39 protein-coding genes and 3 pseudogenes are annotated in these 50399 nt (G+C 64.1%); 25 read left to right on the forward strand and 17 right to left on the reverse strand.

The window, feature by feature from the left end:
* Positions 1–156 precede the first annotated feature (156 nt).
* Complete coding sequence (locus K309_RS0125425; protein ID WP_029049018.1) at positions 157–759, forward strand: sensor histidine kinase; 603 nt, start codon at positions 157–159, stop codon at positions 757–759.
* Positions 760–905: 146 nt separating this feature from the next.
* On the opposite strand, the gene K309_RS0125430 is transcribed toward K309_RS0125425, so the two are convergent.
* A complete protein-coding gene (locus K309_RS0125430) occupies positions 906–1367 on the reverse strand; it encodes a methyltransferase family protein (protein ID WP_029049019.1) in 462 nt (153 codons plus the stop codon).
* Entirely contained in the window at positions 1354–1824 is a 471-nt protein-coding gene (locus tag K309_RS0125435) for an anthrone oxygenase family protein (RefSeq protein WP_035878379.1), read from the reverse strand. Before K309_RS0125435 ends, K309_RS0125430 begins: the two co-directional genes overlap by 14 nt.
* A 253-nt stretch (positions 1825–2077) precedes the next feature.
* Here K309_RS0125435 and K309_RS0125440 point away from each other — a divergent pair, with 253 nt between their 5' ends.
* From K309_RS0125440 to K309_RS37415, 4 genes and pseudogenes are all read left to right on the forward strand, one after another.
* Positions 2078–3265 carry an efflux RND transporter periplasmic adaptor subunit gene (locus K309_RS0125440; RefSeq protein ID WP_029049021.1) on the forward strand — a complete coding sequence of 396 codons (1188 nt, stop codon included), beginning with the start codon at positions 2078–2080 and terminating at the stop codon, positions 3263–3265.
* A 27-nt stretch (positions 3266–3292) separates the two neighbouring features.
* A complete protein-coding gene (locus K309_RS0125445) occupies positions 3293–6445 on the forward strand; it encodes an efflux RND transporter permease subunit (protein WP_029049022.1) in 3153 nt (1050 codons plus the stop codon).
* On the forward strand, positions 6442–7902 hold the full coding sequence (locus K309_RS0125450; RefSeq protein ID WP_029049023.1) for an AdeC/AdeK/OprM family multidrug efflux complex outer membrane factor: 1461 nt from the start codon (positions 6442–6444) through the stop codon (positions 7900–7902). The genes K309_RS0125445 and K309_RS0125450 overlap by 4 nt, the downstream gene beginning before the upstream one ends.
* 159 nt (positions 7903–8061) lie before the next feature.
* A pseudogene (locus tag K309_RS37415) lies at positions 8062–9206 on the forward strand (zinc-binding dehydrogenase).
* A 261-nt stretch (positions 9207–9467) separates the two neighbouring features.
* Here K309_RS37415 and K309_RS0125460 read toward each other — a convergent pair.
* Positions 9468–9944, reverse strand: a complete 477-nt coding sequence (locus tag K309_RS0125460) for a DUF3455 domain-containing protein (RefSeq protein WP_232232483.1) — start codon at positions 9942–9944, stop codon at positions 9468–9470.
* 337 nt (positions 9945–10281) lie between these two features.
* Positions 10282–11166, reverse strand: coding sequence for a LysR family transcriptional regulator (locus K309_RS0125465; protein ID WP_029049025.1), 885 nt, complete (start codon positions 11164–11166; stop codon positions 10282–10284).
* Between the two features lie 127 nt (positions 11167–11293).
* Between K309_RS0125465 and argC the strand changes: the two genes are divergently transcribed.
* From argC to K309_RS0125495, 6 genes are all read left to right on the forward strand, one after another.
* Positions 11294–12220 (forward strand): N-acetyl-gamma-glutamyl-phosphate reductase, encoded by a 927-nt coding sequence (argC, locus tag K309_RS0125470; protein WP_029049026.1) that lies wholly within the window; start codon positions 11294–11296, stop codon positions 12218–12220.
* Positions 12221–13197: 977 nt separating this feature from the next.
* A complete protein-coding gene (locus K309_RS0125475) occupies positions 13198–13956 on the forward strand; it encodes an SDR family NAD(P)-dependent oxidoreductase (protein WP_084402542.1) in 759 nt (252 codons plus the stop codon).
* Between the two features lie 68 nt (positions 13957–14024).
* Complete coding sequence (locus K309_RS0125480) at positions 14025–15149, forward strand: Rieske 2Fe-2S domain-containing protein (RefSeq protein WP_051320600.1); 1125 nt, start codon at positions 14025–14027, stop codon at positions 15147–15149.
* 48 nt (positions 15150–15197) lie between these two features.
* On the forward strand, positions 15198–16160 hold the full coding sequence (locus K309_RS0125485) for a PDR/VanB family oxidoreductase (RefSeq protein ID WP_029049029.1): 963 nt from the start codon (positions 15198–15200) through the stop codon (positions 16158–16160).
* A gap of 134 nt (positions 16161–16294) precedes the next feature.
* The gene (locus tag K309_RS0125490; RefSeq protein WP_198030856.1) at positions 16295–17023 is read left to right on the forward strand and encodes an alpha/beta fold hydrolase; all 729 of its coding nucleotides are present in this window, start codon (positions 16295–16297) and stop codon (positions 17021–17023) included.
* A 188-nt stretch (positions 17024–17211) separates the two neighbouring features.
* A complete protein-coding gene (locus K309_RS0125495) occupies positions 17212–17757 on the forward strand; it encodes a MarR family winged helix-turn-helix transcriptional regulator (RefSeq protein ID WP_029049031.1) in 546 nt (181 codons plus the stop codon).
* 140 nt (positions 17758–17897) lie between these two features.
* Here K309_RS0125495 and K309_RS0125500 read toward each other — a convergent pair whose 3' ends face one another.
* Positions 17898–18587 carry a DUF2848 domain-containing protein gene (locus K309_RS0125500; RefSeq protein WP_029049032.1) on the reverse strand — a complete coding sequence of 230 codons (690 nt, stop codon included), beginning with the start codon at positions 18585–18587 and terminating at the stop codon, positions 17898–17900.
* Between the two features lie 82 nt (positions 18588–18669).
* Complete coding sequence (locus tag K309_RS0125505) at positions 18670–19050, reverse strand: cupin domain-containing protein (RefSeq protein ID WP_029049033.1); 381 nt, start codon at positions 19048–19050, stop codon at positions 18670–18672.
* 465 nt (positions 19051–19515) lie between these two features.
* Between K309_RS0125505 and K309_RS0125510 the strand changes: the two genes are divergently transcribed.
* The 4 genes from K309_RS0125510 (at position 19516) to K309_RS37420 (ending at position 24753) form a co-directional block, all read left to right on the forward strand.
* On the forward strand, positions 19516–20052 hold the full coding sequence (locus K309_RS0125510; protein WP_029049034.1) for a flavin reductase family protein: 537 nt from the start codon (positions 19516–19518) through the stop codon (positions 20050–20052).
* Between the two features lie 37 nt (positions 20053–20089).
* Complete coding sequence (locus tag K309_RS0125515) at positions 20090–21574, forward strand: 4-hydroxyphenylacetate 3-hydroxylase family protein (RefSeq protein ID WP_029049035.1); 1485 nt, start codon at positions 20090–20092, stop codon at positions 21572–21574.
* Between the two features lie 25 nt (positions 21575–21599).
* Positions 21600–22943, forward strand: a complete 1344-nt coding sequence (locus tag K309_RS0125520; protein WP_029049036.1) for an amidase — start codon at positions 21600–21602, stop codon at positions 22941–22943.
* Positions 22944–23376: 433 nt separating this feature from the next.
* Complete coding sequence (locus K309_RS37420; RefSeq protein WP_084402543.1) at positions 23377–24753, forward strand: MFS transporter; 1377 nt, start codon at positions 23377–23379, stop codon at positions 24751–24753.
* A gap of 37 nt (positions 24754–24790) precedes the next feature.
* Here the strand turns inward: K309_RS37420 and K309_RS0125530 are convergent, their stop codons facing one another.
* From K309_RS0125530 to K309_RS37425, 3 genes and pseudogenes are all read right to left on the reverse strand, one after another.
* Positions 24791–25336 (reverse strand): MarR family winged helix-turn-helix transcriptional regulator, encoded by a 546-nt coding sequence (locus tag K309_RS0125530; protein WP_029049037.1) that lies wholly within the window; start codon positions 25334–25336, stop codon positions 24791–24793.
* Between the two features lie 335 nt (positions 25337–25671).
* The gene (locus K309_RS0125535; RefSeq protein WP_029049038.1) at positions 25672–27258 is read right to left on the reverse strand and encodes an isocitrate lyase; all 1587 of its coding nucleotides are present in this window, start codon (positions 27256–27258) and stop codon (positions 25672–25674) included.
* A gap of 292 nt (positions 27259–27550) precedes the next feature.
* Positions 27551–27844, reverse strand: a pseudogene (locus tag K309_RS37425) (LysR substrate-binding domain-containing protein); the annotation flags it as partial.
* A 6-nt stretch (positions 27845–27850) separates the two neighbouring features.
* Here K309_RS37425 and K309_RS37430 point away from each other — a divergent pair.
* The 3 genes and pseudogenes from K309_RS37430 to K309_RS0125560 form a co-directional block, all read left to right on the forward strand.
* Positions 27851–28359: pseudogene (locus tag K309_RS37430) on the forward strand (class II fructose-bisphosphate aldolase); the annotation flags it as partial.
* Between the two features lie 234 nt (positions 28360–28593).
* Positions 28594–29616 (forward strand): class I fructose-bisphosphate aldolase, encoded by a 1023-nt coding sequence (locus K309_RS0125555; RefSeq protein ID WP_029049041.1) that lies wholly within the window; start codon positions 28594–28596, stop codon positions 29614–29616.
* Positions 29617–29927: 311 nt separating this feature from the next.
* Positions 29928–31655, forward strand: coding sequence for a tannase/feruloyl esterase family alpha/beta hydrolase (locus K309_RS0125560; protein WP_035878388.1), 1728 nt, complete (start codon positions 29928–29930; stop codon positions 31653–31655).
* A 78-nt stretch (positions 31656–31733) separates the two neighbouring features.
* On the opposite strand, the gene K309_RS0125565 is transcribed toward K309_RS0125560, so the two are convergent.
* Positions 31734–32357 carry an FMN-binding negative transcriptional regulator gene (locus tag K309_RS0125565; RefSeq protein WP_029049043.1) on the reverse strand — a complete coding sequence of 208 codons (624 nt, stop codon included), beginning with the start codon at positions 32355–32357 and terminating at the stop codon, positions 31734–31736.
* 211 nt (positions 32358–32568) lie between these two features.
* Between K309_RS0125565 and K309_RS0125570 the strand changes: the two genes are divergently transcribed.
* Positions 32569–33285, forward strand: coding sequence for a DUF899 family protein (locus tag K309_RS0125570; RefSeq protein ID WP_029049044.1), 717 nt, complete (start codon positions 32569–32571; stop codon positions 33283–33285).
* Between the two features lie 220 nt (positions 33286–33505).
* On the opposite strand, the gene K309_RS0125575 is transcribed toward K309_RS0125570, so the two are convergent.
* Positions 33506–34198 carry a TVP38/TMEM64 family protein gene (locus K309_RS0125575; RefSeq protein ID WP_029049045.1) on the reverse strand — a complete coding sequence of 231 codons (693 nt, stop codon included), beginning with the start codon at positions 34196–34198 and terminating at the stop codon, positions 33506–33508.
* Positions 34199–34503: 305 nt separating this feature from the next.
* Here K309_RS0125575 and K309_RS0125580 point away from each other — a divergent pair, with 305 nt between their 5' ends.
* On the forward strand, positions 34504–34968 hold the full coding sequence (locus tag K309_RS0125580; protein WP_029049046.1) for a RidA family protein: 465 nt from the start codon (positions 34504–34506) through the stop codon (positions 34966–34968).
* A gap of 27 nt (positions 34969–34995) precedes the next feature.
* Here K309_RS0125580 and K309_RS0125585 read toward each other — a convergent pair whose 3' ends face one another.
* Entirely contained in the window at positions 34996–35907 is a 912-nt protein-coding gene (locus K309_RS0125585) for a LysR family transcriptional regulator (RefSeq protein ID WP_029049047.1), read from the reverse strand.
* A 286-nt stretch (positions 35908–36193) separates the two neighbouring features.
* Between K309_RS0125585 and K309_RS0125590 the strand changes: the two genes are divergently transcribed.
* A complete protein-coding gene (locus K309_RS0125590; protein WP_029049048.1) occupies positions 36194–36904 on the forward strand; it encodes an SDR family NAD(P)-dependent oxidoreductase in 711 nt (236 codons plus the stop codon).
* Positions 36905–36997: 93 nt separating this feature from the next.
* On the opposite strand, the gene K309_RS0125595 is transcribed toward K309_RS0125590, so the two are convergent.
* The 3 genes from K309_RS0125595 to K309_RS0125605 all read right to left on the reverse strand — a co-directional run bounded on the left by K309_RS0125595 (position 36998) and on the right by K309_RS0125605 (position 43214).
* The gene (locus K309_RS0125595) at positions 36998–38254 is read right to left on the reverse strand and encodes a polysaccharide pyruvyl transferase family protein (RefSeq protein ID WP_232232484.1); all 1257 of its coding nucleotides are present in this window, start codon (positions 38252–38254) and stop codon (positions 36998–37000) included.
* Complete coding sequence (locus K309_RS0125600) at positions 38241–41660, reverse strand: adenylate/guanylate cyclase domain-containing protein (protein WP_029049050.1); 3420 nt, start codon at positions 41658–41660, stop codon at positions 38241–38243. Before K309_RS0125600 ends, K309_RS0125595 begins: the two co-directional genes overlap by 14 nt.
* Before the next feature lie 153 nt (positions 41661–41813).
* A complete protein-coding gene (locus K309_RS0125605; protein WP_029049051.1) occupies positions 41814–43214 on the reverse strand; it encodes a hypothetical protein in 1401 nt (466 codons plus the stop codon).
* 503 nt (positions 43215–43717) lie between these two features.
* Between K309_RS0125605 and K309_RS0125610 the strand changes: the two genes are divergently transcribed.
* Entirely contained in the window at positions 43718–44200 is a 483-nt protein-coding gene (locus tag K309_RS0125610; RefSeq protein WP_029049052.1) for a VOC family protein, read from the forward strand.
* An 18-nt stretch (positions 44201–44218) separates the two neighbouring features.
* On the opposite strand, the gene K309_RS0125615 is transcribed toward K309_RS0125610, so the two are convergent.
* Positions 44219–45235: an AraC family transcriptional regulator gene (locus tag K309_RS0125615; RefSeq protein WP_029049053.1), complete on the reverse strand. Its 1017-nt coding sequence runs from the start codon at positions 45233–45235 to the stop codon at positions 44219–44221.
* A 48-nt stretch (positions 45236–45283) separates the two neighbouring features.
* Positions 45284–46306, reverse strand: coding sequence for an AraC family transcriptional regulator (locus K309_RS37435; RefSeq protein WP_035878382.1), 1023 nt, complete (start codon positions 46304–46306; stop codon positions 45284–45286).
* 191 nt (positions 46307–46497) lie between these two features.
* On the opposite strand from K309_RS37435, the gene K309_RS0125625 reads away from it, so the two are divergent.
* From K309_RS0125625 to K309_RS0125635, 3 genes are read left to right on the forward strand one after another with little or no spacing between them, the layout of a single operon-like run.
* Entirely contained in the window at positions 46498–47478 is a 981-nt protein-coding gene (locus K309_RS0125625; protein ID WP_029049054.1) for a quinone oxidoreductase family protein, read from the forward strand.
* 12 nt (positions 47479–47490) lie between these two features.
* On the forward strand, positions 47491–48339 hold the full coding sequence (locus K309_RS0125630; protein WP_029049055.1) for a TauD/TfdA dioxygenase family protein: 849 nt from the start codon (positions 47491–47493) through the stop codon (positions 48337–48339).
* Between the two features lie 23 nt (positions 48340–48362).
* Positions 48363–50009: a fatty acid--CoA ligase gene (locus K309_RS0125635; RefSeq protein WP_029049056.1), complete on the forward strand. Its 1647-nt coding sequence runs from the start codon at positions 48363–48365 to the stop codon at positions 50007–50009.
* The last annotated feature ends 390 nt before the right edge of the window (positions 50010–50399 follow it).

Raw genomic sequence — 50399 nt, forward strand, 5'->3', positions numbered from 1 at the left:
CCTTTGACCACCTCATCCAGCAAGCCCTCAGGCAAAGCCGGCAGCGGCCCGCGGGCCGCTGCCTGAGACGCCACTGTACGTTTCTTCTTCATTGGCATATCCATGGTCATTACCTCCATGATATGCCTCGTACACAAAATTCCGGATAGGTCCCCCATGTCGCGTGTGAATCGCCCGGTTCGGCATGAACTGCGGCTGATCGATGAGCAGGTGCGACGCATCTACCTGCTGACCAACCGGCTGCTGCAGTTTGTCCGGCCAGAGGCATACGCCGGCAATACCGAGCGCCTGGATGTGGGCGAGGTCGCGGCCGGCTGCGTGGACCTGGTCCGGCATATGCTCAAGGACGCCGCCATCCGGGTCGAACTGGCCTGCCCGGCCACACGCCGCGTGCGCATCAGCCGCAGCGAACTGCAGCAGGTCATCGTCAACCTGCTGACCAATGCCATCCACGCCATGCCGGAGGGCGGCAACCTTACGCTGGCCACGCGCGACTGGGAAGGGCACGGCGTGACGCTGCATGTGCGCGACACGGGCCGCGGCATCCGCAAGGAAGACCTGCCTAATCTGTTCAATCCGTTTTTCACCACCAGGAAGCAGATGGGAACCGGCCTCGGCCTGTCCATCAGCTATGCGCTGGTGGAGCGCTATGGTGGCCGAATTACCGTGGAAAGCAAGGTGGGGCAGGGTGCGGAGTTTATCGTCTGGCTGCGCGAAGACGGGTCTGCGGCGAAGCCAGAGACTGATGGATTGTCATGACGTGCTGAGGACTCAGTCGGCGAGGCGACAGCTATCCTGACATGGAGGGAAGCGTTCCGCACGCAGCAGTAGTGCCAGACTGCCGACTCACGCCGCAGGACACAACTCCTCTGCCCATTGGACATTGCAAGCTCGATGGCCATGTGTCACAGCCACCGGCGGACTTTCCCTTTGTATGCGGCGTACTGTGCTTCGAAAAGCGATGAAAGCGTGCGCTCCTCGGGTGCGATCTGAAACCGGTTGATGTAGAGCACAAACGGAGGCAGGAATAGCAGGGGCAGCCAGTTTGACAAGTACACCGCCCACGCGAACAGGTACAGCAGCAGGCTCAGGTACATGGGATTGCGCGTGAAGCGAAACACCCCGTCAGTGACCAGCAACGACGCAGTACCGGGCTTGATCGGGTTCATTGTGGTCTTCGCCCGCCGGAATGAAACCATGGCCGAGACCCCGATAACCGCGCCAATGCAAGCAATGGCAACTGCGACACCTACGCGAAGTCCGAACGGAACTACAACCGGGGCAATCAACTTGGATGCCAGCCACATGAGCAAGCCGGTCAGCAACGCCACGACTGGTGGCGGGATCTTCAGTTCAAGTGACTCCATTTCCAGCTCCATCCAACTGCCACACATCGATGGCGGACGCGACAAGACTCAATGCTGTGCGCACTCCATGGAGCCTGGCCCATTTTTGCAAGAGTTCTCGGGTCTCCACCGACGACAGATCGCGATCCGGCTCGAGGATCTTGTGGTTGATGGGCATTACGACGAGCAAGGTATACAGCACGACAGATCCGATCAGTAGCGCGGCAGCAAGCCACCAGGTACTGGCACCCAATAGCCATGCCATCACTCCGCTCAGTAAGCTGACCAGCGCCAATGGAGCCTGCATCAATGGAGCCTGCATGAGCGTGGCGCGCTTATAGCTGGGCGCCCACTGCCGGGCCGCAGACCTTGTCTCAAGCACCATTCTTGCGGGATGCTCAACCACGTTGACATACAAGGCGGCCCCGGCGAAGAGTATCGCAGTGAATGCAGCAATTATTTGCAGTGCCTGGTTCATCACATCCTCCGTGAAGCCTGCCTCCAATCATGGTGAAGAATTCGAGTAGGACCCACAGGGCCGGGCGTGGGGGTTTCTTTTGGATCGCGTAGTTTCTGCCGAGTCGCGCTAGACTTTGTCGGCTGCGCCTGCAACTGGCGCTGCAGCTGGACCCATTGCGGACATGGCGTTTGCGTTACCTGGATCTTTTCGCCGGCTAACCGGTTCGCCAGCGACATTCTGACTCGGCTTCAATCCTACGCGGGACATCGCAATGCAACGATCACGCGGCTGCAGCGCCCGGGTTCCGGTCACGCTGGCCATCGCCATGTCAATGCTTGCCGGATGCGGCAACAAGAAGGAGGCCGCAGGCCCGCCGCCACCGCAAGTGAGCGTGGTCACGCTCAAGGCCGAGCAACTGACGCTGGATACCCAGCTGCCGGGGCGCACCACGGCGTTCCGCATTGCCGAAGTCAGGCCGCAAGTGGATGGCATCATCTTGCGCCGCCTGTTCAAGGAAGGCAGCGACGTCACGCAGGGCCAGCAGCTCTACCAGATCGACGCGTCTACCTACGAGGCCACCTACAAGAGCGCGAGGGCGACGCTGGAATCCACCCGGCTGCTGGCGGAGCGCTACGGGCGCCTGGTTGGTGACGAGGCGGTCAGCAAGCAGCAGTATGACGAAGCCAGGGCCGCCTGGCTGCAGGCGCAGGCCGCGGTGGACCGCGCCGAAATCAACCTGCGCTATACCAGGGTGCTGGCGCCGATCTCCGGCCGCATCGGACGCTCGAATGTGACGGAAGGTGCGCTGGTGACCAACGGCCAGGCTACCGCGCTGTCAGTGGTGCAGCAGCTCGACCCGATCTACGTCGACGTGACCCAGGCCTCTTCGTCGCTGCTGCGGCTACGGCGTGAACTGGCCAATGGTGCGCTGCAGAGTGCCGGCACCAACGCGGCCCAGGTTAGCCTGGTGCTCGAAGACGGTACCCGCTATCCCGAAACCGGCCGCCTGGAGTTCTCTGAAGTGGCCGTGGACCAGGGCACCGGCTCGGTGACGCTGCGCGCGGTCTTTCCCAACCCGCGCCATGAGCTGCTGCCGGGCATGTTTGTCCATGCCCGCCTGCGTGAAGGCGTCAAGACCGATGCGCTGCTCGTGCCGCAGCAGGGAGTGACGCGCGATCTCAAGGGCCAGGCAACGGCGCTGGTGGTCAATGCCAAGGACGAGGTGGAACTGCGCCAGATCCGCACCGAGCGCGCTGTTGGCGACAAGTGGCTGGTGTCTGAAGGCCTCAGTGCCGGCGACCGCGTCATCGTGGAGGGCCTGCAGTTCGTGCGGCCCGGGGCGAAAGTGCGCGTAGCCCAGGCCGGGAGCGGGGCGGGTGCGCCGGTGGCTGCTGCATCCGGCCCATCCGCACAATCCGCACAATCCGCCCCATCCGCCCCATCCGCGGCCAAGCCCTGAGCGCACCGCCCGGGCGAGGGAGTAGCCATGTCCAATTTCTTTATCGATCGGCCCATCTTTGCGTGGGTGATCGCCCTGGTCATCATGCTGGCCGGCGTGCTGTCGATTCGTGCGCTGCCCATCAGCCAGTATCCGGCCATCGCGCCGCCCACCATCGCCATCTCGGTCAACTACCCCGGCGCCTCCGCCGAGACGGTGCAGGACACCGTGGTGCAGGTGATCGAGCAACAGCTCAACGGCCTGGACCGTCTGCGCTATATCTCCTCCGAAAGCAACGCCGACGGCAGCATGACGATCACGGTGACCTTCGAGCAGGGCACCAATCCGGATATTGCCCAGGTGCAGGTGCAGAACAAGCTGGCGCTGGCGCAGCCTTTGCTGCCGCAGGAAGTGCAGCAGCAAGGCATCCGCGTGACCAAGTCGGTGCGCAACTTCCTGGTCATCGTGGGCCTGATTTCCACGGATCCCAGGGTGACGCGCGAAGACCTGTCGAACTACATTGTCTCGAGTCTCCAGGACCCGCTGTCGCGCACATACGGGGTGGGCGACTTCCAGGTGTTCGGCGCGCAGTATGCGATGCGGGTATGGATCGACCCGGCCCGGCTCAACAGCTACCAGCTCACGCCGCTGGACGTGAGCAATGCCATCCGGGCGCAGAACGTCCAGGTGGCCTCGGGCCAGCTGGGCGGCCTGCCGGCGGTGCGCGGCCAGCAGCTCAATGCCAGCGTAATCGGCAAGACCCGGCTGCAGACCAGCGAGCAGTTCGGCAACATCCTGCTCAAGGTCAATCCGGACGGCTCCCAGGTACGCCTGAAGGACGTGGCCGAGGTGGGGCTGGGCGGGCAGGACTACAACATCAACGCGCAGTACAACGGCCAGGCGGCCTCGGGCATTGCCGTGCGGCTGGCCGCGGGGGCCAACGCGCTGGAAACCGTGCGCGCCATCCGCAAGACGCTGGATGGGCTCGAGCCGTTCTTCCCGCCCGGGATGAAGGTGGTCTTTCCATATGACACCTCGCCGGTGATCGCAGGCTCCATCCACGAAGTGGTGAAGACGCTGATGGAAGCCATCGTGCTGGTGTTCCTGGTGATGTACCTGTTCCTGCAGAACGTGCGCGCCACGCTGATTCCCACCATCGCCGTGCCGGTGGTGCTGCTGGGCACCTTTGGCGTGCTGGCGGCGTTCGGCTACACCATCAACACGCTGACCATGTTCGGCATGGTGCTGGCCATCGGGCTGCTGGTGGATGACGCCATCGTCGTGGTCGAGAACGTCGAACGCGTGATGGCCGAGGAAGGCCTGCCGCCCAGGGAGGCGGCGCGGCGCTCGATGGGCCAGATCCAGGGCGCGCTGGTGGGCATTGCCTTGGTGCTCTCGGCGGTGTTCCTGCCGATGGCGTTCTTCGGCGGCTCGACTGGCGTGATCTACCGGCAGTTCTCCATCACCATTGTCTCGTCCATGGTGCTGTCGGTGCTGGTCGCACTGATCCTGACGCCGGCCCTGTGCGCCACCATGCTCCAGCCCATCGAAAAGGGCGATCATGGCGAGAACAAGGGCGGCTTCTTTGGCTGGTTCAACCGCAAGTTCAGCGCGACCACCCAGGGCTACGAACGCAGCGTGTCGGGCATCCTGAAGCGCCGCCTGCCGTTCCTGCTGATCTACGTGGCCATCCTGGTGGTGATGGGCTTCCTGTTCACGCGCATCCCCACTTCATTCCTGCCCGAAGAAGACCAGGGCGTGCTGTACGCCCAGGTGCAGACGCCTGCCGGCGCCACCGCCGAGCGCACGCAGAAGGTGCTCGACCAGATGCGCGAATACCTGCTGAAGGAAGAGGGCGGCGTGGTGGCATCGCTGTTCACCGTCAACGGCTTCAACTTTGCCGGCCGCGGCCAGAACTCGGGCCTGGCATTCATTCTGCTCAAGCCATGGGCACAGCGCAGCGGGGACAGCACCAGCGTATTCGACCTGGCCGCGCGCGCGCAGCGCAAGTTCATGAGTTTTCGCGATTCGATGTCGTTCGCGTTCGCCCCGCCCGCGGTGCAGGAGCTGGGCAATGCCACCGGCTTTGACCTCTACCTGCAGGACCAGGCGGGCATTGGCCACGTGGCGCTGATGAACGCGCGTGACAAGTTCCTGGCGCTGGCCTCGCAAAGCCCGGTGCTGCAGCGCGTGCGTCCCAACGGCCTGAATGACCAGCCGCAGTACCAGTTGGTGATCGACGATGAGAAGGCGCGCGCGCTCGGCGTTTCGCTGGCTGACATCAACAGCACGGTGTCGATCGCCTGGGGTTCCAGCTACGTCAACGACTTTATCGACCGCGGCCGGGTCAAGCGCGTCTACGTGCAGGGCCGCCCAGATTCCCGCATGAAGCCGGACGACATCGACAAATGGTTCGTGCGCAATGGCAAGGGCGAAATGGTGCCGTTCTCGGCCTTTGCCGACGGCAAGTGGGGCTATGGCTCGCCCAAGCTGCAGCGCTACAACGGCGTGGCCGCGGTGGAAGTGCTCGGCGAGCCCGCGCCCGGGCGCAGTTCCGGCGAGGCCATGAACGCAATCGAGGAGATCATGAAGCAGATGCCGCCAGGCGTGGGTTATGCCTGGACCGGCCTGTCCTACGAGGAACGGCTGTCGGGCTCGCAGGCGCCGGCGCTCTATGCGCTCTCGCTGCTGGTGGTGTTCCTGTGCCTGGCCGCGCTGTACGAAAGCTGGTCGATCCCGTTCTCGGTGATGCTGGTGGTGCCGCTCGGCGTGATCGGCGCGCTGCTTGCCACACTGGGGCGCGGCTTGTCGAATGACGTTTTCTTCCAGGTGGGCCTGCTGACCACCATCGGCCTGTCAGCCAAGAACGCCATCCTGATCGTGGAATTCGCCAGGAGCGAGTACGAACAGGGCAAGGGCCTGGTCGAGGCCGCCGTGGAGGCGTGCCGCTTGCGCCTGCGCCCCATCGTGATGACTTCGCTGGCCTTCATGCTCGGCGTGTTCCCACTCGCCGTGTCGACCGGGGCCGGTGCCGGCAGCCAGCACGCCATTGGAACTGGCGTGATCGGCGGCATGATCACGGCCACGGTGCTGGCGATCTTCTGGGTGCCGCTGTTCTTTGTCGCTGTCACCTCCATGTTCGGACGCAAGCGCAGGCTGCAGCCGCATGGCGCCTCCGCGGAAAAAGGCGCGCTCGAATGAAGAAGACCTTGTTTTGCGCTGCCGCCATGGCCATGCTGGCGGGCTGCAGCCTGATTCCCGGGTACGAGCGCCCGGCCTCGCCGGTGGCGGCAGCGTACCCGCAGGGCCCGGCCTACCTGCCCGCCGATGCCGCCGCCGAGGCCGGCCAGGTGCCTGCGGTCGAGTTGGGCTGGCGCGAATTCTTCGCCGATGCGCGCCTGCGCCGTCTCATCGAGCTGGCGCTGGAGAACAACCGCGATCTGCGCGTGGCCGTCCTTAACGTGGAGGCGTTCGGGGCACAGTACCGCATCCAGCGCGCCGACCTGTTTCCCGCCATCGGCGCGGCCGCACAGGGCACGCGCCAGCGCATTCCCGCCGACCTGTCCGCCACCGGACGGCGCCTGATCGGCAGCCAGTATGGCGTGTCGCTGGGCACCACGGCGTGGGAGATCGACCTGTTCGGCCGCCTGCGCAGCCTCAGCGAAGCCGCGCTCGAACAGTATTTCGCCAGCGACGAGGTACGCCGCAGTGCCCAGATCTCGCTGGTGGCGGGCGTTGCCAGCGCCTACCTGACCCAGCGCGCCGATGAAACCCTGCTGCGGCTCACCCGGGAAACCCTGGCCAACTATGAGCGCAGCTATGGCCTGACCCGGCGCAGTTACGAGGAAGGGATCGCTTCCCGGCTGGACCTGCGCCAGGCGCAGACCGCCGTGGAAACCGCCCGCGCGAGCCTTGCGCGTTACACCCGGCTGGTCGCCCAGGATGAGAATGCCCTGGTGCTGCTGCTCGGCATGTCCCTGCCAGCGGACCTGCCGGAAGGCCTGCCGCTGGAGCAGAAGCTGTTCGCCGATGTGCCGGCCGGGCTGCCCTCAGACCTGCTGCAGAACCGTCCGGACGTGCTCGCGGCCGAGCACCGGCTGCGCTCCGCCAACGCCGATATCGGCGCCGCGCGGGCGGCGTTCTTCCCCAGTATCAGCCTGACCGCATCGGCGGGCACCGCCAGCAGCCAGCTTTCCGGCCTGTTCGGGGCCGGCTCCGGCACGTGGTTGTTCCAGCCGCGCATCGATCTGCCGCTGTTTACCGCCGGCAGCCTGCGGGCCAGTCTGGACTACGCCACCATCCAGAAGGACGTCAACGTTGCCCAGTACGAGCGAACGGTGCAGACCGCCTTCCGCGAAGTGGCCGATGGGCTGGCGGCGCGGGGCACCTACACCAGCCAGCTCCAGGCCCAGGTCCGCTTCGTGGAAGCTGCCCAGGACGCCTATGGGCTGGCCGACCGGCGCTACCGCACGGGTGTCGACAGCTACCTTGCCGTGCTGGACGCGCAGCGCTCGCTTTACAACGCGCAACAATTGCTGATCGAAGCCCGGCTCGAGCAACTCTCCAGTGAAGTCAACCTGTACAAGGCCCTGGGCGGAGGCTGGCACGACCAGACCGGCAAGCGCACCGATACGAAAGTTGGCCGGGGGGATTCGTAAATATGTGGAGCTTGCATGATGGCCTGTCGGTTGGCGCATGACTGAATTTCCGGCCCAGTACGGGATTCGCAGGAACTTGCTACATTGCTGACTGCTGACGAACGCAGCCCCACGCTGCCGTCCCGCTCATCGCAAATCGACAGACCAAGGAGACATCGAATGCGCACTGCACTTCAACTTCGTTCGCAAATCAAGAGCAGCGGTGAACTCGAGCTGTCGCTAGCCAGCATCGACACGCCGAGCCCTGGCCCGGATGAAGTGCTCATCCGCATTGAAGCCTCCCCCCTCAACCCGTCCGATCTCGGCCTGCTGTTCGGTGCGGCCGACATGAGCACGGCCAAGGCCAGCGGCACGGCCGAGCGCCCCATCGTCACCGCGCGCGTTCCGGAAGGCGCGATGCGCAGCATGGCGGGCCGCCTGGATGCGTCCATGCCGGTTGGCAATGAGGGCGCGGGCGTGGTCGTCGATGCAGGCTCGTCCCCTGCGGCGCAAGCCTTGATGGGCAAGACCGTGGCTGCCATCGGCGGCGCGATGTACTCGCAGTACCGCTGCATTCCCGCGGACCAGTGCCTGGTCCTGCCCGAAGGCGCCACGCCTGCTGACGGCGCGTCGTCATTCGTCAACCCGCTCACCGCACTGGGCATGGTCGAGACCATGCGGCTCGAAGGACATAGTGCCCTGGTGCACACCGCCGCGGCCTCCAACCTGGGCCAGATGCTCAATCAGATCTGTCTCAAGGATGGCATCAAGCTGGTGAACATCGTGCGCAAGCAAGAGCAGGCGGACCTGCTCAAGGCACAAGGCGCGGTCTACGTCTGTAACGCCACGTCGCCTACGTTCATGCAGGACCTCACCGAGGCACTCGCGCTACTGGCGCGACAATCGCGTTCGACGCCACGGGCGGCGGCAAGCTCGGCGGCCAGATCCTCACCTGCATGGAAGCGGCCTTGAACACCTTGAACAAGACGGCCCGCGAATACAGCCGCTATGGCTCGACCACCCACAAGCAGGTCTACCTCTACGGCGGCCTGGACACAAGCCCGACCGAGTTCAACCGCAACTTCGGCATGGCGTGGGGCATGGGCGGCTGGCTGCTGTTCCCGTTCCTGCAGAAGATCGGGCGCGAGCGGGCCAACGCGCTGAAGCAACGCGTGGTGGCGGAGCTGAAGACCACCTTTGCCAGCCACTACGCGAAGGAGATCTCGCTGGCCGAGGTGCTGGACCTGGACGTGATCGCCGTCTACAACAAGCGTGCGACGGGGGAGAAGTACCTGATCAACCCGAACAAAGGCCTGGCCGGGTAAATCAGCCCGGGGCGCCTTGCGCGCCCACCGTGTCAAGAATCCGCCGCTGCGCCGCAGCCAGCGGCGCGCTGCCGACTGGCCGGCCGGCAATGGGGGAGCGCTTTCCAGTTCCGCCGCGGTGTGGAAGCTCACCCAGGCGCTGGCCTGGCAGTCATCGCGCACCAGCACGCGCTGGGCCAAGAAGAGCTCAAAGATGTGCCCTCCGTCGTCGCTGGTTTCAAGAGTCCTCGCATTGGGTAGCTCTGCTTCTGAATCGCATAGCTATTCCAGGAAGACGTAGTCCGCCCGATACGGCATGCGATTCTCCTGTCCCTCCTGTGTGCAAGCCTGAGGGAGGGCCAGTCCGCCTTGGGTATTCAGCCGTTGCACGTAACGCGCCCTCGAAAGCAGGCCAGTTCCGCCGGTGCTCGTTGCCTGCAACAGCAAGAGTGGAATGCTCTCCGGCTCCTGCGCATTGGGCGTCTGCCGCAATACCTTGCCGGTCACCTTGCTGCCATCAGGCGCTTCCCAGGTCGGACCAGAGTAATGCTTGACGGCGAGTTGTCCGGTGTCATCCTTCAGAGTGGCTTCCGGAGCAGAAAAGATCCATAACAACCGGCCGTCGTTCGCACGCTTGCACTGATAAATCTGTACACCGGATGCATGCAGCACCGCGATCGTTCCACGCGCGTCGGTGGGCTGGAGTTCGGGCGGAGCCGATATCCTCGGTGTGGTACACGAAACGAGCGCGCCTGCCATGCTGAGTACAGCGAAACTCGCTTTGCAAAAATGCCGAGAACATTGCGACATTTTGCCTCCTTACCTTAACCCATGAAGGAGGATAGTACTTCCCGAGCCACGTTGCCAGTTGCGTCCGCGCGGGTCCGATCGCCTCGGCGCATCTGGATGCGGGCGGAAGGCTTGCCGGCTTCAGTTGCCCGTCAGAAATGTGAGGATTCCCTGGTGAACGATCCTTCGCGAATCGATCGCGAAGGATCGTTCGGGGCCCGTATGGCATCTCGGCCCGCGGCTACCCGGTAAAACCGGCCATTCATTCGCCGTAGCGAGAACGAACCGAAGCTGCGACTGGCAACTACTACACCAATCGCAGATCCCACAGCACATCCAGTACGTGTTGGGTGGAGCGTTCAACGTACCCCGCACGATGCGCGATGCCGAGCCGACGCCATAACGCCGGGCGCAGCGGACGCATGACGATGCGCCTGTCCGGCAATGGCGTGGTGGCCTCGTGGGGCAACAGCGCCGCGCCGTAACCCGCCGCGACCAGACTCTTGATCGCGTCGTTGTGGTTGAGCTGAATGCGTGGTGCGGGATGGTGTCCCGCGGCCGCGAACCACTCCGCGGTCTGACGCGAGAGGCGCGTGGTCGCGTCATTGAGAATCAGAGGCTGGGCGGCGAGCCATTCCGGCGTGACGCGGGCCGGGCACTGCCAATGCGCCGGCACGAAGGCCATCACGGGGTCGCGGCGCCAGGGCTTTATCACCAGTCCGGCCACCGGCGGCTGAGGCAGTGCAACCAGCCCGATATCCAGCGTGCCGTCCGCCAGTCGGGACAGTGTTTCCTGCGAAGTGAGGACCGCAATCTGAATGTCGATGGCGGGATGCTGCTGGCGCAGCACCTCGAGCGCCTGTGGCAGCAGGTGCGCGATCGCGCCAGTCGACGCACCGAGCCGGGCGCGCCCTTCGAGCCCCTCTACCTGTCGTTGTATATCGTCCAGCGCCTGCTCCGCATCGGCCAGCAGCCGACGCCCGCGCTCCACCAGCACCTCTCCGATCGCCGACGGCCTTACCTGTCCGCGTTTTCGCGACAGGAGCGGTGCCCCGATGCGGTGTTCCAGGTCAGCGATGTGGAGGCTGACCGTGGGCGGCGCAAGGTGCAATGCACGCGCCGCCTCGGCGAATGAGCCATGGTCGGCAATGGCGACCAGCGTGCGCAGGCGGTCCAGGCTGATCTCTCGCATGTCGGCTCCAGATTCAGGAAAACTGAATGTCAAGGTTGTGAAATTCAACTTTCCCTATTCTAGTGGTCCATGGAATATTGGGCTCCTTCGACGTGTTACCCCCTTCAGTCACCGGAGTATTCCTCGCATGAGCTCTCCCCTGGTTTTTATCGACGGCGACCAAGGCACCACCGGGTTGCAAATCCACGAACGGCTGCGCGGCCGGACCGACCTCAGCCTGTTCACGCTTGCCGCGTCGGAACGCAAGGACCCACGGCGTCGTGCGGAAGCCATCAATGCCTGCGACATCGCCATCCTCTGTTTGCCCGATGCCGCCGCACGCGAGGCGGTGAACGCCATCGTCAATCCCGCCGTCAGGGTGATCGACGCGAGTTCCGCCCACCGCACGCATCCGGACTGGACCTATGGCTTTCCGGAAATGGCACCGGGACAGGCCGCGCGCATCGCGAACGCGCGACGGGTCACCAATCCCGGCTGCTATCCGACCGGTGCGATTGGCCTGCTGCGTCCCCTGGTGCAGGCCGGGCTTGTCCCAGCCAGCTACCCCGTCAGCATTCATGCGGTGTCCGGCTACTCCGGACGCGGGCGTGCCGGCGTGGAGGAGTATGAGGGGCCGGATGCCGTCAGCGCGGCATTCCAGGTGTATGGCCTGGAACTCGCGCACAAGCACCCCCCGGAGATCCAGCAGCACGCCGGGCTCGCGCAGCGTCCCATCTTCGTTCCCGCGTATGGTGCGTTCCGCCAGGGCATCGTGCTGACGGTGCCCCTCGCATTGCGGCTGCTGGCCCCCGACGTGGATGGCGCCACGCTCCACGCATGCCTCGCCCGCCACTATGCCGGCGCGGCCCATGTACATGTCCTGCCGTTGCACGAATCGCGTGCTCTAAAGCACCTGGATCCGCAAGTGCTGAACGGTACGAACGACATGCACTTAAGCGTATTTCCTAACATGGAGCACGGGCACGTCCTGCTGTCCGCGGTTTTCGACAATCTTGGCAAAGGCGCATCCGGTGCCGCGGTTCAGAACCTGAACTTGATGCTCACGCAGCAATAGGGTCGATGGCGTGAGCTAAAGGACGGCCGGTCGGCCGCACCCGTATGCCAACGATTGCTGCCAACTGGTCGTGGCTGTCGAACGTCTCATGCTGGCCCGGCTGCGGTCGCCTGAAGAGTTATAGAGCACCTGGAGCAGCATGGCCCGTCGCCACTTCTCCGGCGTAATGCTCGTTTCAATCTGGCGGGGGCGTAAACCCCGATAGCTGTTTGCCTGCGCAAAAAATATTATTTGTCTACAAATGTTAGACAATCCATGCGCGGGGCGTCAACTGATGCCAGGCAGGCGAGTGTGACCCAGGAGCGAGATGAGATGGCCAAAGTTTCTTCAATACGTGGCGATTCCTCCACCTGAAAGCCGGATTTCACTTGAGCACCTGCGCAAGCCAATGCTCGGCCTTTCGGCAGAACGAGCGCGTTGGGTGATCAATGGCGCCGGGCTTCCGGCCTAGCCGCTCCGACAACTGGCGCCGCGATTAGCGAATGACACGGTGGCAGCCCAAGGAGGGCGGTTTCGGGTCGTCGGGCCGAAATGCCGGCTTCGCGATCAATCCCGCCACACGACATCGGCGCCGAAGACTGCATCGGTCGGCCGGCGACATTCGTGAAAGGGCTGGCCGACAGGGAGCACCGGTCGAATGACTCGCTGTGCGTTCGGACAAAGCGCTCCAGGTACCTTGTACCGCTGGAGCTCGAACGATTCGAGACATCCTCCCGATGGAAACGAGCCTGCTGCTGTGCGCTCGCGCGAGCACGTCCGCACTGCAAGCCATCCCCCGTTAGGGTTTGCCCCATGGACACTCCTAACATCAATAGCTATATTTTTACGTAAGTTAGCAAGCTATCTTTGTTATGTAAGTGACGATGCGGTGAGGCAGCCTCGCTGCAATCGACGTAGCAAGGGTGGGGTAGCCGCAAGAAAACTAGCTGTCACCGCGTGGTGCGGCAGTCAACGAAACTCATCTGGAGGAGACAAACGTGAACACTGCAAATCTTTTGGGTGGCCGTACTGTGATCGTCACGGGCGCGGCGACTGGTATCGGCCGGGCGTTTGCGTTGGGCCTTGCTACCCAAGGTGCCAACGTTGTTGTAGCGGATATGGGCCCGGCCGATGAGACGATGCAGGCGCTCAAAGACGTCGGCGGCGAGGCGCTCTACGTCAAGACAGACGTCAGCGACGAGCAGTCGGTGCAAGGCATGGCCAAAGCGACGCTTGAGAAGTTCGGTTCGATCGATGGCCTGGTCAACAACGCAGCCTACTTCCGCGAGGTCAAGCTCACCAGCTTCGAAGAGATCGATCCGGTCCAGTGGGATCGCATCTTTGCTGTCAACGTGAAAGGCGTCTGGCAATGCTGCAAGGCCGTTCTCCCCGCCATGCGCGAGCAGCGACGCGGCGCGATCGTGAACATTGCTTCTGTGGTAGCCCTCGCGGGCCAGCCGGGCTACCTGCAGTATGTGTCGAGCAAGGGCGCCGTGCTGGCGATGACGAAGGGGCTGGCCAAGGAGGTCGGCCAGCATGGCGTGCGGGTGAACTGCATCGCACCGGGCTTCGTGCTGACAGATGCGACGAAGAACCGTCCCACGGAATGGCAGCAGTCATTCCTCAAGGCGCGTGCGCTGTCACGCGAGCAACGTCCGGATGACCTGGTCGGCACGGCCATCTATCTCGTCTCGGACCTTTCCGGATTCGTCTCGGGACAGACCATCGTCGTCGACGGCGGACACATCATGCACTGAAGGCGGGGCACGCCGGGTCATGGGGCCTGGCGTCCTGCATCGACTGACTGTTGACCTGGAGGTTTGAGATGAACGCAGTGATTACGCAAGTGAAGGGTCCCGCCGCGATGAAGCAAGGTGCCGACCGATTCCCCCGCAATGCATGGTATGTTGGCCTGTGGGCGCATGAGCTGCCGGCGGGCAAGCTCGTACCACAGACCATTCTGTGCGAGCCTGTTGTCTTCTTCCGCAAGGAGGACGGTTCGGCTGCCGCGATCGTGGACCGCTGCTCCCACCGTTTCGCGCCGCTGTCCATGGGCAAGCTGCTTCCCGGCGACCGGGTCCAGTGTCCTTATCATGGACTCGAATTCGGTGCGACCGGCGCCTGTGTCAAGAATCCGCACGGCAACTGCACCGTTCCGAACGCAGCCCATCTGCGGTCGTTCCCCGTCGTGGAGAAGCACGGCTTTGTCTGGATCTGGATGGGCGATCGCGTTGCCGACCCGGGATTGATTCCCGACTATAGCTGCCTTGACACGAGCCCTGCCGCGCACGTCACGACGCCGGGGTATCTGAAGATTGCTGCGCACTATGAGCTGATCGTCGATAACCTGCTTGACCTTTCCCATACCACCTACGTGCACGAAGGCATCCTGGGCACCGCCGGAACGGTCGTCGCCGACATCGGCGTCGAACAGCGAGGCGATGTGGTGGTCGTGAGCCGTCCGTCCAAGGATGCGGAAACGCCTGGCATGCTCAAGATGCTGAGCGGGCTTGAACGCGGCGACCAGTGGAGCACGATTTCCTGGTATGCGCCGTCGAACCTGATCCTGGAATATGGCGTCAGCAAGGTTGGTGAGCCAAAGGAGAAGGGGACCGGCTATTTCGCGCTGCATCTGCTCACGCCGGAGAACGAGCGGTCCACGCACTATCGCTACAGCGCGGTGCGCTGGAACGTGATGACCGAAGGCGAGGAAACGAACGAAGAGATTCGCGAGAAGATCGGCAAGCTCCGGACCTTCGCATTCGCGGAACAGGACGCACCCATTATCGAAGCCCAGCAACGCCGCATGGACGAATCGCCCACGCCGCTCACGCCGACCCTGCTCGCAATCGACGCAGGACCGATGCGCTATCGCCGTGTGCTCGACCGCCTGCTTCAGCAGGAACGTGTTGCCAATGAGGTGGATGGTGATACGAGAAAGGCTTCGTGAAGACAGCGGTTCGAATTCAGGTAAGGGCAGAGCAAGCGAGGAGATAAGATGACTACCAACAGCCTGGAGGTGTCCGTCATCGCAAGGGAGCGCGCCGCGAGCGATATTGTTCGCATTACGCTGGCGGCGCCGGACGGTGAGCAGTTGCCGGAGTTTGCCGCGGGCTCGCATATCGACGTCCACGTCGATGCGGGCCTTGTCCGGCAATACTCGCTCATCAACCACCCTGGTGAACGGGGGCACTATGTGATCGGGGTATTGCTGGATGGAAAGTCTCGCGGCGGCTCCAAGGCGATCCACTCGGACTTCCACGTGGGCCGTTCCGTCCGCATCGGCTCTCCCAGGTGCAACTTCCCGCTGCTGACATCGGCCAAGCATTCCATCCTCTTCGCCGGCGGGATCGGGATTACGCCCATTCTGTCGATGGCGCGTGAACTCTCCGCCCGAGGCCAGTCATATACGCTCCACTACTGTTGCAGAAGCCGGGACAAGGCGGCGTTCCTCGAAGAGATCGCGGCCCTGGACCCTGGCGAAGAATTCAGGCTGCATCTGGACGATGGCACCCCGGACCAGCGGTTCGTGCTTGCGGATTGCCTGCCGGAGATGGAGCCGGACACCCACATGTACATATGTGGGCCGGAAGGTTTCATCAACCATGTGGTGGGTGGGGCGGAGGCGGCAGGCTGGCCGGCCTCTCAGGTACACGTCGAGCGCTTTAGCGCCAATGTGGATGTGACCGGCGATTCCTTTGTCGTCGTTGCGGCGCGCAGCCAGGCGGAAGTGGTGGTCTCGAAGGAGGAAACCATTGTCCAGGCCCTGGCACGCGTTGGCATTGCGGTCCCGGTGTCGTGCGAGCAGGGGGTATGCGGCACCTGCCTGACACGGGTGATCGAAGGCAAGCCGGACCATCGTGACATGTTCCAGACCGACGAAGAAAAGGAAGCGGATAGTCAGTGCATCACGCCGTGCTGCTCGCGTTCGATGAGCGGCAGGCTGGTTCTGGATCTTTGAAACGCCGCTGACAGGCCATGACTTTAATGACCTCTGATATGACGAAGACTGCTGGGACATCGTGGAGCGTGTCGGAAGTGCTCCGGGGGCGCTCGAAGCGAAGGACTGTGGTTGCCGGCGGTTTGGAGTGGTCAGTGCTGGAGGCCGGGCGGGGGCGTGAAACGCTGGTTCTCCTGCCCGGTACATTGGGCACGGTCGAGGTCTTCTACAAGCAATTGCTGAAGTTCTCGCAGACATGCCGCGTTGTCGTACTCGGCTATCCGGGGGCCTCGAATCCGGAGGCGATGACTGCTAGCTTTCGTGAGCTGCTGAAGGAACTGGACATCGACAAGGCCCACTTCGTTGGCTCGTCGCTGGGGGGATACTGGCTGCAGGTCTTCCTCCGGGGCGACACCGCGCGGGTCAAAAGCCTTGTCCTAGGGAATACGTTCCTGGACCCTGCCCGCCTGCGTTTTATCAGAATGTTCAGCCCTGCCTTCCTTGCCGAGAACGAGCCGGCTGCAGTCAAGAGTGCCTGGCTTGGATTTGTGCAGGCGCTGCCGAATCCGGAGTTGAAAGACTTCATGCTCGAGGCGGCGGGCGCGCGGCAATCCGCGGCGGAGCTCGACGGCCGGTCCCGCACCATCGCTTTCGCAAATCGCATCGCGCCACTCGACCTGCCCCCGGACCGGATCACCCTCCTCTGGTGCGAGGACGACAAGGTCATCCACGCCGAGACGTGGAAGGAACTGGTGAGCGCCTATCCTGATGCACGCAAGGTCCAGCTTTCCACCGGCGGCCACTACCCCCATCTCTTGATGGCGGATGACTACAACGATGAGATCCAGTATCGCGTGAACTGCCGGCACGGCCAGGCGGTCTGAGCCGGTTCCCGAAGTTCGGTTGAGACTCCTGCCAGGCGGGCTTCGCCGAAGGCTGCCCTGGCAGCGACGAACCCGGGCGCATCGATGATCCTTTCTGCCGCGCTGGCACCCGCCCAGCGCGGCATTTTTTACGGCCCCTTTGCGTAGATGCTCAGCTTCCTTCCGGAAAAGAGAGACTCGGAGAGATGATGAATACGGAGCACACACCATTGACCTTGACCGTCACGCATCCCGAGTGCCTGGTGGATGGTTCGGACCGCGAGTTTCGCACCCTGGTGAACGGTCTGTTGCCGTTTGCCGCACGGCTGCTGTCGGTTCGGGATGGGTTCGGAAGCCTCATTGATCTGACCGGTGCACAGTATTCGATCATCCGCGCAATTGCGACGCTCCATGCGCTATCGGGCGAGGTTACTGTGAACCAGGTGGCGGAGTATCTTCACCTGAGTGGAGCGTTCATTACCATCGAAACCGGGAAGCTGAAAAAGCTCGGACTCATCGACAAGAAGTCTCATGCCGAGGACAGACGAAAGATGTGCCTGAGCGTGACGGCAGAGGGAGACCGGCTTCTGGATGAACTCCTGCCGGTTCAGCAGCGGATCAATGATGTGCTGTTCGAAGGTGTATCGCCAACCGAGTTCAGATTGCTGTGTTCGGTCATTGATCGGCTCGTTGTCAATGGTGACCGCGCGGCGCTCGACCTCGGTCACCTGCAGGTCCGCCGCTGCCACGGTTGAGATCGCTGCCGGGGGACGCGCAAGACTGAATTGGGAAACTGACCTCGATTGAACGAGCGACTCACGCCGCTTCAGTGCGAGGTCACTACAGATCGCGGGAACCCGGCAGCCTGAGCGCCGGACAGTGCGCGGGAAGTGTCCTAGCCTGCAATGGGCAGCGTCGAAACGGCGTAGGTGTGGCGCAGCGTGCGTTGAAGAACCGGATCTTCCAGTTCGATTTCGAATTGCTCGGCGGGGCGGATGCCGCCAATTGCCGGCAGCGTGCCACACAACATCGCGCTGCCATCGCCGAACTTCCCGCCATGGGTGGCGAAGCGTTCCAGCAAGTCGGCGGGGGAGCGCATGGCGGTGACAGGCCCTTCCTGGTACAGCACCCGTTCCCCACCGATGGTGGCGTACGAGCGCAGCACCAACTTGTCCCAATGTCCCTGGACCTCCTCGAGCCGCCAGAGCGTGGAGGCGCATGGCTTCTCGCACATCTGCTTGGAAAGCGTGATGCCATAGGTTTCCGCTTCGCGATCCGTATGGTCTGACGCAATCCCAACCAGGATATCGCTGCCATCGCCGACAAGGAGGAATTCCGCCTCGCCACTGCTGGCTTCGCCGCTTACCTGGATGTCGGAAGCGGGCCCGAGTCGTTCCGCCGCGACGCGATAGAACACCGGTGTGTAGGGCGGGCGCCTTACGCCGAGTTCTTCAAGTTCCTTGATATGGGCTTCCATGGCTGCCACGTCGCGGCCAGTCCAGCCTGCCACGATGAGCTGGCCGATGACCAGTGCGCGCTGCTGCTTGCCCTGGCTGCTCTCGATGTCAAAAGTGAGGGTCTTCATGATCAGTTCTTGTCGTGCGAGTGTGGATGACATTGGCCGTCTGGCAGGAGCGACTTCCAGGAGGCCCTTTCGGTCGGATCGATCAAGCCGGATCGTAGTAATGGATTTCCAGCAGCATGCAGCCCCCGTGGGACTTGAACGGGCCATGGAAGGCGCCCGGAGGTCGGCATGCGTAAGTGTTTGGCGAGAACGCCTCGCCACCTTCACCGTTCGCGTCGTTGCCGACGGTGAGATCGCCACTGAGCAGGAAGACCTCTTCCCAGTATTCATGCACGAAGGGGGACTTGGTGAACACGCCCGGGTCGAAGCGCAGGAGCCGCGTGCGGCTGCCCGCGCGAATCCCTTCGTCCAGCGATCCGGACAGGATCTTCTGATGAATCCCCGCGGGGTAGCCTTCCGGAACCTCCCAGCCGGAGGCCAGGTCCAGCGTGTGGAATTCGTCGTGCAGTTTGTTGATAGCCATGGTGTCTCCGCGATCAAGGCAAGGGAACGTCCAGAAAGGGAATCTGGCGCAAATTAACGCTTACAAAAAGCTTTGTAAGTTAGCTTTAATTGAACGTCAGACACCGATGGCATGCAAGCTGGTGGAAACCCTAGCGATTGGACCGACATGAGTGCGCTGGCGCAGGAGGCCATGCACGCCGGCGGGAGCGAGGTACCCAGTCGCTTGGTGGGAAGTAGAGATGGCGCTACACATGCCTGTTCGGCACTGCCGGCACGTTCGAAGGAACATGTGCCCCGGTCTGGCAGGCGCGACCGCCCGCCAATCCTTATGCATGAAAGGATTTCGGCTGGCGGCGTTGTTACTGCGCTGCTTCCGAGGGTTTCCACTACCTTGCATGGCCCCGCACTTTCGCGTTGAATAGTAACTAACAAACAAAGCTATTAAACGAAGTTAAGCTGCGGCGTAACCAATGCGGGAGGCAAGATGGCTGAATCAAGGAACAACAATGGTAACGCGCAAGTGGATGCGGATGCACAGCGCCAGTTCCGCAACACCCTCGGCATGTTCGCAACCGGCGTGGCAGTCATCACGGCCCGCCGGGACGAGGGCGCGCCGGTTGGCATCACGGTGGCATCGTTCAACGCGGTTTCGTTGGATCCGCCTTTGATCCTGTTTTCGGTCGATCGCAGATGTCTGAGTCTGGGCGACCTGAGCGTCGCGCCGCGATACGCGGTCAATGTTCTCGCCGAAGCCCAGCAAGAGGTCTCGAACCGGTTTGCCAAGGCGTGCTCCGGAAAGTGGGAGGGCATCGATTTCTCTGCCCGTCAGCACGGCGAGCACGTCCTGTTGCCGGATTCCCTCGCCACCTTCGAATGCGAACCCTATGCGCAACACGATGGCGGCGACCACGTGATCTTCATCGGTCGCGTCGTGAATCACCAGGCCCGGCACGATGGCCGGCCACTGATCTTCTTCGGCGGAAAGTACCGGGTTCTTGAAGATATCCGGTCCCACGCCTAAACGCAGAACGCACAGAAATACAGGACAGGAGAACAACATGATCAAGACAGGCAACCAGCACATTGCGATGCTGCGCGATGGCCGCGAGGTGTACATCGATGGCAAGCGAGTCAGCGATGTCACCACGCATCCTGCGTTCCGCAACTCCATTCGCAGCTATGCCAACCTCTACGATTTCCAGGCGCGTCCCGAGAGCGTGGACAAGATGACCTTCCGGCCGGAGGGTACTGACAAGCGCGTGAGTCGAATCTGGCAGTTGCCCACCAGCTACAACGAGCTGGTCGAGCGCCGTCACATGCTGGAAGCCTGGACCGAGCTCCACTACGGGTTCATGGGACGCTCGCCGGATCACGTCGCGTCGTGCATTTCCGGCATGTACATGGGAATCGACGTGTTCGAGCAGGCGGACCCTGCCCGCGCTGGTGCCCTGCGCGATTACTACAAATATGCCCGTGACAATGACCTGTTCCTGACCTACGTGATCGTCAACCCGCAGGCGAACCAGTCAAAGGTTGCCCACGAGCAGGAGGACAAGTATCTGGCGGTGGGAATTGTCGACCAGGACGCGGAAGGCATCACGGTGCGTGGTGCAAAGATGCTGGCCACCAGCGGCATCATGGCCAATGAGGTGTTCTGCAGTTGCATCCAGCCGCTGCGCGAGGGCGACGAGATGTATGCGCTTTCGTTTGCCATCCCGATGAACACCAAGGGGCTGAAGGTGCTGTCGCGCAAGTCGTATGAAGCCAATGCGACATCGGTCTTCGACAATCCGATGGCCAGCCGCTTTGACGAGAATGATGCAGTGCTCTACTTTGATGACGTCAAGGCCCCCTGGGAACGCATTTTCGTGGCTGGTGACGTGGCCATGTGCGCCAGGCAGTTCCACGCAACGCCTGCTCACGTGTACCAGAACTACCAGTGCCAGGTGCGGCTGATGGTGAAGCTGCGCTTTCTCGTTGGCCTGGCGCACAAGATTACCGAGATCAATGGCACAAGCGGTTTCCCTCAAGTGAAGGAAATGCTCGGCCAGCTTGCCGCGGAAGCGGGGATGGTAGAGGCGTGGGTGTACGGGATGGAAGCGAAGGGACAGATGACCAGGGGCGGCTACTTCGTACCGGACCGTGGCATGCTCTATGGCTCTCAGGTTGTGACCCAGCAACTTTACGCCAAGGTGCTCAACACACTGCGCGAACTCGCCGGAGGCGGGATGATCATGCTCCCTTCGAGCATCGAGGACTTCAACAACCCGGCCCTCGCTGAGATCATCGCCAAGACGCAGAAGTCCCCGGTTTGCAGCCCGGAAGATCGCGTCAAGTTCTTCAAGCTAGCCTGGGATGCAGTTGGCTCCGAATTCGCGTCGCGGCACAACCAGTACGAAATGTTCTATGCGGGCGCCACCTTCGTGACCAAGGGTCATGCGTACCGCACGTACGACTGGAAGAAGGCATCGGGTCTCGTGGACAACCTGCTGGGCAGCTATTCGCTGGAAGACGAACTGTCCACACAGGCCCGGGCTGCCTAGCCGCTCACGCTTCGGAGAATTGACCATGGCGACAACCATCTCCTCCGCGCAGCGCCAACTGGCTGACGGCAGCGCCAATGCCTTGTCATTGCTGACATCATGTGTGGAGCGCATCTCTGATCCAGGCGGCGAAGGCAGCAGGGTCTTCCCGCACGGCGTGAGTATGGCGGCGCATAAGCAGGCGCAGTCCAGTGACATGCTGCGTGAGCAGGGCGTTATCGGCCCCTTGTCCGGCATTCCGATCTCGGTCAAGGACCTGTTCGACGTCCAGGGCGACGTTACGCGGGCCGGCGCGCGCGTCATGCCGGAACAGCCTGCCGTTCAGGACGCGCCTGCCATTGCGCGGCTGAGGGCGGCGGGCGCAGTGCTTGTTGGCCGCACCAACATGACCGAATTCGCCTACTCTGGTGTCGGCATCAATCCGCACTATGGCACGCCTCGCAATCCATATGACCGGCAATCCGGGCGCATTCCCGGGGGCTCATCCTCCGGTGCAGCCGTCTCGGTAACGGATGGCATGGCACTCGCCGCGATCGGGTCTGACACAGGCGGCTCATGCCGGATTCCCGCTGCGCTTTGCGGGATTGTCGGCTTCAAGCCGACAGCGAGCCGCGTGCCTCTGGACGGCATCGTGCCACTGTCAAGCTCCTATGACTCCGTCGGATGTCTGGCCAACACCGTGGCTTGCTGTGCCGCCGTCGACGCCGTTCTGTCGGGGGAGGCTCCGCCACACGGTGCTGCGCAGCTTGCAGGGCTGCGTCTGGCGATACCCACGGGAATCGTCATGGACGGGATGTCCTCTGAAGTTGCAGAGGTCTTTAGCCGAACGCTACGCCGGCTGTCCGCATCGGGCGCTCAGCTGAGAGACGTGACCTTCGACAGTTGGAACAGTTTGACGGATCTCGGTGCAAACGGAGGCCTGGTTGCGGCGGAAGCCATGGCCTGGCATGCAGAGTTGATTGCCAGTCAGGCAGACCGCTACGACCCTCGTGTGCTGTCGCGTATCCGGTTAGCCGATGAGCAGGGCGCTCCCGACTACGTGCGCATGCTGCGCAGGCGGGCGGAGCTCTGCCATCGTGCGGACGCCGAGCTTGCGGAGGTCGATGCGGTCGTATTGCCCACGGTTCCCATCGTCGCGCCGGGCATCCATGAACTGGACAACGACGCAGCATTTTTCAGCACCAACAGGCTTCTGCTGCGCAATCCGGCCATCGCGAACATGCTTGACCTTTGCGCTCTGTCTGTCCCGTGCCATGTCCTTGGCGATGCGCCCGTCGGCCTCATGCTGTTTGGGCGGCACGGGTCGGACCGCCGGCTGCTTGCCATCGGCATGGCAGTGGAAGCCGCCTTACGTCACGAGCGACGCTAGTCAGCAGCGCTGCATCCCGCAGTCTGGAGCAAGCAAATTGGGGGCGATGCGCCCCCAATTTGCTTGGCGCTCTGGAACGTCTTCATGCTGGCACTCATGCCTCCTTGCCGCGCCGCGGCAACCCCCGCGTCTCTGGCTTCGCCGTGAAATCTTCACGTTTCTCAGGGTTTATCCCCGCTACATCCAAAGCAGCCACGCACTATCCTTTACGAAAAAAAAAGCTTTGAAAAATAGATAATAAACATATCACTGTAGGACTCGGAGGCAGCTCAGCGCCGCATAACAAGCGGGCCGTTTGTACAGAGTTCGTGGTTTCTTCGGAAGTCGCTTACTCATCGGGGACTTTACTCACGCAGTAACAACAGCACCTGCCTAAAGCAGTTCTTTGGCAGGCATTCTATTCAACGTGCGCAATGCATGGAGGAGACAAGACATGCGTCACATTGACGTTCACAAGCTGGCCGATGACGCCCGCTTCAACCGTTTTCACGCGCAAGTTCTGTTCTGGTGCGCGCTCATCATCATCTTCGATGGTTATGACCTGGCAGTGGCGGGCATAGCCTTGCCATCGATCATGAAAGACCTGGGCGTCGATGCGACGAAAGCCGGCTTCATGGTGAGCTCCGCATTGTTCGGAATGATGGTGGGCGCCATCTTCCTCGGCACCATTGCCGACAGAATCAGCCGTCCTCGGGCCATGGCGATCTGCATTGCCTTGTTCAGTGTTTTCACGGCCGCAGCCGGATGCACGAAGGATCCGGTCCTCTTCAGTATCGCCAGGTTCCTGGCGGGCCTGGGAATCGGTGGCGTCATGCCAAACGTGGTGGCCCAGATGACCGAGTACTCACCGAAACGCATCCGGAGCACAATGGTCACATTGATGTTCAGCGGCTATGCAGTAGGGGGGGTACTGGCTGCGATCCTTGGCAAGAGCTTCATCGAATCGTACGGCTGGCAGTCAGTCTTCATCGCGGCCGGGCTTCCGGTGCTTCTGATTCCGCTGGTTCTCAAATCGCTGCCCGAATCCATGCCGTTCCTGATCAAGCAGGGGCGATTCGACGAATTGCGTAAGACGGTTGCGAAGATCGAGCCAAGCTATCGTCCGCAGGCAGGTGATCATTTTGCGCTGCCGTCGCAGGACAAGGCCGATGGGACGCCGATCCGTCACCTGTTCCAGGATGGGCGCGGCTTCAGCACGGCCATGTTCTGGACAGCGTTCTTCATGTGCATGTTCATGGTGTATGCCCTCAGTTCCTGGCTCGCCAAACTGATGGCCAGTGCGGGTTATAGCCTGGGCTCCGCGTTGACTTTCGTGCTCGTCCTCAACTTCGGGGCAATTTTCGGGGCCATTGGTGGCGGCTGGCTGGCCGATAGATTCAACATCAAGTACGTACTGATGGTCTTCTTTGCGCTTGCAGGCGTGTCGATATCGCTTCTCGGGTACAAGGCTCCTATTGAAGTCGTGTACTTCCTCGTTGCCGTGGCAGGCGCTACCACTATCGGCACGCAGATTCTGGCGTATGCCTATGTCGGCCAGTACTATCCGATGGCGGTACGCTCGACCGGCATTGGCTGGGCGTCCGGAGTCGGGCGCAGTGGCGCAATTCTGGCGCCGATTGCGATTGGTGCGCTGGTGGCAATGCAACTGCCGTTGCAGTTGAATTTTCTTGCCATCGCAATTCCGGCAATCGTCGCGACGATCAGTATCGGGCTGGTCGACCAGCGCGGTATCAAGGGCGAGGGCGTGCAGGGGACCGCGCACGTGCAGTCAGACCATCGTCTTGAGCCTGTAGCGCCTGTCAATCGCTAGGGAAGAGATATCGCGCGAAGGGTTCTGAGAAAGCCCGTCAGCCTTTCTGCTTGCGGGCTTTCAAGTGCTCCAGATCGAGCGCAGCGCGGTCACCATTCGCAACGAGCCGGTCGACAACCGAGCACAGCATCTTGAACTCCGATTTGGTGATGCTATCGAATAACACGTCATTAATTTGCTGCTGAACGGGGAGCAGTTCACCAAGCAGCTTCATTCCTCGGGCAGTGATCGTAAGCCGCATCTTGCGCTTGTCGTCGGGATGCGGCTTTTTCTCGATCAGGCCCAACTCCTTGAGCTTGTTCGTCTCGATGGTAATGAATGGCCCACTCAGATGAAGATGGTCACCCAGTTGGTTGACCGAAACTTCGCCCTTCTGGGAAAGGTGAGAGATCGAGCGGAGCAGGGAATATTGGACGCCAGTCAGGCCGATCAGGCTGCCGAAGCCATCGCGAACCGAGAGCAGGCGCGCGGCGAATGGCAGCAAGCCGTTTACGAGATGTCGAAATTCGCTGTCGGAACCATTTACGAGGCACGCCGGATTCGTAATAGTCAGCATCTTGGCTGTAGCAGAAGTAGTGGCCATGAGTCGAATTCTCACTTAGCTTTCATTGCAAGCTTTTGCGCAAATTCTATCAAACTCACTGCATAAGGGGTTCCACGCTAGAAACCCAAAGACGAGGGTGATCCAAGAGGCATTTTTTTGCTGAGGCGCGCGAGATTCAGGGTCGAACGTGATCATCGAATCGCCGCCTGCGAATCGGCCGCTCTTCGTCGCTCTCTATCGAGCCACACGTACAGCTTCTGCACGTAACCGCACAAGAATACGTTCGATGAGAACCCCGCGAGCTATCTCACCGGATAAAAAAAACGCCAACCCGTTATGGGTCGGCGTCTTCTGCTTGCGGGGAATTACGGGTATCAGAACTGGTTCATGGTGTTGTCTTTGCCCGCCGCTTTCAGGGCCGCTTCGCCGCTGAAGTACTCCTTGTGGTCGTCGCCGATGTCCGAGCCGGACATGTTCTGGTGCTTGACGCAGGCGATGCCCTGACGGATTTCCTTGCGCTGCACGCCAGCCACATAGCCCAGCATGCCCTGGTCGCCGAAGTACTCCTTGGCCAGGTTGTCGGTCGACAGCGCGGCGGTGTGGTAGGTCGGCAGCGTGATCAGGTGGTGGAAGATACCGGCTTCGCGCGACGCGTCGGCCTGGAAGGTGCGGATCTTGTCGTCGGCGGCCTTTGCCAGTTCGCTGTCGTCGTATTCCACGCTCATCAGCTGGCTGCGCTCGTAGGCCGACACATCCTTGCCTGCGGCCTTCATTGCGTCATACGCCTGCTGGCGGAAGTTCAGGGTCCAGTTGAACGACGGGCTGTTGTTGTACACCAGCTTGGCGTTCGGGATGACCTTGCGAATCTCGCGGACCATGCCGGCGATCTGCTCGATATGCGGCTTTTCAGTTTCGATCCACAGCAGGTCAGCGCCGTTCTGCAGCGAGGTGATGCAATCCAGCACGCAGCGTGCTTCGCCCGTGCCAGCGCGGAACTGGAACAGGTTGCTCGGCAGGCGCTTCGGACGCAACAGCTTGCCGTTCCGCTTGATAACCACGTCACCATTGCCCAGTGCGTCGGCCGGGATTTCGTCGCAGTCGAGGAACGAGTTGTATTGGTCGCCCAGGTCGCCCGGCTTGTGGGTCACGGCGATCTGCTTGGTCAGGCCGGCGCCCAGCGAGTCGGTACGGGTCACGATGATGCCGTCGTCGACGCCCAGTTCCAGGAAGGCGTAGCGGACGGCGCGGACCTTGGCCAGGAAGTCCTCGTGCGGCACGGTGACCTTGCCATCCTGGTGGCCGCACTGCTTCTCGTCGGACACCTGGTTTTCGATCTGGATGCAGCAGGCGCCGGCTTCGATGAACTGCTTGGCCAGCAGGTAGGTGGCCTCAGCGTTGCCGAAACCCGCATCGATGTCGGCGATGATGGGCACGACGTGGGTGACGTGGTTGTCGATCTTTTCCTGGATGGCGGCCTTGGCAGCGGCGTCCTTGGCGGCGTCCAGTTCGCGGAACAGGCCGCCCAGTTCGCGGGCGTCGGCCTGGCGCAGGAAGGTGTACAGCTCGCGGATCAGCGCGCTGACCGAGGTCTTTTCGTGCATCGACTGGTCCGGCAGCGGACCGAACTCAGAGCGCAGCGCGGCCACCATCCAGCCCGACAGGTACAGATAGCGGCGGTCGGTGCTGTTGTTGAAGTGCTTCTTGATGGAGATCATCTTCTGCTGGCCGATGAAACCGTGCCAGCAGCCCAGTGACTGGGTGTACTTCGACGGATCCGCGTCATAGGCGGCCATGTCGGCACGCATGATCTTGGCGGTGTACTTGGCGATGTCCAGGCCCGTCTTGAACTTGTTCTGGGCGCGCATGCGTGCGGCGTACTCGGGATTGATGGCGTCCCACGCGCTGCCGTGTTTCGCTTTCAAACCGGCAATTGCCTTGATGTCGTCTTGATACTGGGCCATGGTGAATTTCCTAGGGGTAAGGCGCGTTTGAAGAAATGGTTGTGTGTCCCGCTACGGATGTCGAAGCAAGCAGCGTGGACTTATTGTAGGGTGTTTTTGATGCGTCGCGGCAAGGTCTTATATAAGACATAAGAGTTAATTTATCCTTATTTTTCAAGGAGATAGGTGTTGTATTTCGTGATGCGGAACGTGTTTTCAGAAAACGAAAAGGTGCGTCGCGAAAGTCCGGAGTGAATTTCGCAATGTGAAACGCGCTTTCAGTTGTCGGAGATGGGCAAGCAAACCTGGTGCATCACGCCACGCGCCGCCCAGGCAGCAGCCCCGCATATTCCTTCCCCAGGAACTCGGCAGTGTGCTCAAGCAGATAGGCCCGGCAGCTCTCGCTGGCCGGAGACAGGCGCTTGCCTTCCATATGCGCTACATGCCAAACGCGCTCGATCGGTGTACTCGTCACGTCCAGCAACGCGATTTCCCGCGTACGCAGTTCCAGCGATAGCGTATGCAGCGATAGCAGGCTGATCCCCATGCCCGCCATCACCGCCTGCTTGATGGTCTCGTTGCTGCCCAGTGTGATTACCTTGGCCGGCGGGCGCAGGCGCGCGACTTTGTCGCCCGCACCGGCGTGGACGCGCTGGCCATCGCCATCGGCACCACCACGGCGCCTACAAGTTCTCGCGCAAGCCAACCGGCGACATCCTCGCGATGGACCGCATCCGCGAGATCCACGAGCAGATCCCCGGCACCCACCTGGTGATGCACGGCTCCAGCCCGGTGCCGCAGGAATGGCTGGAGATCATCCGCTAGTACGGCGGCGATATCAAGGAGACCTACGGCGTGCCGGTCGAGGAGATCCTGCGTGGCATCCGGATGGGCGTGCGCAAGGTGAATATCGACACCGATATCCGGCTGGCCATGACCGGCGCGATCCGCAAGTCGCTGTCCGAGGACCGCAGCGAGTTTGATCCGCGCAAGGCGCTGCTGGCGGCCAAGAAGGGGGCGAAGGGCGTGGTGAAGCTGCGCTTCGAGGCCTTCGGCTGCGCCGGACGGGCGGCGCGGATCAAGCCGGTGGCGATGGAGAGGATGGCGGGGCTCTACCGCTGAACGGCGCCGCCGGGGACGTGATCGGGCTCACGCATACGCTCCCCTCCCGCGCGCTGGAACGCTTCGCGGCCCCGCGGAACTTGGTGGAGATGGCGACTTGCGGTTCCACCCGGATTGCCTCGGCTCCCCCGTCTCCAGTCCGCGACGCCCCGTACGCCCGGCGCTTGCGCATTCGCACCCAGGCGCCAATGCTTCTGCTATACCCACTCGCATACCCACTCGCGGAGCAACGTCATGGACACCAGAAGCGAACTGCAAGCCACCGTCGACGCTATGGTGCAGGGCGCCAAAGGCCTGCTGGCCGCAGACGAAAGCGGGCCGACCATCGCCAAGCGGTTCGACCGTATCGGTGTGGCATCCAACGAGGAGAGCCGCCGGGCGTGGCGCAACCTGCTCCTGTCCACGCCGGGCCTGGGCGAGTTTATCAGCGGCGTGATCCTGTACGAGGAGACGCTGGGCCAGCGGGCCGACGATGGCACGCCGCTGCCGGAGCTGGCCGTGCGCCAGGGCATCGTGCCCGGCATCAAGGTGGACAAGGGCAAGCTCGCGCTTGCGCATGCTCCCGGGGACGAAATCACCGAGGGCCTTGACGGGCTGGCAAAACGGCTTGCCGGCTATCGCCAGCAGGGCGCGCGCTTTGCCAAATGGCGCGCGGTCTACAACGTCTCCGACAAGCTGCCGGGCCGGCTTGCCATTCACGCCAATGCCGAGGCGCTGGCGCGCTATGCCGCGATCTGCCAGGAGGCAGGCATCGTGCCCATCGTCGAACCGGAGGTGCTGATGGACGGCGCGCACACCATGGCGCGCTGCGCGGAAGTCACTGAAGCCGTGCTGCATGAAGTGTTCGACGCCCTGCAGCAGCATGCGGTGGTGTTCGAGCACATGCTGCTGAAGCCCAGCATGGTGCTCCCTGGCAAGGATGCCGGGCAGGCGGCGCCGGAAGAGGTTGCCACGCAGACCCTGCAGGTGCTCAGGCGCACCGTGCCCGCCGCGGTGCCAGGTATTTTTTTCCTGTCCGGCGGCCAGACGCCTGCCGAAGCCACGGCCAATCTCGACGCGATGAACCGGCTGGGCCCGTTGCCCTGGCGGCTCAGCTTCTCTTACGGGCGCGCCTTGCAGGAGCCGCCATTGCTGGCGTGGCGCGGCGAGCCGGCCAACGCCGCGCTGGCGCAACGGGCGCTGCTGCAGCGCTCGCGGCTCAACGCCATGGCGTGCCTGGGGCAATACGAAGCGGCGATGGAGAACGCCGCGGCCTGATCAGCGCGCAAGGCGCTGGCGGGCCTCCCCTCGGCTGCGGCATAGACAGCTGCCTGCCGGGCCGTTTTTGCAATTCGATTGAAAGAACTTCTCGCCGCAGGCCGGGCGCGCGTGTGACGCCTCCATCCAAGAACCACCCGGCCCTCCGCCTCCGCAGTGCGGAGCATGTTTCGCGCTCCACATCCGTCTCATCACCTGCGCGCTGGCATGCCGAATGCAGACGCAGGCGCCGAGGATATCCCGCCGGGCCGGTCCCGCTGGCGCTATCCCGTCCCCAGGAGACACCGTGGAGAAGACAAATGTCAACCGACATGCAAAGCAGAGTCTTGCCAGTGACCTTTAAACTGGCCCCCGTCCTTGTTGCGACCGCGGCCGGCCTTGTGCTGAGTGCCTGCGGCGGCGGCGACGACGACGACCATTCCCCGCCGGTAAAGACCCCGGTATCGTGCCAGAACCTGCCGGGCAAGACCGTCGCCGCGAGCAGCATCGGCCTGCCCACCAAGGGCGCAACGGTTGCCGAGGCCGACATGGTGCCGGCGACCGGCGGCGGGCAGCTGGGCACTGGCGCGTACTGCAAGGTGACCGGGACCATCGCGCCCGTCGATCCCACGGCGCCATCGATCCGGTTCGAGGTCAACATGCCCGCCAGCTGGAACCAGAAGGTGGTGATGTTCGGCGGCGGTGGCTATGACGGGACCATCCCCAACACGGCAGGCAATGTGCCGGCCGGCCCGACTGACCAGCCCTCGCCGCTGGCACGCGGCTATGCCACCTTCGCCAGCGATTCCGGCCACCAGGCGGGCGCGCTCGGCAGCCGCGACGGCTCGTTCGGCACCAATGAGGAGGCGCTGCGCAACTATGCCGGCGATGCGCTGAAGAAGACGCGCGACGTCGCGATCGCGCTGATCCAGATGCACTACCAGGCCGATGGCCCGAAGAAAGCGTACTTTGCAGGCGGATCGACCGGCGGCCGCGAAGCGCTGGCCGTGGTGCAGCGCTGGCCGCAGGACTGGGATGGTGCCATCGTGCTCTATCCCGCCTGGAATGCCGCCAGCCTGGACCTGCAGTTCGGCCGCATCACCCGCGCGCTGGCCGCGCCGGGCGCCTACCCGAACCAGCCCAAGCGCAAGGTGCTGTACGACGCCGCCATTGCTGCGTGCGACAACCTCGACGGCGTCAATGACGGCCTGATCAGCAATGTCGCCGCCTGCAATGCCAGCTTCGACCCGTCCACGGCGATGCTCAACGGCCAGCCGGTCCGCTGCGCCAACGGCGCCGACACCGGCGACACCTGCTTGTCCGACGCGCAGATCGGCGCGCTGAAGGTGTACAACTCGCAGATCGTGTTCGGCTATGCGCTGGGCAGCGGCGAGACGCAGTATCCGGGCTTCAACGTCTGGGGTGCCGACCTCGGCATGGCCGGCAACGCATCCGTCCAGCCGACGGTCATTGCGCTGGCGCTCAACCTCGATGCCCCGGTCAATCCGATGCCGGCTACCGCGCCGTACCTGAGCGTGTTCTGGGACCAGTGGGTGCGCTACTTCGTCACGCGCGATCCGACCTTCAACTCGCTCACGCTCGACCCGCAGAACCCGGGACCCTGGCAGGACCGCATCAGCCAGCTTGCCGGGCTGCAGGACATCAACAAGACCGACCTGTCCGCGTTCATGAACAAGGGCGGCAAGATCCTGATGGCGCACGGCATGTCCGATGCGCTGGTCAGCACGCGCGCGACCGAGGACTACTTCACGCGCGTACAGGGCGCGATGGGTGCGGGCAATGTCAGCAACTTCATGCGCTACTACGAGATCCCGGGCTATGGCCACTCGGTGAGCTCGGTGTTCAATGCTGCGTGGGATTCGCTGACGGCGCTTGAAAAGTGGGTCGAGCAGGGTACCGCGCCGGCTTCGCTGACGGTGACCGACACGATCGGCGTGCCGGGCCGCACGCGGCCGCTGTGCGAATACCCGACCTGGCCGAAGTACAACGGCTCCGGCGATGTCAACGCGGCATCGAGCTTTACCTGCGCGACGCAATGATGCGCAGGCAGGCGTAGCAGAATGAGGGGCGAGCCCGCGCGGCTCGCCTTTTTACATTCCTGCATTACCCGGCCTGCATTACCCGGCGCGACGCATTGACTGCGCAAGCCCGCCGTATCCCCGCGCTTCCAGCGATTCCGCGGCTCCCAGCCGGTCGCGCGCTTCCCGGTTCTGGCTCAGCTTGACCTTGCCCTGCAGCGAAGTGACGGCGATCTCGATGCCGACGATATGGCGCAGCAGGCCGTCGATGAATTCGGGGGCGGAATCGCCCATCTTCCACGGCCTGGGTTCGTCCGCTTCGTGCCGGCGCGTCAGGCGCGCGACGATGCGCCGGACGAAGCGTTCGTCGTCATGCACGGTGAGCGTGCCGTGCGCGTGTACCACCTCGTAGTTCCAGGTCGGCACCTGGCGGTGCGCCTCGTGCTTGCTCGGGTACCAGTTCGGCGAGATGTAGGCCTCGGCGCCCCGAAAGACGACCATGACCGGCGTGCCGGCAGCGCAGCGCTGCCAGACCGGGTTGGCGCGCGCCACGTGGGCGGCGAGCACGCCGTGCGGTCCCGCGTCGGCGTCGAACTCGAACGGAATGTGGTCGGCATCCAGGGTGCCGCTTGCCTGGGTGACCAGCATGCCGAGCGGGTGCGCCCGGATGATGCGCGCAAGTTCTTCGGGGCGGGTTTCGGCGAAGTGGGCAGGGATGTACATGGGGTTAACGGTGTCCTGGGCGTCGCAGGTACTGTGACCTGTAACTGGCGCAATCGGAAGGGACAGTTTCCAGGATTTCTTCTGGGCCAGTTTCGCCAGCCGGCCGGCACGCGACCGGGCGCCACGTTCGCAGGGCGGGCGTTGCGGCATCGCGCGGACGAACCGATCCCGGCATTGACGGACTAACAGGCAGCAAACCCGGGAGACAAGCATGTCGCACATCACTTATCCCAACGAAAGCGCCGAATACCGCAAGGCGCGCAATGCACTGCTTGAAGAGGAAATTGCCTTGCGAAGGCATATCGAGGCCGTCGCAGCGCAGCGCCGCGCGCTGCCGCCAGGCGGCGATGTGCCGCAGGACTACCTGTTCGAGCGTATCGGCGCGACCGGCATGCCCGAAACCGTCGCAATGTCCAGGCTGTTCGGCCCGCATCCCACCCTGATCCTGTACAGCTTCATGTACGGCCCGGACCGCGACACGCCATGCCCGATGTGCACGCTCTTGCTTGACTCCGTCAACGGCGCGGCCAGGCATATCGGCCAGCGCGCTGCGCTCTACATCGTCGCCAAGTCGCCAATCGCGCGGCTGGTCGCGTGGGCGCGCGAACGGGGATGGGCGCATCCTCAGTTTCTCTCGACCGCAGGCAACAGCTACGACGCCGACTATTTCGGAGACTCGACGAAACTGCCGGCGGAGATACGGGCGTTGAGCGGCGGCAAGCCTGGCGAGGAATGGGACGACACCGCGTTCAACGTATTCCGTCTCGACAATGGCAAGGTCCGACATTTCTGGGGCAGCGATCTTACCTGGGCGCCATCGGAACCTGGCATCGACCACCGCTCCGGCGATGCTGTCAGTGCGCTTTGGGGCCTGCTCGACATGACGCCCGAGGGGCGCGGGCAGTTCATGCCGAAGCTGGCCTACTAGCGCGCCACGCGCAGCCTGGACTTAGTCACCGGATGCCTGAGAGCGCGGACCATCGCGATGGCCCGCGCCGCCATCACTTCTCTTGCATCCTGGCCGCCTTGACGATCTCGCCCAGCCGCTTTCGTTCGACGGCGGTGGGCAAGCGCTGCAAATCGCCGAGCTTGTGAACTCAATGCCTGTGCGCTGCCGGCACCTTCAGAGCGGGCGGCAGGCGGCGGCCTCAGCGCCGACGCAGGCCGCCAGACTTGCGCTTCCTGGCCGTACGCAGCGCCAGGCCCGCCAGCACCGCGACGATCGCCAGGATGCCGACGGCGATGAGGAAGGGCAGGGGGCGGTCGATTGCCAGGCTCTCGCCCGCGACAACGATGCCGATCCCGTAGCCCGTTTCGGCGATGGCGATGGCGGCCAGGAACTTCGGGAAGGGGTAGTGCATCGTACCGAAGAGATAGCCGGGAATTTCCGATGGCACCGCGATGCAGAACAACAGCACGGCCCAGAACTTCATGCGCTGCGACACATAGTTCTGGTACTTCGCCAGCTTGTCCGCGTAACCACTGCGGGCAAGCAATGGATAGGCGAGCCGGCCGATGCCGTAGGCGGCAACAGCGCCCAGCACCCAGCCACCCCAGAGCAGAAGAACGGTGAGGGGCTTGCCCCACACCGCGCTGGCAGGCGGCACCAGGACCACGCTCGAGGCGAATGCGAGCATGGCAGATACAGCCGAGAACAGGAAGAAGACTAGCACGCCCGTTCCGGGGTGCTGTTCCATCGTCGCCTGGGCCCAGGCGATGGCCTGGTCGGCGAAGCCCTTGAAGGGCGGCGACAGGACGACCAATGCGACCAGCACCGCCATGGTGCCGATCGCAGCCCAGAACCAGATGGTGCGCCGATTGGCAGACAAATTGCTCAGCATACAAAAATTAGAACCGCGGGCATGGTCGAAGTTTCGACGCGGCTGAGACATTGGCAGTTGTCGACCACCGAACCCGTTCGCACCCTTCGTTCGCGAAGCGGCCGAACGGCCCGACTGCGCTCCTGCAAATCCATGGAACCTGACGAGTCCGGGGCAGGCCGGCTGGCTTGTTCCATGACGTTTCTATTCCTGTTCCCGCCAGTGCCTGTATTTCCAGTCAACGCGCACCTACAGTGAGCCTGACAGGAGGAGGCCAACGGTACTCCTGCCCGTTGTCAGCACACCCGACCTGACTGGAATACACGATGCCCGTACATGAACGACTTTCGGCGCGCGGCCTGGCGCTGCCGCCGCCCCCGCAACCACTGGGAAGCTATACCGCCGTCAGCCAGGCGGGAGACCTGCTCTTTATTTCCGGCCAGTTGCCATGGCAGGACGGCAAGGTGGCCTGGCAAGGCCAGATCGGCAAGGACCTGACGGTCGAGCAGGGCAAGCTTGCCGCCGAACTCGCGGCGCTCAACGTGCTGGCGCAGATCGATGCTTACCTGGGTGGCTTCGAGCGCCTGGACCACATCGTCCGCGTCGATGGCCATATTGCCAGTGCGCCGGGCTGGTTCGACCAGCCGGCGGTCCTCGACGGCGCTTCCGACCTGTTCCGCGATGTGCTTGGTGACAAGGCCGGCCATGCGCGGACCATTTCCTCGCACTTCCAGCAGCCCGCCAATGCAGCGGTGATCCTCGTGGTCATTGCGCAGGTCAGGCCTGCGTGAGCGCGGCGTGCCCGTCCAGGTGGAAATCTACGCGGAAAATTTCTCGACCAGGAAGTCGACGAAGACCCGCACGCGGCGCGTCACGTGCCGGGCCGACGGGTAAAGCAGCACGAACGGCCGCGTGCTGCCGCTGAATTCCTGCAAGACTTCCACCAGCGTGCCGTCGCGCAAGTCCTGTTCCACGACGAAGCGATAGGTCTGGAACAGGCCGGCGCCGGCCCGCACCAGCGTGGCCCCGCCGAGGATATCTTCGGTCGCCGCATAGCCGCCGGTGGTGACGATATCGGTGTCCTCGCCATTGACGCGGAAGGTCCACGGAATGCGCCGGCCGCTGCTGGGGCGTTCGAACTGGATGCATTCATGCCTGAGCAGGTCTTCCAGTGACCGGGGCGTGCCGGCGCGCTGCAGGTAGGCGGGCGTCGCCACGACCACCAGCTCGGCATCTTCCAGCTTGCGCGCAATCAGGTTCGAGTCGTCCGGCGCGCGGCCGCGTACCGACAGGTCATAGGTGTCATCGGCGAAATCTACGTTACGGTTGCTGATGTGCACGTCGACCTCGACTTCCGGGTATTGCGCCCGGAATGCCGGCAGGACCGGCAGCACGCGGTAGTGGGCATATGGCGTCGGCAAGCTGATCCGCAGCCGGCCCGCGGGCGCAGCGCGCCGGCCGCTGACCTGCCGCTCCGCATCCAGCAGTTGCGCCAGCGCGCCCCGGCTTTGCTCGAAATACAGCCGTCCTTCGTCGGTCAGGCGGATCTGCCGCGTGGTGCGCACGAACAGGCGGACCCCCAGCCGTTCCTCCAGCCGCTGCACGGTGCGGCTGACCGCCGGCGGCGTCACGCCGGCCGCGACCGCGGCGGCGGTGAAGCTGCCCAGTTCGGCGGCCAGGCAGAACAGCTCGATGCTGCCGAGCTGGAGGTCATCGAATTGCCTTTTCATCGGGGCGGACCAGGCGGTGGATGGGGGTGGGGGGAGCGGTGTCGCCATCATATGTGGGCCTTTGCCAGAAGTCGATGGCGGCAGGCTCCCGGGCGCTAAAGCGGCCGGGAGCCTATGTCGCGCCGCTTCGGCAACGGTGCTCCCGGCGCCATTTGTTCCGCGCGTGCATAACTGTTTGTTCCGTGGAGGTCTTCGAATGCCGCGACCGTTCCCCTAGATTTGAGCCCATCGGAGCCGTTGGCCCGATCGGCCAGAGGGCCGAGTCAACTGACATCGAGGTTACAAAATGAGTGCAGCACAGAAGGTTGTCGTCATCACTGGCGCATCGCAAGGCATCGGCGCGGAACTGGTCAAGGCATTCCGCGAGCGCGGACACCGGGTGGTCGCCACGGCCCGCAGCATCAAGCCGTCTGACGACCAGGATATCCTGGCGGTCGCCGGCGATATCGCCGATCCGTCCACCGCGCGCCGCGTCATCGCGGAAGCCGTGGCAAAGTTCGGCCGCATCGATACGCTGGTCAACAATACCGGGGTCTTCGTCGCCAAGCCATTCACCAGCTATACCGACGAGGACTACGCCACCGTCACGGCTACCAACCTGACGGGCTTCTTCCATATCACGCAACTGGCCATCGCCGAAATGGAGAAGCAGCGCAGCGGCCATGTGGTCAGCATCACGACCAGCCTGGTCGACCATGCGATCAGCGGCGTGCCGTCGGTGCTGGCCTCGCTGACCAAGGGCGGGCTGAACGCGGCGATGAAGTCGCTGGCGATCGAGTATGCGAAGACCGGAATCCGTGCCAACGCGGTATCGCCCGGCATCATCAAGTCGCCGATGCACCCGCCGGAAACGCATGAGGCGCTGGGCGCGCTGCATCCGGTGGGGCATATGGGGGAAATGCGCGATATCGTCGATGCCGTGCTGTACCTTGACCGCGCGCCGTTCGTGACGGGCGAGATCCTGCATGTCGACGGCGGCCAGAGCGCCGGGCACTGAGTCTCCGGCCCGCAAGGGGAGCGACAAAGCGATGGGGCAGATACCCTGTCGCGCCGTCTTGCGTTGGCCCACCCGTGCCAACCGTCCGGAGTGCTAGCCGTCCTGAACCAGCTTGAATGCAGTCCGGCATGCCGCAACCCATTCCCGGGCCAGCTCGCGGCGCTGTGCGGGCCCGATTGCCAACGCCTGGTCCATGCTTGCCGCAAGCTTCTCCACTGGGACGGCCCCTGGCGCGCCAGCCGCCCCCCAGGCCGCGTCGAACGCAACCTGCTTGCTGGCTTCGGGCGGTTGCGCGGGCCGCAGCAGGCCCAGCCTCGGCAACGCGAAGGCGCCTGCGACAATGCCGCCGTGCAGGCTGCTGCCGATGTAGCCCTGGCTGTGCGCGATCAGCGCGCAGATATCCCACAGGTCAAGCGAGCCAAACAGCGCGGCGGGCGTGCCGCACAACCGCGCGGCGAGGCGCCGGTAGCATGCCAGGTCGTCATGCCACGGTGCGGCGCCGGCGCGGAACAGCACCACGCCCAGGTGCCTGTCCCGGGCTATGCGATCGAGTTGGGACGCCAGCCGTGACAGGGTTTCGTCGTCGCCAAAATCAGCGCTGCACTGCACCGCCAGGTATCCGCCAGGGAAACCCGACCCGATGCGGGCGCATTCGCCATGGCCGGCGCGCCGGCGGATGCGCTCGCCGAACAGATCGGCCACCAGCACCGCCGGATCCGGCTCCAGGTGGCAATCGATGCCGTCCTCGGCAAGCACGGTCAGGGTTTGCCGGTCTCTGACGCCGACGCTGGTGGCGGTGCCAAGCTTGGCTACCACCTCGGCGCGCATGCCAGGCTCGACCGATCCAAGGTCGATGCCGCCCGCGGCGTGGACGATCACGCGCCGGAGATTGACGAACAGGTTCGCAGGCAACAGGTAGGGAACAAGGTCCGGCACGCCTAACTGGTCGCGCGCCCACGCGGTGCGCGCGTGCGGCCGGCTATCGAGCTGTGCCACCACCGCGTCGGCCCGCTCGGGCGGCAGCAGCATCACGGCCGCTTCCCACAGCGAGCAGGTCAGGATTTCGCCGCCCACGTGGATGACATCGACGGCGGCGTCGCCCACTGTGGCGGAAAGACGCGCCAGGGCGTGGACCCGATGGCCGGCATGGGGCCTCAGGTCGCGCCCGGCGAGACCTCCGTAAAGGAGGTTGGCACAGGGACCGTCCTGGCCGATCATGCGCCGCACCACATGCGCGAGCAGCAGGTCGCCGAAGTTGTGGCGGTCGAAGGCGCCGAACAGGATCGTGAAGTCCGCGGCGCCTGCCGGCTCCTGGAATCCGGGCCCCGGCATCGCATCAACGATACGCAAGCGCGCCCTGCATGTCCGCGCTGTCGAAGCCTTCCGTAAACGCAGCCCGGATGTCCGCCAGCAACTGGGTGGCGGATTGCTCCTGGCCTTGCTGCCGCCATAGCTGCGCCAGATCCAGCGCGGCCCGCAACTCCAGCGACCTGGCATGCTGGTGGCGAGCGACTTCGATCGCCTTGTGGAAACACGCTTGCGCTTCCGCCTCGCCTTCAGGTTGCCCCTCGACAGCCGAGCGTTGCCGTACCAGCTCGCCCTTGATACGGTGCCACTCCGCTTCGCAATAATGCTCCCCGGTCTGATCCACCGCGTCTTTCGCCGCTGCAAGCGCGTCCAGCCCCGCCTGCCATTGTCCCTGGCGTCCATAGGCATTGGCCAGCAGGCACTGGAAGTGGGAGTTGCCCAGGACTGCGCCCGTGGCGTGATAGGCAGCCAGCCCTTCTTGCATCAGTACGATTCCGGCCTGTTGTTGCCCCTGTTCTGTCAGCGCCCAGCCGCGAAGGAGCGTCGTCCACGCGTGCCAGAGCGGGAAGCCATGCTCGGTCGACAGCGTGATGGCGGCGTCGGCATATTCTTGCGTGAGCCGCGGCTCGCGGCGGAACTGGTGCAGTTCCGCTACCTGGCACAGGGCATGCGCCAGGCTGAAGGGATGGGATAGCTGCCGCGCCAGCGCAAGCCCGCTCTGCGCGCACTGGAGGGCCTGGTCGGGATAGCCAAGAGTCCAGAGCACGAGCGCTGAAGCCGACAGGGCGCGCACTTCCGGATCCACGCCATGGACATTCAGGTGGGTGAGATGCGGTCCCGAGCCATAGATCGCAAGGGCATCGCGCAGATGGGTACGCGCGGCGCCGAATCTCCCCGAGTAGTACGCGGTCATCCCGAGCGCCACATGCGCTTCTCCCAACTGCTCCGGATCGTTCGTCTGCCTGGCCAGCCGCAGCAGCTGCTTGCCCAGCCGGTAGGCCTTCGCATGTTCCGCGCGCAGCGAGAAATAGCTACGCAGCCCCACCAGCGTCGGAAACAGCTGTGGCGTATCGCTGCCCTGGCCGCACAGGGCCAGCGCGCGGCTGTAGGTCGCTTCCACTTCGGATGCGGCAAAGCCCCGGGCGGCGATCAGCGCCGGCCCGATGGCCAGCCGCAGCACGAGTTCCTGGTGGGCGCGTTCCGGCGTATCCGGCTGGCGGCCGAGCAACTCCAGCGCGGCATCCAGGTGGCTGATCGCCTCCTGGTAGGCAGAGCGCTGGACGGCCTGCTGTCCCGTGTACTGCAGGTATTCCACCGCCTTCGGACCGTTGCCGCTGAGGCTGTAGTGCCGGGCCAGTTCACCGTAGTGATCCTTCAACTGGTTCTGGAAGAGCGCCTCGATCGCCTGCGCCGTGCGCTGGTGCAGCGCGGTGCGTTGCTCCGTGAGCAGGCTGTTGCCGGCCACCTCCTGGGTCAGCGCGTGCTTGAACGTGTATTCGGTGTCGGGGAACGCCGGCCGCTCGTAGATGAATTCGCCCGCCTCCAGCTGGGCGAGGAGCGGACGCAACTGTTCATCCGGCTGCGCGACCACGCGCTGGATCAGGCTGAGGGAAAATTCCTTGCCGATCACGGCCAGCGTTTGCAGCAGGTCCTTCTCGGCACGGGACAGCCGGTCGATGCGGGCAGCAAGCACGCCTTGCACCGTCGTCGGGATATGCAGCGCCGTGGGTGTCTCCTCGATGCGGTAATGGCCCGGTTCGCCAAGCAGCACTTTCTCCTCGCACAGGGTTTGCACTACCTCTTCCATGAAGAAGGGATTGCCCTCGGTCTTGGCCAGGATGAGGCGCTTGAGGGCCATCAGCGCCGGGTCGTCGCCAAGGAGCGCGGTGAGCAGTTGCCCGGCCTCCGCCTGGCCCAGCGGATTCAGCCGCAGCGGCGTGTAGCAGTCCTTCCCGCTCCATCCATGCTGGTACTCCGGCCGGTAGTTCAGCAGCAGCAGGATCCTGGCGCCGGAAAGGCGCTCGACCAGGACATCGAGGAAGGCTTCGGTCTCGCTGTCCAGCCATTGCAGGTCCTCGAACAACAGCACCAGAGGTTGATTGCTGCTCTCGCGCGCCAGCAGGCTGGTGATCGCTTCGAACGTGCGCTGCCTCCGGATCAGCGCATCCATGTTCGGCAATGCCGAGCCGGGCTCGCTGATGCCCAGCAGGTGCAGCAGGTACGGCAGCACGTCTTCCAGGGTCCGGTCGAGCATCACCACGCGGCCCGCAACCTTTTCTCGGCACTTCCGTTCGTCGTCCTGGACCTCGATCTGGAAGTAGTTCTTGACCAGCTCGATCAGCGGGAGATAGGCAAAGGCCTTGCCATGAGACACCGAGAACGTCTCCAGCGTCAGGCAGCCGCCGGGCGCGCGCGCCTTGAATTCGTGGAAGAGGCGCGATTTGCCGACCCCGGCCTCGCCGACGACCGCGACGATCTGCCCGTGTCCTTCCGCGGACCGCTGCAGCGCCTGCTGCAGCGTCTCCAGTTCCATGTCCCGCCCGACGAAGCACGCGAGGCCGCGGTGCGCCGACACCTGCAGGCGCGTGCGCAGCGGCCCGATGCCGGTCAGCTCGTACACGGCCAGCGGCATCGGGATGCCCTTGACCTGCGCAACCCCAAGCGGCTTGAACGCGAAATACCCTTCGGCGAGCCGGTGTGTGGATTCGCTGACAAAGATCGATGACAGCGCGGCCATGGTCTCCATCCGCGAGGCAATGTGGATGGTGTGGCCGACCGGATCGTAGTCGGTGTGCAGGTCGTCCTTGCGGATCGAGCGCACCACCACCTCGCCGGTGTGGATGCCGACCCGGATCTGCAGCGAAATGCCTTGCTCCAGCCTGAGCCTGTCGCTGTGGCGCTGCATCGCCTTCTGCATGCGCAGCGCGGCGTAGAGCGCACGCTGGGGGTGGTCCTCGTGCGCGATCGGCGCGCCGAACAGCGCCAGGATGCCATCGCCCAGCGACTTGGCGACGTAGCCCTCGTAGTAGTGCACCGCCTCCATCATCAGGTCGATCACCGGCGTGATCAGCCGGTGGGCGTCCTCCGGGTCCAGGTCGTGGATCAGGGCGGTCGAACCGGCCATGTCCGCGAACAGGACGGTGATCGTCTTGCGCTCACCGGCGGGCTCGCCGCGGGCTTCCAGCGCCGCCTGCTCGCTGCGGATGCGCTCGGCCAGGTGGGGCGGCGTATAGGACACGGGCGAGACGGGCGAGATCGGCGAGGCCGGCGCGGAGGGCGCAGCGGGTGCCGGATCGCCGCAAGGTTCGCCGCAAGCACTGCAGAAGCGCGCCGCCGGCGCCAGGGCATGGCCGCAGCGGCGGCACTGGCGGGCGAGGGCGCTGCCGCACTGCTGGCAAAAGTTGGCCCCCGCGGGGTTATCGCATCCGCACTTTGTGCACTGCGCCATGGGGCCTCCTCGGGGACGCTTCCTTCATAGGATTAGTGCGCAAAGCCGTCCATCGCAAGAGGCGCTGCCAGGAACCTTGCCATCCGGCACGACCCGGCGGGCAGGTCAGCTTCGGAGCGCGCCGATGACGTCCAGTCTCAGTTCAGCGGGGGGCTACGAAATGTCTTCCAGATGGTCATGTTGCGACCGGATATCCTCCGGACTGAACACGATATACCCGAGGGACTTCAACAGCTGCACTGCCTCCAGTTCGGCATCCAGGTACACCGGCCGTTCCGGGCGCCGCAGGCGCCGCGTGGGCTGCAAGCGCTGCGGGGCGGCGCTGGCATGCGTGCCGGGAGCGGCCACGCTGTCCGGTTGCCGCGCGGTCAGGATGCGGCAATGCTCGACGCTGGTCTTCCAGGACACGTCGACGGCGACATTGAAACGCGCCGCGCACAGCCGCAAGCCCTTCAGCGCCTGCAGCCAGCCGATGAAGGCGTCGCGCTCCGATGGCTGGTAGCCCTTCAGCAGCGTACCGAGCTGCTCCTGGGCCGCGGGGTTGGCCGCGGCCGGGTCGTCGTCGAGCAACGCAAGCTCCAGCGCCACCTGCTGGCGCCCTTCCTGGTCGTAGATCGTGCATTGGCAGTCGAGCACGCCTTCCTGCAGCAGCTCGCACAGCAGGGCCCACACGCGAGGGTTCTTGTCGAACCTCCCGTCGAGCGTGGGATCGATCTGGCCGAGGATATCCGGAAGGGGGCGGCCGCTGTCCGCCTGCACGGCAAGCGCAAATGCCATCGCGTTGTCCGAAGGGCTGTCGCCCCGCGCCAGCCGCTGCAAGGCGGCTTCCTTGAGTTCGTGGATCTCCGCGACGGTATCGGCGGCCTGCTTCCAGGCAAATGCTTCCAGGCCGCCCGCCAGCTTGCGCGCGGGCCTGGCAAGCTGGCCTGCCAGCGTCTGGATAAAGCTGGTGCAGACGCTGCAATGACACTCCAGGCGGCCCGCGTGCAGGAAGCCGGCATAGAGGCGTTCCCGGTGCCCGCAGTGCGGGCATTCCACCGAAAAGCCACCCTGGCGCGAGGCGCGTTGCGATGCAAGCAGTCCATCGACCTGATAGTGCGCCTGGCCGTCGCAGCACGGGCAGATCCATTCCAGCTTGTGCGCACCGTCGCGCGGCGCGACCGCGCGGTCGAACTGGCGCTCGATTGCGCTGCGCGGAATGCCTTGCGAGCGTCCGAGTACGTCGGCGGAATAGTGCCAGTAGCAATACGAGTGGGCGGCGGCGGCCGCTTCCGCATCGAGGCGCTGCAAGGCAGGGATGAGATGTGTGCTGCGCCGGATCTCATCGGCCTTCGCGTCGACCAGCGCGGCCCCGCCGGGCATCACCGCTTCGAGCGCGGCACGGCTCTGCGCGAGGAAGTCCGGCACGTGGACGTGGCGGATGAAGTCTTCGTTCTCGAGCCAGAACATATGCCCGGGCAGGGATTCGAGCGCATCGACGCCGGCCCTGACCTCGGACATGCCGGGACAGGCGAGAAACGTGAACGGCTTGCTGAACAGGAATGCATCGGCCATGTTTTGTCAATGGAGTATCTCGCCCGCGGCCGCTACAGCACCGCGTGCGATGGTTGCATCCCCTTGACTCCAGCCAGGCCGGTCGCGCGGACGGCGCGCGCTTCTCGCATCAGCCCGCTTTTGGGGAATATCCCCTTGTTATTGTTCTGCTATGTCTGGTACCGCACAGATTAATCTGCCGGTTAGGACAGGATAGGCGACGGTCATGGATCCCTGCAAAGGCAATAAGCGACGCTTTCACGATAAGAAATGTGCCGCATGGTCGGTGGTGCGAAGGAGGGCATTGCGGCATTCGTGGAAAAGCGCCGGCCGCAGTGGCGGGGATAGAGAGGGCGTTTCGAGGCACGCACTGCGCGGCGTGGCTTTTTCTCCACATTGGGTGGGCGACAAGATAGGGCTAATATCGACCCCTGAGGCGGACGACCGGCAAACCGTGCCCGGCGGACGCTCTTGAGTGTTCGACGACCACGGATGCCCGTGCTCACCTTTCCAGGAGACACACCATGCCGAGCAAGAATACGATCTGTTTGTGGTACAACCGCGACGCGCTGGATGCCGCGAACTTCTATGCCGAGACCTTCCCCGACAGCGCTGTCAAGGCCGTCCATCGCGCCCCTGGCGACTATCCCGACGGCAAGGAAGGCGATGTCCTGACAGTCGAGTTCACCGTTGCCGGCATTCCCTGCATCGGCCTGAACGGCGGCCCTCATTTCAAGCACAGCGAGGCCTTCTCATTTCAGATCGCGACGGACGACCAGGCCGAGACCGACCGCTTGTGGAATGCGATTGTCGGCAATGGCGGCCAGGAAAGCGAATGCGGCTGGTGCAAGGACCGGTGGGGAGTGTCCTGGCAGATCACCCCGCGCGCGCTTACCGCGGCGTACACCGACCCCGATCGCGCGGCAGCCAAGCGCGCGTTCGACGCCATGATGACGATGCGGAAAATCGATATCGCAAAAATCGAGGCGGCCCGGCGGGGGGCGTGATGCCGGCGCCCCGCGCCCCTACGCGTGCTGTGCCTGCTGTGCCTGCTGTGACCGCCACTTCGACACACTGCAGCCAAACTCGCCGCTGAACCAGCGCGAAAACGTACTCAGTGAAGTAAATCCCAGCAGCGTCGCCACCTCCGACAGCGGCCTGTCGGGGTTCTCGATATAGCCGACCACCAGCCCCGCTCGCACCTGGTTCAGGATCTCGGAATAGCTGGTCTGCTCGCGCGCCAGGCGGCGGTGGATGGTGCGCCGGTCCACGCCGAGATGCTGGGCCACCCGGTCCACCGAGCACATGCCGGTTGGCAGCAGCACGTAGACCAGCTTGCGCACCTTGTCCGGCGCGGTGGCATTGGCCTGGGCCAGGAGGCTGCCGAGGTAACGCTTGACCTGGCCCGCCATCGCCGGATCGTAGGACGGCAGCGGGGCCTCCAGGTCGGCGGCGGCGCAGACGATGCCGTCGAAGTCCTGGTTGAACAGCGGCTCGATGCCGAACACCCGCATGCAGGTCGCCACGCTCGCGGGTGCCGGGTGGGTAAAGCAGATGCTGCGCGGGCGCCATGAGGTGCCCAGGAACAGGCTCAGCATGCGGAACATCACGCCCACGGCGAGGTCGGTGGCCTGGCGCAGCACGCCGGACTCCTCGCTCAGGACATGGAGCCGGATGATGACCAGTCCTTCGGATTCCTCCAGGCGCATGGCCAGCGATTCGTTTTGCAGGCCCATGTACCGCACCATGGACTCCAGCGCGCGACGCAGCGTGGGCTGCTCGCGCACCACGAAGGCCAGCGGCCCGAGGTTCGAGAACTGGCGCAGCTCCGCCATGCGCAGGCCGAAGTCGTCCACCTGCGCGGCGCGTGCCGAGGCATCCAGCAGCCGTCCCACCAGCGCTGCGGGGATGCGGATATCGGGATCGAGCAGCACGTCGCGGCTGATCTTGGCGGCGCGCATCTGCTGGTGCGGATCCAGGCCGACGGCGCGGGCCACTTCGACGTAGTTGGTAAGGCTGGCGCTGCGCAGATAGTAGGACATCGCGTTATCCCAGTGTCGCGAAATGCAAGCGGTCCGAAGTGCTCGCGCTCATCGCCGCACTCCCTCAGAGCCCGCAGGATGCGCGTGCCGCCGGCGCCATGCCAGCGGCGGTTCGCCGAACTGGATCGAGAACCAGCGCGTGAAGGTGCTGGCCGAGCTGTATCCCAGCAGCTCTGCCACCCGCAACATGGCGTATTGCGGGTTCTCCACATAGCGTAGCGCCAGTTCGCGCCGCACTTCATTGAGGATATCGGTGAAGGTTTCGCCGGCTTCGTCGAGCTGGCGCTGCATGGTGCGCAGGCTCAGTCCCAGCCCCTGCGCCACGCCTTCGCAGGTGGCGCGGCCCATCGGCAGCATCAGGTAGACGGCGTTGCGTACGTCCCGGCCGATGCTGGGCGCGTTGATGCGCGGCAGCGTGTCGACAAAGCGCTCGGCATAGCGCGCCATCGCCGGATCGCCGGTGGGATTGGGCGCGTCGAGGTCGGCTGCCCGGCACACGATGCCGTTGAATTCGCTGTCGAACTCCAGCGGGCAGCCGAACAGGCGCCGGTGGACGCGCTGGTCGTCGGGCGCCGGGTGCGTGAAGTTGATGCTTAATGGGCGCCAATGCGAGCCCAGCAAGGCCCGGCACAGGCGGAACACCACGCCCAGCGCCAGCTCGGTGCCCTGGCGCGAAGGCTGGTCCAGCACGATTTCCTGGCGGATGATGACCGCGCCGCCGGCCTCTTCCAGCAGGATCGACACCGATTCGTTGACCAGGTGCCGGTAGCGGATGATCGTGGCGAGCGCCGCGCGCAGCGTGGGTTGCTGGCTGATCAGCAGGCTCATCACGCCAAAGTCCGAAAGCTGCCGCGATTCCGCCATGCGCAGCCCGAAGGTCGGGCAGTCCGCGGCCTTGGCGGCGGCTTCCAGCAGGGTGGCGCAGGCGCTCACCGGAATGCGCTGGTCCGGATCCGCGAGAAGCGCCCGGCTGAGCCTGGCGGTGCGCAGCAAAGGCTGCGTATTGAGGCCAAGTTCGCTGGCCACTTCAAAGAAATTGGTCAGTGCCGCGGCACGTACCAGCGTGTCCAATGTTGTCTCCCTGCTTATGGCGGCGGGCTTGCCTGGGGCTGCCGCATGGTCTTTGCCCGGCATGATATGCGCGGTTGGCATGAAATGCAAAGCGGCTGGTGCCTATTGCAAAGCTGCCGGGGCCGCGGCGACCTACATTGCATGCATAGGCGGCACACGCTGGTGCCGCAGTGTTCCAAGGAGACAATTGCATGGCAAAGATCGTCCGCATGTATGAGACTGGCGGCCCGGAGGTATTGCGTTACGAAGACGCGCAGGTGGGAGATCCCGGTGCAGGGCAGGTGCGCATCCGCCACGTGGCGGTGGGCCTTAACTACGCCGACACCTACTTCCGCAACGGCACGTATCCGGTGCCACTGCCGTCCGGCATGGGCGTCGAAGCCGCGGGCGTGGTGCAGGCCATCGGGCCGGGGGTGACCAACGTCGCCGTGGGCGATCGCGTCACGTATACCGGCTTCATCAACACGCTGGGGGCCTACAGCACCGAGCGCCTGGTGCCGGCGGCGCCGCTGATCCGCCTGCCCGACACCATCGGCTTCGAGACCGCCGCGGCCATGACCATGCGCGGCCTGACTTCCGCCTACCTGATGCGCCGCATCCATGCATTCCAGCCCGGCGACACCATCCTGCTGCACGCGGCGGCAGGCGGCGTGGGACTGATCGTCTCGCAATGGGCCAAGCTGCTGGGCCTTACCGTGATCGGTACGGTGTCAAGCGAGGCCAAGGCCGAAGTGGCCCGCGCCCATGGCTGCGACCACATCATCAATTACAGCCATGAAGACGTGGCCAAGCGTGTGCGCGAGCTGACCGACGGTGTCGGCGTGGCGGTGGTGTTCGACAGCGTCGGCAAGAACACTTTCGCGGCGTCGCTGGATTCGCTCCGGCGCCGCGGCACCATGGTCTGCGTAGGCACTGCCTCCGGCCCGATCCCGCCGTTCGACCCGGTGCTGCTGGCGATGAAGGGGTCGCTGTTCCTGACGCGCCCGGCGCTGGCCGACTACATCTTCGATCCCGCCGAGAAGTCACAGCTGGCCGGGGAGTTGTTCGACCACGTGGGCGCTGGCCGCATCCGGATCGAGATCAACCAGCGCTACGCGCTCGAAGATGCGGTGCAGGCGCACCACGACCTGGAGTCGCGCAAGACCACCGGTTCGTCGATCTTTGTCATCTGAGGAGCCAATGCCATGCGAGTCCAACAACTCACTTGCGCGCTGGGCGCCGAACTGATCGGCGTCAACCTGGCCGATGCCGTGCGCGACGACGGCTTGTTCGCCGAGATCCGCGCGCTGCTGCTGCAGCACCGCGTGCTGTTCCTGCGTGACCAGAAGCTCAGCCGGGCCGAGCATGTTGCCTTCGCCAGCCGCTTCGGCGAACTGGAGGACCATCCGGTGGCCGGCAGCGATCCGGAGCACCCGGGCCTGGTGCGCATCTACAAGACGCCCGACCAGCCGAACGACCGCTACGAGAACGCCTGGCATTCCGACACCACGTGGCGCGAGGCGCCGCAGTTCGGTGCCGTGCTGCGCTGCGTGGAATGCCCGCCGGTCGGCGGCGACACCATGTGGGCGAACATGGCGCTGGCGTACGAACGGCTGCCCGACCACATCAAGGCAGAGATCGCCGACCTGCGCGCGCGCCACAGCATCGAAGCCAGCTTCGGCGCCGCCATGCCGATCGAGAAGCGCCTGGCGCTGAAGGCTCAGTATCCTGACGCCGAGCATCCGGTCGTGCGCACGCACCCGGACACCGGCGAGAAGGTGCTCTACGTCAACGCCTTCACCACGCATTTCACCAACTACCACACCGCCGCGCGCGTGCGCTTCGGGCAGGACGCCAATCCGGGCGCCGCCGACCTGCTGCGCTACCTGGTGAGCCAGGCCTATATCCCCGAGTACCAGGTGCGCTGGCGCTGGGCGCCCGACAGCGTGGCGATCTGGGACAACACCGCCACACAGCACTACGCGGTGATGGACTATCCGCCCTGCCACCGCAAGATGGAGCGGGCCGGCATCATCGGCACGCGGCCGTACTGAACAATTGCTTTGAGCAAACGAGCATGCAAGACAACCTGATCACCCCGGCCAAGTCGGCCTACGCCTATCCGCTGCTGGTCAAGCAGCTGCTGACCAATGCCCTGAGCCTCTACGGCGACCAGGAAATCAGCTATCGCGGCGAGATGCGCTATACCTTCCGCGACTTCCGCCACCGCATCGGCAAGCTGGCCTCGGCACTGGCCGCGCTGGACATCCGCCATGGCAGCACCGTCGCCGTGATGGACTGGGACAGCCACCGCTACCTGGAATGCTATTTCGGCGTGCCGATGATGGGGGCCACGCTGTTCACCGTGAATGTGCGGCTGTCGCCCCAGCAGATCCTCTATACGCTCAACGATGCCGCCGCCGAGATCGTGCTGGTCCATCCGGACTTCCTGCCCGTGATCGAGCAGATCCGCCCGCAGCTCACCGGCAACCCGCGCTTCGTGCTGCTGGCCGATGGCCAGGACGTGCCGAAGACCAGCGTGCCGTTCGCCGGCGAGTACGAGGCGCTGCTGGCGCAGGCGTCGGCCGACTTCGAGTTCACGGACTTCGACGAGAACACCAAGGCCGCCACCTTCTATACGACCGGCACCACCGGCGACCCGAAGGGGGTCTGCTACAGCCACCGCGAGATCGTGCTGCACACGCTGGCGTCGGCGACCAGCCTGTGCTCGCCGCGCGAAGGGCAGCGCATGCATCGCGAGGATGTCTACATGCCGATCACGCCGATGTTCCACGTGCTGGCATGGGGCATTCCGTATATCGCCGTGATGCTGGGACTGCGCACGGTGCTGCCGGGCCGCTACGTGCCCGACCAGCTGCTGAAGCTGCGCGAGACGGAGAAGGTCACGTTCTCGCACTGCGTGCCGACCATCCTGCAGATGCTGTTGCAGGCGTCTGCCGACGGCAAGCCGGACCTGTCAGGGTGGAAGATCATCATCGGTGGATCGGCGCTGCCGCCCGCGCTGTGCGAGGCGGCACTGGCGCGCGGCATCGACATCTTCGCCGGCTACGGTATGTCTGAAACCGGCCCGATCGTGTCGCTGGCGCAGCTGCCGCCAGGGCGCGCGCCGAAGGACCGCGCCGAGGAAGTCCGCATGCGCTGCTCCACCGGCCGGCCGGTGACACTGGTCGATTACCGCATCGTCAGCGAAGACATGCAGGATCTGCCGCACGACGGCAAGAGCCGCGGCGAGATCGTGCTGCGCGCGCCGTTCCTGACCAAGGCGTACTTCGGCAAGCCGGCGGCATCGGAAGAGCTGTGGGCCGGCGGCTACCTGCATACCCAGGACGTCGCGGTGATGGGCGAGGACGGCTTCGTGCAGATCGTCGACCGCATCAAGGACGTGATCAAGACCGGCGGCGAGTGGGTATCGTCGATCGAGGTGGAGAACCTGATCACCGAAGTGCCCGGCGTGCTGGAGTGCGCCGTGATCGGCGTCCCCGATGCCCGGTGGGGCGAGCGGCCGATGGCCTTCGTGGTGCGCAAGCCGGGTGTTGACGTGGATGCGGAGCAGGTCCGCGGGCATCTGCTGGGACACGTGGCGTCGCAGCGCATCAGCAAGTATGCGGTGCCCGAAGCCGACCGCATCACGTTTGTCGAGGCAATCCCGAAGACCAGCGTCGGCAAGATCAACAAGAAGCAGCTGCGGGAAGACGCAGCCTGAGAGGGAAGGTAAGGAGCTCGGCGCCAGTCCTTAGGCGGGGACTGGCGCTTTTTTTTGTGCGCCCAGCATGGGCGCACTCTTGTGGGTGCAAGTCCCACCGTAAGTTGATCACAGCGAACGAAGCGAAGCGCAACTGCGAAAGGGCGACCGATCGTGGGGAGGAAGCGTGGAGCGAAGCTGCGAGCCGAGGGACACGAACCGGATAGAAGGCGGTGCCGACCAGGACGAGCGGGCAAAAAGCCGCGAAGTTCTCGTGATCAAGGGGAGGCGGCGTAAATCCGGCGGCTGCGCAGCGAAGGAGTGCGTTCTTACCTGGGGAGATCTCGCCTCATGCCTGAAAGGGCAACGGCGTCGAGCCGGAGCGAGAAGTCAGCAGAGGTCGAAGTAGTT

The organism is Cupriavidus phytohabitans (assembly GCF_000426345.1).
GTDB lineage: Bacteria > Pseudomonadota > Gammaproteobacteria > Burkholderiales > Burkholderiaceae > Cupriavidus.

What these genes read in the sequence shown, in the direction of transcription:
- K309_RS0125425 (WP_029049018.1), top strand. Translation starts at nt 157, where the DNA reads ATGTCGCGTGTGAATCGCCCGGTTCGGCATGAACTGCGGCTGATCGAT.
- K309_RS0125430 (WP_029049019.1), bottom strand. Translation starts at nt 1,367, where the DNA reads ATGGAGTCACTTGAACTGAAGATCCCGCCACCAGTCGTGGCGTTGCTG.
- K309_RS0125435 (WP_035878379.1), bottom strand. Translation starts at nt 1,824, where the DNA reads ATGAACCAGGCACTGCAAATAATTGCTGCATTCACTGCGATACTCTTC.
- K309_RS0125440 (WP_029049021.1), top strand. Translation starts at nt 2,078, where the DNA reads ATGCAACGATCACGCGGCTGCAGCGCCCGGGTTCCGGTCACGCTGGCC.
- K309_RS0125445 (WP_029049022.1), top strand. Translation starts at nt 3,293, where the DNA reads ATGTCCAATTTCTTTATCGATCGGCCCATCTTTGCGTGGGTGATCGCC.
- K309_RS0125450 (WP_029049023.1), top strand. Translation starts at nt 6,442, where the DNA reads ATGAAGAAGACCTTGTTTTGCGCTGCCGCCATGGCCATGCTGGCGGGC.
- K309_RS0125460 (WP_232232483.1), bottom strand. Translation starts at nt 9,944, where the DNA reads ATGGCAGGCGCGCTCGTTTCGTGTACCACACCGAGGATATCGGCTCCG.
- K309_RS0125465 (WP_029049025.1), bottom strand. Translation starts at nt 11,166, where the DNA reads ATGCGAGAGATCAGCCTGGACCGCCTGCGCACGCTGGTCGCCATTGCC.
- argC (WP_029049026.1), top strand. Translation starts at nt 11,294, where the DNA reads ATGAGCTCTCCCCTGGTTTTTATCGACGGCGACCAAGGCACCACCGGG.
- K309_RS0125480 (WP_051320600.1), top strand. Translation starts at nt 14,025, where the DNA reads ATGAACGCAGTGATTACGCAAGTGAAGGGTCCCGCCGCGATGAAGCAA.
- K309_RS0125485 (WP_029049029.1), top strand. Translation starts at nt 15,198, where the DNA reads ATGACTACCAACAGCCTGGAGGTGTCCGTCATCGCAAGGGAGCGCGCC.
- K309_RS0125495 (WP_029049031.1), top strand. Translation starts at nt 17,212, where the DNA reads ATGAATACGGAGCACACACCATTGACCTTGACCGTCACGCATCCCGAG.
- K309_RS0125500 (WP_029049032.1), bottom strand. Translation starts at nt 18,587, where the DNA reads ATGAAGACCCTCACTTTTGACATCGAGAGCAGCCAGGGCAAGCAGCAG.
- K309_RS0125505 (WP_029049033.1), bottom strand. Translation starts at nt 19,050, where the DNA reads ATGGCTATCAACAAACTGCACGACGAATTCCACACGCTGGACCTGGCC.
- K309_RS0125510 (WP_029049034.1), top strand. Translation starts at nt 19,516, where the DNA reads ATGGCTGAATCAAGGAACAACAATGGTAACGCGCAAGTGGATGCGGAT.
- K309_RS0125515 (WP_029049035.1), top strand. Translation starts at nt 20,090, where the DNA reads ATGATCAAGACAGGCAACCAGCACATTGCGATGCTGCGCGATGGCCGC.
- K309_RS0125520 (WP_029049036.1), top strand. Translation starts at nt 21,600, where the DNA reads ATGGCGACAACCATCTCCTCCGCGCAGCGCCAACTGGCTGACGGCAGC.
- K309_RS37420 (WP_084402543.1), top strand. Translation starts at nt 23,377, where the DNA reads ATGCGTCACATTGACGTTCACAAGCTGGCCGATGACGCCCGCTTCAAC.
- K309_RS0125530 (WP_029049037.1), bottom strand. Translation starts at nt 25,336, where the DNA reads ATGGCCACTACTTCTGCTACAGCCAAGATGCTGACTATTACGAATCCG.
- K309_RS0125535 (WP_029049038.1), bottom strand. Translation starts at nt 27,258, where the DNA reads ATGGCCCAGTATCAAGACGACATCAAGGCAATTGCCGGTTTGAAAGCG.
- K309_RS0125555 (WP_029049041.1), top strand. Translation starts at nt 28,594, where the DNA reads ATGGACACCAGAAGCGAACTGCAAGCCACCGTCGACGCTATGGTGCAG.
- K309_RS0125560 (WP_035878388.1), top strand. Translation starts at nt 29,928, where the DNA reads ATGCAAAGCAGAGTCTTGCCAGTGACCTTTAAACTGGCCCCCGTCCTT.
- K309_RS0125565 (WP_029049043.1), bottom strand. Translation starts at nt 32,357, where the DNA reads ATGTACATCCCTGCCCACTTCGCCGAAACCCGCCCCGAAGAACTTGCG.
- K309_RS0125570 (WP_029049044.1), top strand. Translation starts at nt 32,569, where the DNA reads ATGTCGCACATCACTTATCCCAACGAAAGCGCCGAATACCGCAAGGCG.
- K309_RS0125575 (WP_029049045.1), bottom strand. Translation starts at nt 34,198, where the DNA reads ATGCTGAGCAATTTGTCTGCCAATCGGCGCACCATCTGGTTCTGGGCT.
- K309_RS0125580 (WP_029049046.1), top strand. Translation starts at nt 34,504, where the DNA reads ATGCCCGTACATGAACGACTTTCGGCGCGCGGCCTGGCGCTGCCGCCG.
- K309_RS0125585 (WP_029049047.1), bottom strand. Translation starts at nt 35,907, where the DNA reads ATGAAAAGGCAATTCGATGACCTCCAGCTCGGCAGCATCGAGCTGTTC.
- K309_RS0125590 (WP_029049048.1), top strand. Translation starts at nt 36,194, where the DNA reads ATGAGTGCAGCACAGAAGGTTGTCGTCATCACTGGCGCATCGCAAGGC.
- K309_RS0125600 (WP_029049050.1), bottom strand. Translation starts at nt 41,660, where the DNA reads ATGGCGCAGTGCACAAAGTGCGGATGCGATAACCCCGCGGGGGCCAAC.
- K309_RS0125605 (WP_029049051.1), bottom strand. Translation starts at nt 43,214, where the DNA reads ATGGCCGATGCATTCCTGTTCAGCAAGCCGTTCACGTTTCTCGCCTGT.
- K309_RS0125610 (WP_029049052.1), top strand. Translation starts at nt 43,718, where the DNA reads ATGCCGAGCAAGAATACGATCTGTTTGTGGTACAACCGCGACGCGCTG.
- K309_RS0125615 (WP_029049053.1), bottom strand. Translation starts at nt 45,235, where the DNA reads ATGTCCTACTATCTGCGCAGCGCCAGCCTTACCAACTACGTCGAAGTG.
- K309_RS0125625 (WP_029049054.1), top strand. Translation starts at nt 46,498, where the DNA reads ATGGCAAAGATCGTCCGCATGTATGAGACTGGCGGCCCGGAGGTATTG.
- K309_RS0125630 (WP_029049055.1), top strand. Translation starts at nt 47,491, where the DNA reads ATGCGAGTCCAACAACTCACTTGCGCGCTGGGCGCCGAACTGATCGGC.
- K309_RS0125635 (WP_029049056.1), top strand. Translation starts at nt 48,363, where the DNA reads ATGCAAGACAACCTGATCACCCCGGCCAAGTCGGCCTACGCCTATCCG.